The 56,145-nt window shown below is 56.4% G+C and carries 57 protein-coding genes and 1 tRNA gene (1 of these 58 running past the window's edge); 31 read left to right on the forward strand and 27 right to left on the reverse strand.

All coding sequences use genetic code 11. The features are described from left to right. On the forward strand, positions 1-324 hold a 324-nt coding region (locus GY169_RS14870; RefSeq protein ID WP_191091007.1), incomplete at its 5' end, for a hypothetical protein. A gap of 1,031 nt (positions 325-1,355) precedes the next feature. Then, positions 1,356-2,003, forward strand: coding sequence for a biofilm master transcriptional regulator CsgD (gene csgD, locus GY169_RS14875; RefSeq protein WP_163449623.1), 648 nt, complete (start codon positions 1,356-1,358; stop codon positions 2,001-2,003). Between the two features lie 62 nt (positions 2,004-2,065). Here the strand turns inward: csgD and GY169_RS14880 are convergent, their stop codons facing one another. The 4 genes from GY169_RS14880 to ghrA form a co-directional block, all read right to left on the reverse strand. Beyond that, positions 2,066-2,548, reverse strand: a complete 483-nt coding sequence (locus GY169_RS14880; protein WP_163449622.1) for a DUF1097 domain-containing protein — start codon at positions 2,546-2,548, stop codon at positions 2,066-2,068. 96 nt (positions 2,549-2,644) lie between these two features. Beyond that, positions 2,645-3,196 carry a molecular chaperone gene (locus GY169_RS14885; protein ID WP_167576210.1) on the reverse strand — a complete coding sequence of 184 codons (552 nt, stop codon included), beginning with the start codon at positions 3,194-3,196 and terminating at the stop codon, positions 2,645-2,647. A 20-nt stretch (positions 3,197-3,216) separates the two neighbouring features. Beyond that, on the reverse strand, positions 3,217-3,954 hold the full coding sequence (locus tag GY169_RS14890; protein WP_064549036.1) for a phosphatase: 738 nt from the start codon (positions 3,952-3,954) through the stop codon (positions 3,217-3,219). Positions 3,955-4,020: 66 nt separating this feature from the next. Then, positions 4,021-4,959, reverse strand: a complete 939-nt coding sequence (gene ghrA / locus GY169_RS14895; protein ID WP_163449619.1) for a glyoxylate/hydroxypyruvate reductase GhrA — start codon at positions 4,957-4,959, stop codon at positions 4,021-4,023. A gap of 261 nt (positions 4,960-5,220) precedes the next feature. Here ghrA and GY169_RS14900 point away from each other — a divergent pair. Then, a tRNA-Ser gene (locus GY169_RS14900) sits at positions 5,221-5,308 on the forward strand. 84 nt (positions 5,309-5,392) lie between these two features. On the opposite strand, the gene GY169_RS14905 is transcribed toward GY169_RS14900, so the two are convergent. The 10 genes from GY169_RS14905 to putP form a co-directional block, all read right to left on the reverse strand. Continuing rightward, positions 5,393-6,394, reverse strand: coding sequence for a methionine ABC transporter ATP-binding protein (locus GY169_RS14905; protein ID WP_163447955.1), 1,002 nt, complete (start codon positions 6,392-6,394; stop codon positions 5,393-5,395). 10 nt (positions 6,395-6,404) lie between these two features. After that, positions 6,405-7,178: a MetQ/NlpA family ABC transporter substrate-binding protein gene (locus GY169_RS14910; protein WP_167576211.1), complete on the reverse strand. Its 774-nt coding sequence runs from the start codon at positions 7,176-7,178 to the stop codon at positions 6,405-6,407. 21 nt (positions 7,179-7,199) lie between these two features. Continuing rightward, a complete protein-coding gene (locus tag GY169_RS14915) occupies positions 7,200-7,865 on the reverse strand; it encodes a methionine ABC transporter permease (RefSeq protein ID WP_167576212.1) in 666 nt (221 codons plus the stop codon). A gap of 8 nt (positions 7,866-7,873) precedes the next feature. Beyond that, the gene (locus GY169_RS14920; RefSeq protein ID WP_167576213.1) at positions 7,874-9,097 is read right to left on the reverse strand and encodes an SfnB family sulfur acquisition oxidoreductase; all 1,224 of its coding nucleotides are present in this window, start codon (positions 9,095-9,097) and stop codon (positions 7,874-7,876) included. A 284-nt stretch (positions 9,098-9,381) separates the two neighbouring features. Next, the gene (gene phoH / locus GY169_RS14925) at positions 9,382-10,170 is read right to left on the reverse strand and encodes a phosphate starvation-inducible protein PhoH (RefSeq protein WP_064548999.1); all 789 of its coding nucleotides are present in this window, start codon (positions 10,168-10,170) and stop codon (positions 9,382-9,384) included. 23 nt (positions 10,171-10,193) lie between these two features. Continuing rightward, positions 10,194-10,448: a hypothetical protein gene (locus tag GY169_RS14930; RefSeq protein ID WP_163447951.1), complete on the reverse strand. Its 255-nt coding sequence runs from the start codon at positions 10,446-10,448 to the stop codon at positions 10,194-10,196. Between the two features lie 418 nt (positions 10,449-10,866). Next, positions 10,867-12,141, reverse strand: coding sequence for an iron uptake transporter deferrochelatase/peroxidase subunit (gene efeB / locus GY169_RS14935; RefSeq protein ID WP_167576214.1), 1,275 nt, complete (start codon positions 12,139-12,141; stop codon positions 10,867-10,869). Between the two features lie 5 nt (positions 12,142-12,146). After that, on the reverse strand, positions 12,147-13,274 hold the full coding sequence (efeO, locus tag GY169_RS14940; protein ID WP_167576215.1) for an iron uptake system protein EfeO: 1,128 nt from the start codon (positions 13,272-13,274) through the stop codon (positions 12,147-12,149). A gap of 49 nt (positions 13,275-13,323) precedes the next feature. Continuing rightward, positions 13,324-14,157 carry an iron uptake transporter permease EfeU gene (efeU, locus tag GY169_RS14945; RefSeq protein ID WP_167576216.1) on the reverse strand — a complete coding sequence of 278 codons (834 nt, stop codon included), beginning with the start codon at positions 14,155-14,157 and terminating at the stop codon, positions 13,324-13,326. A gap of 269 nt (positions 14,158-14,426) precedes the next feature. Then, positions 14,427-15,935: a sodium/proline symporter PutP gene (gene putP / locus GY169_RS14950; protein ID WP_167576217.1), complete on the reverse strand. Its 1,509-nt coding sequence runs from the start codon at positions 15,933-15,935 to the stop codon at positions 14,427-14,429. A 410-nt stretch (positions 15,936-16,345) separates the two neighbouring features. On the opposite strand from putP, the gene putA reads away from it, so the two are divergent. Continuing rightward, entirely contained in the window at positions 16,346-20,308 is a 3,963-nt protein-coding gene (gene putA, locus GY169_RS14955; RefSeq protein ID WP_167576218.1) for a trifunctional transcriptional regulator/proline dehydrogenase/L-glutamate gamma-semialdehyde dehydrogenase, read from the forward strand. 38 nt (positions 20,309-20,346) lie between these two features. Here the strand turns inward: putA and GY169_RS14960 are convergent, their stop codons facing one another. Both GY169_RS14960 and GY169_RS23450 read right to left on the reverse strand, forming a co-directional pair. Next, positions 20,347-21,372 (reverse strand): MATE family efflux transporter, encoded by a 1,026-nt coding sequence (locus GY169_RS14960; RefSeq protein WP_223882105.1) that lies wholly within the window; start codon positions 21,370-21,372, stop codon positions 20,347-20,349. Next, positions 21,327-21,686, reverse strand: coding sequence for an MATE family efflux transporter (locus GY169_RS23450; RefSeq protein WP_223882106.1), 360 nt, complete (start codon positions 21,684-21,686; stop codon positions 21,327-21,329). The genes GY169_RS14960 and GY169_RS23450 overlap by 46 nt, the downstream gene beginning before the upstream one ends. Positions 21,687-21,883: 197 nt before the next feature. Here GY169_RS23450 and GY169_RS14965 point away from each other — a divergent pair, with 197 nt between their 5' ends. Then, positions 21,884-22,279 carry a lysozyme inhibitor LprI family protein gene (locus GY169_RS14965; RefSeq protein WP_053390155.1) on the forward strand — a complete coding sequence of 132 codons (396 nt, stop codon included), beginning with the start codon at positions 21,884-21,886 and terminating at the stop codon, positions 22,277-22,279. Here the strand turns inward: GY169_RS14965 and rutR are convergent. From rutR to GY169_RS14980, 3 genes are all read right to left on the reverse strand, one after another. Continuing rightward, on the reverse strand, positions 22,276-22,914 hold the full coding sequence (gene rutR, locus GY169_RS14970) for an HTH-type transcriptional regulator RutR (RefSeq protein WP_053390154.1): 639 nt from the start codon (positions 22,912-22,914) through the stop codon (positions 22,276-22,278). The two genes, GY169_RS14965 and rutR, sit on opposite strands and share 4 nt — an antisense overlap. Before the next feature lie 117 nt (positions 22,915-23,031). Further along, the gene (locus GY169_RS14975) at positions 23,032-23,208 is read right to left on the reverse strand and encodes a general stress protein (RefSeq protein ID WP_053390153.1); all 177 of its coding nucleotides are present in this window, start codon (positions 23,206-23,208) and stop codon (positions 23,032-23,034) included. 249 nt (positions 23,209-23,457) lie between these two features. Further along, positions 23,458-23,760, reverse strand: a complete 303-nt coding sequence (locus tag GY169_RS14980; RefSeq protein WP_163447944.1) for a hypothetical protein — start codon at positions 23,758-23,760, stop codon at positions 23,458-23,460. 285 nt (positions 23,761-24,045) lie between these two features. On the opposite strand from GY169_RS14980, the gene wrbA reads away from it, so the two are divergent. Then, positions 24,046-24,651, forward strand: a complete 606-nt coding sequence (wrbA, locus tag GY169_RS14985) for an NAD(P)H:quinone oxidoreductase (RefSeq protein ID WP_053390151.1) — start codon at positions 24,046-24,048, stop codon at positions 24,649-24,651. 16 nt (positions 24,652-24,667) lie between these two features. Beyond that, a complete protein-coding gene (locus tag GY169_RS14990; protein ID WP_053390150.1) occupies positions 24,668-24,895 on the forward strand; it encodes a YccJ family protein in 228 nt (75 codons plus the stop codon). Positions 24,896-24,957: 62 nt separating this feature from the next. Here the strand turns inward: GY169_RS14990 and GY169_RS14995 are convergent, their stop codons facing one another. The 4 genes from GY169_RS14995 to GY169_RS15010 are packed head-to-tail and all read right to left on the reverse strand — an operon-like array spanning position 24,958 to position 28,060. Continuing rightward, a complete protein-coding gene (locus GY169_RS14995) occupies positions 24,958-25,641 on the reverse strand; it encodes an amino acid ABC transporter permease (RefSeq protein ID WP_167576219.1) in 684 nt (227 codons plus the stop codon). Continuing rightward, positions 25,631-26,413 carry an amino acid ABC transporter permease gene (locus tag GY169_RS15000; protein ID WP_167577315.1) on the reverse strand — a complete coding sequence of 261 codons (783 nt, stop codon included), beginning with the start codon at positions 26,411-26,413 and terminating at the stop codon, positions 25,631-25,633. Before GY169_RS15000 ends, GY169_RS14995 begins: the two co-directional genes overlap by 11 nt. Further along, positions 26,413-27,231, reverse strand: a complete 819-nt coding sequence (locus GY169_RS15005) for an amino acid ABC transporter ATP-binding protein (protein ID WP_053390147.1) — start codon at positions 27,229-27,231, stop codon at positions 26,413-26,415. The genes GY169_RS15000 and GY169_RS15005 overlap by 1 nt, the downstream gene beginning before the upstream one ends. Before the next feature lies 1 nt (position 27,232). Beyond that, complete coding sequence (locus tag GY169_RS15010; protein ID WP_053390146.1) at positions 27,233-28,060, reverse strand: ABC transporter substrate-binding protein; 828 nt, start codon at positions 28,058-28,060, stop codon at positions 27,233-27,235. A gap of 428 nt (positions 28,061-28,488) precedes the next feature. On the opposite strand from GY169_RS15010, the gene GY169_RS15015 reads away from it, so the two are divergent. The 5 genes from GY169_RS15015 to GY169_RS15035 all read left to right on the forward strand — a co-directional run bounded on the left by GY169_RS15015 (position 28,489) and on the right by GY169_RS15035 (position 31,249). Then, positions 28,489-28,899, forward strand: coding sequence for a Spy/CpxP family protein refolding chaperone (locus GY169_RS15015; RefSeq protein WP_053390145.1), 411 nt, complete (start codon positions 28,489-28,491; stop codon positions 28,897-28,899). A gap of 4 nt (positions 28,900-28,903) precedes the next feature. Then, complete coding sequence (locus GY169_RS15020; RefSeq protein WP_167576220.1) at positions 28,904-29,155, forward strand: late histone H1; 252 nt, start codon at positions 28,904-28,906, stop codon at positions 29,153-29,155. A 189-nt stretch (positions 29,156-29,344) separates the two neighbouring features. After that, the gene (locus GY169_RS15025) at positions 29,345-29,923 is read left to right on the forward strand and encodes a TetR/AcrR family transcriptional regulator (RefSeq protein WP_064548968.1); all 579 of its coding nucleotides are present in this window, start codon (positions 29,345-29,347) and stop codon (positions 29,921-29,923) included. 19 nt (positions 29,924-29,942) lie between these two features. Next, entirely contained in the window at positions 29,943-30,731 is a 789-nt protein-coding gene (locus tag GY169_RS15030) for a transcriptional regulator (protein WP_167576221.1), read from the forward strand. Then, positions 30,731-31,249, forward strand: coding sequence for a FidL-like protein (locus GY169_RS15035; protein WP_014839979.1), 519 nt, complete (start codon positions 30,731-30,733; stop codon positions 31,247-31,249). Before GY169_RS15030 ends, GY169_RS15035 begins: the two co-directional genes overlap by 1 nt. A gap of 4 nt (positions 31,250-31,253) precedes the next feature. On the opposite strand, the gene fosA is transcribed toward GY169_RS15035, so the two are convergent. Further along, positions 31,254-31,670: a FosA3/FosA4 family fosfomycin resistance glutathione transferase gene (gene fosA / locus GY169_RS15040; protein ID WP_167576222.1), complete on the reverse strand. Its 417-nt coding sequence runs from the start codon at positions 31,668-31,670 to the stop codon at positions 31,254-31,256. 449 nt (positions 31,671-32,119) lie between these two features. On the opposite strand from fosA, the gene GY169_RS15045 reads away from it, so the two are divergent. The 15 genes from GY169_RS15045 to GY169_RS15115 all read left to right on the forward strand — a co-directional run bounded on the left by GY169_RS15045 (position 32,120) and on the right by GY169_RS15115 (position 47,468). Beyond that, positions 32,120-32,398 (forward strand): BMC domain-containing protein, encoded by a 279-nt coding sequence (locus GY169_RS15045; RefSeq protein ID WP_001540796.1) that lies wholly within the window; start codon positions 32,120-32,122, stop codon positions 32,396-32,398. 16 nt (positions 32,399-32,414) lie between these two features. After that, positions 32,415-32,699, forward strand: a complete 285-nt coding sequence (locus tag GY169_RS15050) for a BMC domain-containing protein (RefSeq protein WP_006821084.1) — start codon at positions 32,415-32,417, stop codon at positions 32,697-32,699. Between the two features lie 14 nt (positions 32,700-32,713). After that, a complete protein-coding gene (locus GY169_RS15055; protein ID WP_015585230.1) occupies positions 32,714-32,992 on the forward strand; it encodes a BMC domain-containing protein in 279 nt (92 codons plus the stop codon). 53 nt (positions 32,993-33,045) lie between these two features. After that, the gene (locus GY169_RS15060) at positions 33,046-34,635 is read left to right on the forward strand and encodes an acetaldehyde dehydrogenase (acetylating) (protein WP_167576223.1); all 1,590 of its coding nucleotides are present in this window, start codon (positions 33,046-33,048) and stop codon (positions 34,633-34,635) included. A 26-nt stretch (positions 34,636-34,661) separates the two neighbouring features. Beyond that, positions 34,662-34,919 (forward strand): EutN/CcmL family microcompartment protein, encoded by a 258-nt coding sequence (locus GY169_RS15065; protein ID WP_163447935.1) that lies wholly within the window; start codon positions 34,662-34,664, stop codon positions 34,917-34,919. 15 nt (positions 34,920-34,934) lie between these two features. Then, complete coding sequence (locus tag GY169_RS15070; RefSeq protein ID WP_167576224.1) at positions 34,935-36,089, forward strand: 1-propanol dehydrogenase PduQ; 1,155 nt, start codon at positions 34,935-34,937, stop codon at positions 36,087-36,089. Between the two features lie 25 nt (positions 36,090-36,114). Further along, positions 36,115-39,501 carry a choline trimethylamine-lyase gene (gene cutC / locus GY169_RS15075; protein WP_167576225.1) on the forward strand — a complete coding sequence of 1,129 codons (3,387 nt, stop codon included), beginning with the start codon at positions 36,115-36,117 and terminating at the stop codon, positions 39,499-39,501. A 49-nt stretch (positions 39,502-39,550) separates the two neighbouring features. Further along, entirely contained in the window at positions 39,551-40,498 is a 948-nt protein-coding gene (gene cutD, locus GY169_RS15080; protein ID WP_163447932.1) for a choline TMA-lyase-activating enzyme, read from the forward strand. An 11-nt stretch (positions 40,499-40,509) separates the two neighbouring features. Next, entirely contained in the window at positions 40,510-40,923 is a 414-nt protein-coding gene (locus GY169_RS15085) for a BMC domain-containing protein (RefSeq protein ID WP_167576226.1), read from the forward strand. Beyond that, positions 40,920-41,540: a phosphate propanoyltransferase gene (locus GY169_RS15090; RefSeq protein WP_167576227.1), complete on the forward strand. Its 621-nt coding sequence runs from the start codon at positions 40,920-40,922 to the stop codon at positions 41,538-41,540. Before GY169_RS15085 ends, GY169_RS15090 begins: the two co-directional genes overlap by 4 nt. 11 nt (positions 41,541-41,551) lie before the next feature. Next, positions 41,552-42,232: a hypothetical protein gene (locus tag GY169_RS15095; RefSeq protein WP_167577316.1), complete on the forward strand. Its 681-nt coding sequence runs from the start codon at positions 41,552-41,554 to the stop codon at positions 42,230-42,232. 19 nt (positions 42,233-42,251) lie between these two features. After that, positions 42,252-42,662, forward strand: coding sequence for a DMT family transporter (locus GY169_RS15100; protein WP_163447928.1), 411 nt, complete (start codon positions 42,252-42,254; stop codon positions 42,660-42,662). A gap of 17 nt (positions 42,663-42,679) precedes the next feature. After that, positions 42,680-43,009: a DMT family transporter gene (locus GY169_RS15105; protein ID WP_065356243.1), complete on the forward strand. Its 330-nt coding sequence runs from the start codon at positions 42,680-42,682 to the stop codon at positions 43,007-43,009. 678 nt (positions 43,010-43,687) lie between these two features. Next, positions 43,688-45,211, forward strand: coding sequence for a sensor domain-containing diguanylate cyclase (locus tag GY169_RS15110; protein ID WP_167576228.1), 1,524 nt, complete (start codon positions 43,688-43,690; stop codon positions 45,209-45,211). 163 nt (positions 45,212-45,374) lie between these two features. Beyond that, positions 45,375-47,468: a heparinase II/III family protein gene (locus GY169_RS15115; RefSeq protein WP_167576229.1), complete on the forward strand. Its 2,094-nt coding sequence runs from the start codon at positions 45,375-45,377 to the stop codon at positions 47,466-47,468. Here the strand turns inward: GY169_RS15115 and GY169_RS15120 are convergent, their stop codons facing one another. Beyond that, positions 47,469-48,164: a FadR/GntR family transcriptional regulator gene (locus GY169_RS15120; RefSeq protein ID WP_163447925.1), complete on the reverse strand. Its 696-nt coding sequence runs from the start codon at positions 48,162-48,164 to the stop codon at positions 47,469-47,471. A 316-nt stretch (positions 48,165-48,480) separates the two neighbouring features. Here GY169_RS15120 and GY169_RS15125 point away from each other — a divergent pair, with 316 nt between their 5' ends. The 3 genes from GY169_RS15125 (at position 48,481) to GY169_RS15135 (ending at position 52,763) form a co-directional block, all read left to right on the forward strand. Next, positions 48,481-50,265, forward strand: coding sequence for a sodium:solute symporter family transporter (locus tag GY169_RS15125; protein ID WP_167576230.1), 1,785 nt, complete (start codon positions 48,481-48,483; stop codon positions 50,263-50,265). Continuing rightward, a complete protein-coding gene (locus tag GY169_RS15130; RefSeq protein ID WP_163447923.1) occupies positions 50,243-51,019 on the forward strand; it encodes an SDR family NAD(P)-dependent oxidoreductase in 777 nt (258 codons plus the stop codon). The genes GY169_RS15125 and GY169_RS15130 overlap by 23 nt, the downstream gene beginning before the upstream one ends. Positions 51,020-51,200: 181 nt before the next feature. Beyond that, entirely contained in the window at positions 51,201-52,763 is a 1,563-nt protein-coding gene (locus GY169_RS15135; protein ID WP_167577317.1) for an EAL domain-containing protein, read from the forward strand. Here the strand turns inward: GY169_RS15135 and GY169_RS15140 are convergent. Beyond that, complete coding sequence (locus GY169_RS15140; RefSeq protein ID WP_223882107.1) at positions 52,760-53,116, reverse strand: hypothetical protein; 357 nt, start codon at positions 53,114-53,116, stop codon at positions 52,760-52,762. The two genes, GY169_RS15135 and GY169_RS15140, sit on opposite strands and share 4 nt — an antisense overlap. 191 nt (positions 53,117-53,307) lie before the next feature. Next, on the reverse strand, positions 53,308-54,666 hold the full coding sequence (locus GY169_RS15145) for an NtaA/DmoA family FMN-dependent monooxygenase (RefSeq protein ID WP_167576231.1): 1,359 nt from the start codon (positions 54,664-54,666) through the stop codon (positions 53,308-53,310). Between the two features lie 231 nt (positions 54,667-54,897). Here GY169_RS15145 and GY169_RS15150 point away from each other — a divergent pair, with 231 nt between their 5' ends. After that, a protein-coding gene (locus GY169_RS15150) for an ABC transporter substrate-binding protein (RefSeq protein ID WP_167576232.1) crosses the window boundary here: on the forward strand, positions 54,898-56,145 show its 5' portion. The gene runs 375 nt beyond the window's last position; the window shows 1,248 of its 1,623 coding nt (coding positions 1-1,248); the start codon lies at positions 54,898-54,900; its stop codon lies beyond the right edge, outside the window.

The raw sequence follows: 56,145 nt of genomic DNA on the forward strand, positions 1-56,145 counted from the left end.
GCCGCCGTTACCGCCTCCCTGGCCACCGCCATTACCGCCTCCCTGGCCACCGCCATTACCGCCACCCTGGCCGCCGCCGTTACCACCGCCACCACCGTCGCCGCCACCCTGACCGCCACCGTTATCACCGCCGCCGCCATTACCGTTGGCATTGCCGTTGCCGTTATTGCCGCTTCCGTTGCCGCCGCCTCCATTGCCGTTACCATTCCCGTTGTTACCATTGCCATTGCCTTGGTTATTTGCGTTTTGGCCGCTATTGCCATTTCCACCGCTATTGTCATTACCACCTGCAGCTACGGCATATATAGTCGTTGCAGGGTATAAAACGGTGAGCGCCACAATGATGGCGAGTTGCTTCATTTTCATGATTAACCCTTTCACGCGTTATAAAGTGCTGTGTGCTATTGCCGTAAAAATCGATTATTTTGTAATAAAAACAAAATAGAACTGGTGATAATCACGACACCCGTTAATTAAATTACATAACGTTCTGGCGGTATGAGTGATAATTAAAAATAGATAATGCCATTTACTTCAATCAGTTATGGCGGATAACTGGAATATTGATATGCGGCGATATAAAATGAGTCGACAGAGATCCAGCGCAATCTATAAAGAAAATTGCGAATTGTTTTCATGGTCAAAAAATATCTTCCCTACCGGTTTCAGATAAAACCATAGTGGCTGATATTTACCATTTATCTGGATAATTCTATTTCATCATGATTTTTGAAGATTAACCGCCTTGCCGCGTCAGTGATACCGAGAGAAAGAGACGTAATGTTCACTGCACCGAAATACTGAGTGACTCGATGCTATACGGATGAGTATGCATATCAGCTTGGTATGACGATCTCAGTTCAAAGGTTGATTTATTTTTGAATAAGTCAACCTTTAGTATTACACCCGCTATCAACACTCGCTATGAATAAGGTTTACGCAAAACAGTACGTTATAAAAAAGCCGATTCGACTAAAGTTTGAAAAGAGATAAAGGCCACATAAATTCATCATACAAATGTGTCATTGAGTTCTTATCATCACCCTCACCACTTTATCTATCATAATGATATTTAATAAGTTAATGGTAAAAAATCACATATGTATGATCATTAAGATTTCATGTTAAAAACTTAATAAAAATACCATATTTACATTTTGAAATTTACTTTTACATTATGTTTCATGATTATTTCTTGCTTTAGGATTACCAGCGTCTAAATTTTAAATTAAGCAGTGTTGATTCTTATTTTATTATTTTAAGCATACCAACCACACAGCAATCACATTTCAGCAGCACTTAAATTGATGATTTATAATACTTGCCTGCTGTGAAAACGATATTGGGGACTCATCATGGCAAAAGAGCTCACCTTTACTAACCAGACGCTTTCCTTAATCACCAGACCGTCGCTGCAGTCATGCGCGTTGTCCCAGAACTTAAGGAAACTACTTAAGATGGATGTTAAAATCATCAACATTCATCTCGTTAGCATTGAGAACTTAAGCTCAGACATTATCCTTTTCGATATGATGGAAACGGATAAACGTCTTATAAAAGCCTGGCAGGAAGAGCTGTGCAAACTCAGCAATGGCGTAAAGCTACTCCTGTTCAACACACCCGAAGAGTACTCTTACCCGGATATCGAGGTGTGGCCGCACATTAGCGGTATTTTCTATGCGCATGATGAAGAACCTTTTCTGGTGAAAGGTTTGCAGAAGGTTATGGAGGGTGAGTGTTATTTTTCGCGCAAGCTCGCCAGCTACCTGATCATGCATGCCGGCAACTATCGCTATGACAACTTAGAAAGCACAATCCTTACCTATCGGGAAAAAGAGATCCTGAATAAGTTGAGGATCGGCGCGTCCAATATTGAGATAGCCCGCGCGCTATTTATCAGCGAAAGTACGGTAAAAACGCATCTGTATCATCTGTTTAAGAAAATTGACGTCAAGAATCGCACGCAGGCCGTTTCCTGGGCCAACGACAATTTTAAACATTAGCTACGGGCACAAAAAAACGGCGGGAGGATGAATCCCCCCGCCGTTTTGTCCTCTCAACGCCATTACAGCGCCGATTCTTTTGTCTGTTTACTCTCTGCTTTACGGCTCGCCAGCCACAGGCCGCTGTTTTTCATGGCATAGCCAAACAACAGACCGACCAATAGCGAAGGGACAACCGCTCGCCAGTCCCCCTGCCCTGCAAACGTCGCACAAGCGCCGATAAAGGTGCCGGGAACGAAAGACAGCAGCAGCTGTTTTGACTGTATGCACATCAAAAAGGCCACCACCCCGGTCATCACGTAGCTGACGATCTCCAGATGCGGCGCCAGCGCGCTGCCATAGATAATCACCAGCGCCCAGATAACACCGCTCATGGTGGTACAGGCTGAAATAACCAGCCCTTTCAACCCGCCCTGCGGACAGGCGAAATAGGCCGTACAGCCAAGAAAACCGGCCCAGCTTAATAAACCCAGCGATACGGCTACCCATCCCCAGATACCGGAGAGAATGCCTGTCGTGATTGCGATAGCTAAAATAACGTTCATAGCGAGCATCTTAGCAGATGCTCGGCTTTATGATGAGATCACGAGCACGTTATTCTCATCATGTACATTTCATTTGCACTAAAGATGTGACTTAAATCACTCTTCATCTTCTTCCTGCAGTTCATCCCACATCGCCGCTATCGCTTCGCGCGTCATCTGCGCCATAGTACGCCAGAAGGCGGTCGTCGCATGGGCTTCCACTTTACCGAGAAACGTTTCAAACCACGGCAGCAGATACTCAGCAAACAGCGTTTCGAGCGCGTCGCTATCCTCTTCAACGTTATCTTCCAGCCAGGAAGCCGCCAGCAACAGCGTCCCCATCTGATCCGCCGGACCCTCGCCCAGCGGCATACCGTTGCTGGTCAGGAAGGTGCGCACTTCTGCTTCGCTCGCCCCTTCCACCCATGCGCTGCGCACTGGCGGAACGCGACACTCTTCACCCACGAACAGCGCGTTGTAGTCGGCAGCAATCTGCTGAATATCGCAGCTCTTTTGCAGACGAGCCAGCAGTTCATCCTGCTCCAGCGGCCAGTGTGCCGCCAGCTTGCCTTCCCGGATCAGGGTAAACAGCGGCACCAGCAGAGGATCCTGCGGCTGACGATAATACAGGGAACCCAGCGCGCGGCAGAGGATTGAAAACTCGTTCATTCAGTTATTCCAGTTAGTCATTAAAAATCAGCAAATTCAGGAATCGACGGCATCCCGCGCGATTCAAGGAAATTCAGGAAACGTCGTGGGGTGACGTTAAGGATCCGATCCTGTGGGAAATCAACGGCATCAAGGATCTTCTGGCATTCGGTAAACTCGCCCAGCGTAAACGCGGTGTGCGAGTCTGAGCCCAGAGCCAGCCAGCCGCCCGCATCGCGAACCGCCGCGGCTATCGCCTGGCAGTTTTGTTCGCTGCCAACGCGCGAGCTGACAAACGAGGAGTTGTTGATCTCCAGCGCCACCTGATATTTCGCGGCGGCGGCGGCAATTGCCGGAATATCCACCGGGAACTTCGGATTACCAGGATGGGAGATCATGTGCACATTACCGCTCGCCATCGCGGCGATCATCGCCTGGGTATGCGTCTCTTTGTCCTGCGGAGCAAAGACCGGCTCGTGGAAACCGGCGATGATAAAGTCGAGCGAGGTTAACATCGGCCCGGTACAGTCGATTTCTCCCGCAATATTTTTGATATTGGCCTCGATACCGCGCAGGATACCGACGCCCTCTACAATTCGCGGCCAGATACGCATATTCACAAAGTGCCAGTAGTGCGGCGCATCAGCCATGTCCGGGCCATGGTCGGTAATGGCGAAGAGTTTAATCCCTTTACGTTTCGCCTCTGCAATATAGTCATGCAGCGTACTGTATGCGTGCGTGCTGGCAACGGTGTGCATATGTAAGTCAACAGGATACATCACTTTCTCCTCTCTCGTGATAAGCCAAGGATAGCAGGAAAGCCTTGCGTTTATTAGCCTGACGCATCAATAGCCACGTACCCGATCGACCTGCCCGCTCGGCGTTTCGCCACGTTCAAGCTGGGTAATGGTCTGAGCAATATAGGCAATCGCCTCCTGTGGACGCGTTACAGCAGCCACGTGCGGCGTCATGGTGACGCGTGGATGAAGCCATAGCGGGCTCTCTTTCGGTAGCGGTTCACGGCTGAACACGTCGAGCATGGCGGCTTTGAGTTTACCGCTATCGAGAGCCGCCAGCAGGTCATTCTCCACCACGTGGACGCCACGGGCGAGGTTCAGAACATAGCTGTTGTCTTGCAGCTGTTCCAGTAAGGAGGCATTGATAATACCCACGGTTTCCGCCGTGTTTGGCAGCAGATTAATCAGCACCCGCGTACCGCGTAAAAACTCGCCCAGTTCAGCATCTCCGGCGAAACTGGTCACCTGTGGCCAGCTTTTGCGGCTACGGCTCCAGACCCGCACCGGGAAGCCCCACGCCAGCAGGCTCTCCGCTACTTTCGACCCCAGAACGCCTGCCCCCATGATCCCAATGGTAAATTCGTCATGGGTATAGTCGGCCAACGGTTGCCACGTAGACTCCCGCTGCAATGCCTGATAATCATCAAAGCGGCGGAACCAGTGCAGCACCTGGCTTACCGCATATTCCTGCATCTGGATACCCATGCCAGTGTCTTCCAGGCGGAATAACGGAATCGACAGGGGCAGCATTTCCGGATTGGCCTTCAGTTTGCTGAGGATGGAATCCACTCCCGCCCCCAGCGCAAACACCGCCTTCAGCGCACGACCTTGTAGCATCTCGACCGGTGGATGCCAAACCAACGCGTAATCTGCCGGCGCATTGTCCCCGCGCTCCCAGCCGCGAATACGCGCGCCGGGTAGCTTTTTGCTTAGCTCAGCAATCCAGTAAGGGGTATCAAACGTCGGGTGATAAAAGATGATCTCCATAGTGACTCCTGCTCAGAGCGCCCGTATTCGCGTCAACCAGGCGCGGTTTTCGATTATTTTTGTGGTTTCACAGAATAACAAATTTCGGATACCCGTCCGGAAAAATGCAGGGGTGATCGCAAAAAAGACGATTTATGAATGTTTAAGAAGCAATTTGCTTGAAGTTTGTCTAAACGCACGATTTTTCGAAAAAGTTTATTGACGCTGACGGCCCTTTTCCCTACATTAGCGCTCGTCCCAGCGATGCTGGGAAGACAATATGGTGAGGTGTCCGAGTGGCTGAAGGAGCACGCCTGGAAAGTGTGTATACGGCAACGTATCGGGGGTTCGAATCCCCCCCTCACCGCCATATTCGAGAAAGAGCTCGTACGCAAGTACGGGCTTTTTTTTTCGCATGTTGCATGCCTACGGGAGGATGCCTCCTGTAACCAGGCTATCCCACCGCCACGCTATCCGCGACCTGTGCCGCCAGGCGCAGCGATTCCGCCGTAAGCGGAGTATCAACGCGGATGCGCAGCTGCCCGACGATCCGTCCCTGTATCGCTTCACAACTGCTGTACACCAGCTGTGAGCGACCGCCCAATACGCTCGCAATTTGCTGTAAATCCGGTTCCCGCCCATTCACGCCGTTAAAATGCAGCGTCACCAGCTGCTGCCCTGTGGTTAATAATTCGCGATTCTCCTCCCGCCCATGATGCAACGTTTGCAGCATCCCACGGGTCACCTCGTGCTGCGGGTCGCCAAAGACGCGCCATACCTCGCCTTGTTCGATTACACGCCCCTTTTCCAGCACCGCGACGCGATCGCAGAGCGTGCGAATCACATCCATTTCATGGGTGATGAGGATAATGGTCAGCCCCAGCCGCTGGTTAATCTCTTTGAGTAAACTCAGCACCGCCAGCGTGTTCTCCGGGTCAAGTGCTGAAGTTGCCTCGTCGCATAGCAGGATCTCCGGCTGAGTAACCAGCGCGCGGGCTATACCGGTGCGCTGCTTTTGCCCGCCCGACAACCGCGCGGGCCAGCTGTCACGCAGGGCCTCCAGCCCGACCAGGCGCAACATATCGTCCACCCTGCGGCGACGCTCGGCGGCAGGAACCCCGGCCATTCTCAGCGGCAGCTCGACGTTCTCCGCCACCGTCTTCGTCGACATCAGATTGAAATGCTGAAAGATCATCGCCACACGACGGCGCAGATCCCGCAGTTGTCCCCGCCCACCGCCGCTCATCGGCACCCCATGAATGGCAATCTCGCCGCAATCGGCGGTTTCCAGACGGTTAAACAAGCGCAACAGCGTCGATTTCCCCGCGCCGCTGCGTCCGATAATGCCGAACACCTCTCCGGCATGGATATCCAGATGAATATCGTCCAGCGCCTGCACGCCGTTGGCGTAGGCTTTACTGATGCCCTGCAGGCGAATATGCGGATGTTGCGTCATAGCCACTCTCCTAAAAACCGGGGGCAATTTTTCCCTGATACTTCGTCAGAATGAACTGGCGAACCGCATCGGAGTTCAGCGCTTTGGCCAGTTTCTGAATACCGGGATCGTTAATGTTATCCGGGCGCGCGACGAGGTATTCGATATACAGGCTTTTGCCCTTTTCGACGATCAGCGCTTTATCAGTATCAATACCGGCTTCCAGCGCGTAATTAGCGAAAATAAACGCCAGATCCACCTGACTCACCGCCCGGGCCAGCATAGCGCCTTCCAGCGGGCGAATCTTGAAGTGGTGCGGGTTGGCGGTGATATCCTTCTGGGTCGATTGCGGATCCTCCGGATGCTTTAACGTGATCAGCCCCGCCTCGCTCAGCAGCACCAGCGCTCGCCCGGTATTGACCGGGTCATTAGGGATGGCGATCGTCGCCCCCTCCGGCAGTTCACTCAGGCTTTTGTATTTGGTGGAATAAGCGCCAAACGGCTCGATATGCACGCCGACCACCGGGACCAGATTGGTGTGGCGGTTCTTGTTGTAATCATCGAGGAACGGGCGGTACTGGTAGTAGTTGGCATCCAGATTTTTTTCCGCCAGCTGCTGATTCGGCTGGATAAAGTCGTTAAAGACTTTCACCTGCAAATCAACGCCCTCTTTTGCCAGCGTCGGCTTCACAAACTCCAGAATTTCGGCGTGCGGCACCGGCGTCGCGCCGACCACCAGCGTTTCATTTGCGGCGGCAGAAAAGGAAAACAGCGCCAGCAGACCGGCAATCACAGTTTTTTTCATCGTTTCACCCTGTCGGTATCGTTATTTTCGGCTCATGCGGCGCACCAGACGGTCGCCGCTCATTTGTAATATCTGCACCAGCGCAATCAGCAGCACGACCGTGACCGCCATGACATCTGTCTGAAAACGCTGATAGCCAAAGCGAATGGCGAGGTCCCCCAGCCCGCCGCCGCCAATCACCCCCGCCATGGAGGTGTAATCCACCAGCACAATCGCCGTGACGGTTACTGCGGCAATCAAACCCGAGCGTGACTCCGGCAACAGCGTGTGCCAAATGAGCTGCCAGGTATTGCCGCCCATCGCCCAGTTGGCTTCCACCAGCCCGTGATCGACCTCGCGTAGCGAGGTCTCAACCAGCCGCGCAAAGAACGGTGCGCAGCCCGCCACCAGCGGCGGTATCGTGCCCTGAACGCCCAGCGACGTGCCGGTAATCAGCGTGGTGAACGGGATCATCACAATCAGCAAAATAATGAATGGCAGCGACCGCATTATGTTCACCAGCAACGACAGCACGCGGTGCAGCAAGGGCGCATACAGCAGGCGCGGCTGTCCGGTCAGATACAGCAGGATGCCTAACGGCAAACCTATCAGAATCGTGAAGCCGAGCGCCCAGCCCAGCATGGTTAACGTATCGATTCCGGCTTCGGCCACATCCCGCCAGTCAATCTCAGCAAGAAAAGCGAGCATGCTCTCTCCTAGTTCCAGTCGTGACGCGCCGGAGCCTTGCCGTTGAGCACCCAGTTGCCAAGCAGGTGGTATTTCCAGCGCACCGGGTCGTGCAGCGTATGTACGCGACCATTACGCCAGTGGCGGTCGAAGTTGTAGCGGGGATGGGTTGAGCGCGTTCCCCCTAGCTCAAACAGCCTTGAGGCGGCCTCCAGCGCGGCTTCGGTGGTAAAGATTTTGGCGCGCGCCACGGCGAGCGAAGCCAGCGCCACCGTCTCTTCGCTCAAATGATGTTTATAGCGATCCAGTACCTTCCCGGCCTGCTCCAGCAGCGCTTCCGCGGCGGCAATGCGGCTGTCGAGCACGCCAATCTGGTAAATCGTCAACGGATCGTCGCCCGCGCGTTCCACGCCGGCATCAATCCACGGACGCGCAAATTGATTCACAAAACTGACGGTGTCGTTCAGCGCCGCACGGGCGATTCCGGCGTCAATCGCCGCCGTCGTCAGCTGCGCAAACGGCCCGGCCAGGGTTGGCGTGTCGTACGACTTCCAGCTCGCAATCAGATTGAACGGCTCAACCGGCAGATTGTCGACCAGCACCGTGCCGCTCGAGGTTGTGCGTTGCCCCAGACATGCCCAGTCGTTAACCACCGTCAACCCCGGCGTGCGCCGCGGCACAAACGCCAGCTGCGCTCGCCCCTCTTCGTCCAGTGCCAGCACGCCCAGCCAGTGCGCATACAAAGAACCCGTGCAGTAACCTTTACGTCCGTTGATACGCAGCCCATCTGCCGTACGGGTCAAGCGGGTCTGAATGTCCTGCACCGTCTTGCCGCCGGTTTCCGACAGCGCGTTGGCAAAGCGGTGGCCGCTGAGCGCCAGTTCAAAGAAATAGCGCCGCTGTTCGTCGCTGCCCTGTAGCCGAATATCTTCCAGCAGGCAGTAATGGTTTTGCGGGATTTGCCCCAGTGCCGGATCCGCCGCGGAGATAATAGCGATGACCGTCGCCAGCGTGGCCGCCGACACCTCCGCACCGCCATATTCACGCGGTATGGTGATGCCCCACAGCCCACTGTTGGAAAAAGTGTTTACCACCTCTGGCGGCACGACGCCGCTGAGATCGCGATCTGCGGCGCCAGGCTGCAAATACGCGGCAATTTCATGGGCAATACTGATGGCTTCCTCATCGCTGGTAATGCGATAAGCATGAGGAGGGAGTTGAATATAGTCTGGGGTATCCTGGGTTACTGGCATAGCATCTTCTCTTCGATATTATTTGCGCGTGCCAACACAATTATCCGCTTGATATTTTTACATATCCCTTTATGGAATGAATTGTTGTGTCTTTACGCTGTTAAGTTATATCTGTTGATAGCAAGCTTTGTGCCAGCCACGATGGTCATATATTTCAATGAATTAGAGAGTATGGGGTGCGATGCGCGGTGTGAAATGCAACTGGCTGGCGCCACGGCTGTCGCATTTGCAACAGCCACAAACAACAAAGCCCGGTTTCCCGGGCTTTGCAGACGTGACAACGGTTAGTAGTAGGCTTTCAGCGTACGCTGGCATAGCGCCGAACGTACGCAATCCTCTTTGGTGAATCGAACGATCCCAATCATCTCATCTTCTTCAAAACGCTCCAGCGCATCGCTAAGACCAGACTGCACGCCGCGCGGCAGGTCACACTGGGTGATATCCCCGTTGACGATAACCGTAACGTTCTCCCCGAGGCGGGTTAAAAACATCTTCATTTGTGCCGCCGTGACGTTCTGGGCCTCGTCCAGAATCACCACCGCATTTTCAAATGTTCGTCCGCGCATATAGGCGAACGGCGCGATCTCTACCTTACCAATTTCCGGGCGCAGGCAATACTGCATAAAGGAGGCACCCAGTCGTTTCACCAGCACGTCGTAGACGGGGCGGAAATACGGGGCGAATTTCTCCGAGATGTCGCCGGGCAGGAACCCCAGGTCTTCATCGGCCTGAAGAACGGGGCGCGTCACGATAATCTTCTCGACGTCCTTGTGGATGAGCGCCTCCGCGGCTTTCGCCGCGCTGATCCAGGTCTTGCCGCAGCCCGCTTCGCCGGTGGCGAAGATCAGCTGCTTACTCTCGATAGCATTCAGGTAGTGGGCCTGAGCGTCATTGCGGGCCGCAATCGGCGAGTGGTCACGGGTATCCCGCGCCATGCCTATCGCTTCCACACCACTCATCTGCACAAGCGAGGTGACCGATTCTTCTTCACGTTGTTTATGACTGCGTGAATCCCGTCTCAGCACACGTTTTGCTTCGCGACGAGCTTTGATCACTGCTTTTTGTCTTCCCATGGATAGCACCTTGAGTTGTTAGTTTACATCACACGCGCTAACAGCAGCGCGATTATGCGCACGAACGTCTGAGGTTTGGCTTCCTTGTAAGCCATAGCAACTGCCTGTCGAAATGACGCCAACGCACGGCTACGCGCACCGCGCATCAGGTCGGGAACTGCGAGTTGAATTTGATACAGGAGAAAATTTGAGGTGACGAAATCGCTGCCGGAGATGGGGCCTCCGCGCTGGATGGTACGGGCTGTTGGTCTGTTGAGTCCAGTCAAGGACGCTACCATTCGCGATCTCCATAGTGAAACGGAAACTACCGCTTTATTTATTATTACATCTAAACCAACCAAAGATGCAACATAATATTTACATAAACTCAACGATAGATGACAGAGATAGCATCTGACACTTATATGACAGTTTTATATCAATCAGGGAGAAAATGGAAAAAAAGGACTGATTTTTGGCGATATTTTTGTACTGCAGAGAAAGAAAAGGGCAAACGCACAGACCGCACTGTCCCCTCTCCCCTGTGGGGAGAGGGCTAGGGTGAGGGGGCTGCCAGGAAATAAAAGAAATAAAACTAGTCTAATTACAGTGTATTAACCCTCACCCCAACCCTCTCCCTTAAAAAGGGAGAGGGGGCACATTGTGCTAATACTGTATCTGGGGGATACCTCAGACATCAAAGCCTACAAAGCAATATCACGCACCGAGCAACGTACTCCCCAGATAGCTCTGCTCCGACGCCACGCCCGGCAGCACAAAGAAATACCCGCCGCCAATCGGCTTCACGTACTCCTCCAGCGCTTCACCGTTCAAACGCTTCTGCACCGTCAGGAAGCCTTTCTCCAGATCGTGCTGATAGCAGACAAACAGCAGCCCCATATCCAGCTGACCCGAGTTCGTGACCCCCAGTGAATAGCTGTAGCCACGGCGCATCATCAGGCTCGACTGCGTCTCTTTCGTACGCGGGTTAGCGAGACGAATATGGCTGTCCAGCGCAATCACCTCACCGTTCGGATCGCGGCTGTAGTCCGGCACATCGTGTTCGTTGCGCATCCCCAGCGGCGCGCCGCTGTGCTTGTCGCGGCCAAAGATCGTCTGCTGCTCTTTGAGCGGCGTGCGATCCCAGAACTCAACGTGGAACTGGATGATACGCACCGCCTGATACGAGCCGCCCTTTGCCCACGCGGGCTCATCCTGATCGTCGGTCACCCACACCACCTCATCCATCAGCGGCTTATCGTGGCTGTCCGGGTTAGCGGTACCGTCCTTAAAGCCCAGCAGGTTCACCGGCGTCTCTTTACCCTTGCTGCGCGCGGCGTGGTCAGAGATAAACCCTTCCCGCTTCCAGCGCACGCTCAGCAGATCCGGCGTGTGCTTGATAATATCGCGCAACGCATGGATCACCGTGTCCTGCGTGTTGGCACAAATCTGCAGCAACAGATCGCCATGGCACAGCGCCGCATCCAGCGAATCGTTGGGGAAGCGGACCATTTTTTGCAGCTTCTTCGGCGCTTTATCGGCCAGGCCAAAACGGCTATCAAACAGTGAATGTCCGACCGACACCGTCATGGTCAGGTTATCCGGGGCGATAAATGCCCCAAGAATGCCAGAATCCATCGGCGGCAGTCGCGGGTTCGGCGTATCCGGCGCGGGGCCGCCCTTCGTGAGAAAGGCAATACGGTCGGTCAGCAGACGGAACAGGCGCTCAAGATCGGCCTTATCCGCCGCCAGCACATCAAACGCCACCAGCATCATCGACGCCTGCTGTGGCGTTAGCACGCCCGCCTGATGCTCGCCGTAAAACGGCTGCGTCTCCATGCGGCTATTAGCCACTGGCGCGTCGCTGGCCTTCGCCGCATGCGCCATCGGGCAGCCGCCGGAAATCGCCAGCGCGCCACCCAGCGCGCCGATCCCTTTTAATAAACGACGACGTGAAGGTTCATTCAGTTCGTCTGCGGAGTGCTTTGCCATCGTACTTAGTCCAGTCCCAGAATCCCACGCAACTGCGCCAGATCTTCCGCCAGCGTGGTGATCGGCCCTTTCAGCGCATTACGGTCCGCATCGGTCAGCTTATCGTAGGTTTCAAAACCATCTTTTTTGCGATATTTGCCGAGGATACCGTCCACTTTCTTGAAGTTAGCGTCAACTTTTGCCAGCAGCGCACTGTTTTCTTTTTGCAGCTGCGGACGCAGCAGGTCGACAATCTTCTGCGCGCCATCGATATTGGCCTGGAAGTCCCACAGATCGGTGTGGCTGTAGCGATCTTCTTCACCGCTGATTTTGCTCGCCGCCACTTCCTCGATCAGACCAGCCGCGCCGCCCACCACTTTTGACGGCGGGAAGGCCAGCTCGTCGATGCGTTTTTGCAGCTCCAGCACATCGCTGTTCAGTTGGTCGGCGTAGTGCTCCATCCCTTTGGTGCTGTTATCGCCAAACAGCGCTTTTTCCAGGCGGTGGAAACCGGTGAATTTCGGATCCGCCGCTTTCTGCTCGTAATCGTCTTCACGGGCATCAATGCTGCCGTCAAGGTCGGAGAACAGTTCAGCGATCGGCTCAATACGCTCGTAGTGCTGACGCGTCGGCGCATACAGGGATTTCGCTTTTTCGATATCGCCCGCTTTCACCGCATCGGTAAAGGCTTTGGTGCCCTGCACCAGCGCGGCGGTTTCCGCCGTCACATAGGTTTTATAGGCGGTGATGGCGTCGTTGAGGCTCAACAGCGCGTTGGCCTTCGCCGCGTCTTTGGTGGCTTCGCCTTTAACGATCAGCTTGCCTTTCGGGTTCGTCAGCAGGCCGCAGGTCATGTCATATTCGCCCGGCTGCAGGTTGGCGGTCATCTTCTGGGTGAAGCCCGGCGCGATATTTTCGCGCTCTTCCACCACCATCACCCCTTTGAGAATCTCCCACTCCAGCGCCTTCTGGCTGTGGTTCTGAATGATAAACTGAGTTTTACCGGCGTTCACGGTGATGGACATCGGTTCGCACTGCTTGTCATTGACGGTGACTTTAACCTGCGGAATATCCGCAGCCTGCGCCATAAAAGCGGATGAGAAAAGCGCGGCAATACCCAACTGCAACGCGCTGAGGCGGAAGTTCTTGGTCATGGTCCATCCCTTTCAAAAGTATGTTGTCACTAAGCAACCGTTATCAGCCTTATGGGGCGATACGTGATGTTGAAGTCGTTACGCGCGGCGGCCAGAAGAACAGCGCCAGCGCCGGAATCAGATACAGGAAATAGACCGCCACTTCGCTAACGCTCGGCGCTTCCTGATAACCAAAGATGCCTTCCAGCAGGGTGCCAAAAAGCGAATGCGTGGTCAGGGTGCCGCTAAGATCGAAGGCAACGTCCTGGAAGGCGTTCCACAGGCCAGCCTCGTGGAAAGCGCGAATGGCTCCCGCGGCCAGCCCGGCGGCCACCAGCAGAATAAAGAGGCTGGTCCAGCGGAAGAAGACGCCAAGGTTAAGGCGAATGCCGCCCCAGTAGAGCAGAAAGCCCAGCACTATCGCTGTCGCCAGCCCCAGCATCGCGCCTAAGGGCGGCCAAATGCCGAGATCCTGCTGGAAAGCCGCCAGCAGGAAGAAGACCGATTCCAGCCCTTCGCGCGCCACGGCGAAAAAGACCATCATAATCAGCGCCCAACCGTGGTTGTTGCCCTTCTGCAACGCGTTATCCACCGCTTTTTCGAGCTGCTGTTTGACGTTGCGCGACACTTTGCGCATCCAGAACACCATCCACGTCAGAATCACGACCGCCACCACGGCCACCAGCCCTTCAAACAGCTCCTGCTCTTTTTGCGGGAACTCGCCGGTGGTTTCGTTAATAAAGATGCCTAAACCTAAGCACAACGCGGCGGCCAGAATCACGCCAATCCACATTACCCCAATCCAGCGACCGCGCTGGGTACGTTTCAGATAGCTGGCAATCAGGCTGACAATCAGCGCCGCTTCCAGCCCTTCGCGCAACATGATGAGAAAAGGAACAAACATGCAAACACCCTTAAATGTGAAACGCCGTCAACTTTTGCAAAGACAGGTAAATGTGAGTGATAGTGATTATCATTAAGCAAAAAGGAAACACAAGCGAAATATGATGGAAATGATGACGAGATGTAAAAGAATAGCGGGGATATAGTTGCGTTAATTATCACTAGCCCGCTATAGCAATACGCGTAAAAAAACCCGCGGAGCCGCGGGTTTATGTAGGCCTGATAAGCGTAGCGCGATCAGGCCATTCGGTGCAGATTATCCCTGCAACCTTACTCTTCCTGTAAACGCGACGGCGGCGCAGAGTGATAATGCGCGTCCGCTTTGGCGAAGCGCTCCTGCATACTGGCCGACGGCGCTTTACCCAGCAGGCTGAACAGCACGATGCCAACGCTGCCGAAGATAAAGCCCGGGATAATTTCGTACAGACCCAGCCAACCGAACTGTTTCCAGACGATCACGGTGACGGCGCCAATGATCATCCCCGCCAACGCGCCGTTGCGCGTCATGCGTGACCACATGACCGAGAACAGCACCACTGGCCCGAATGCCGCGCCAAAACCAGCCCATGCGTAGCTCACCAGGCCCAGTACGCGGTTTTCCGGGTTAGCCGCCAGCGCAATCGCTATCAGCGCGACAACCAGCACCATCAGACGCCCTACCCACACCAGCTCTTTCTGGCTGGCGTTTTTACGCAGGAATGCCTTGTACAGATCTTCGGTAATGGCGCTTGAACAGACCAGCAGCTGGCAGCTCAGCGTTGACATCACCGCCGCCAGAATGGCTGACAGCAGGATACCGGCAATCCACGGGTTAAACAGAATCTGCGCCAGCTCAATGAACACGCGCTCGGCGTTCTGACTGACCGGGCCCGCAACAGACGGGTTGTTCTGGAAGTAAGCAATGCCGAAGAAACCGACCGCCACCGCGCCAGCGAGGCACAGGATCATCCAGGTCATACTGATACGACGGGCATGCACGATACTATGGTGGGAATCCGCAGCCATAAAGCGCGCCAGAATATGCGGCTGACCAAAGTAACCCAGCCCCCAGCCCATCAGCGAAACAATCGCCACGAAATTCAGCCCTTTGAGCATATCCACGTTCTCAATGCTCTTTTGCTTAATCACTTCCAGCGAATCACCCAGCCCGCCAACGGCAAAGATCACGATAACCGGCGTCAGGATCAGGGCAAAAATCATCAGGCTCGCCTGTACGGTATCGGTCCAGCTCACCGCGAGGAAACCGCCGATAAAGGTGTAGAGAATCGTCGCCGCCGCGCCGGCCCACAGTGCGGTTTCATAGCTCATCCCGAAGGTGCTCTCAAACAGGCGAGCGCCGGCCACAATCCCGGAGGCACAGTAAATGGTGAAGAACAGCAGAATCACCAGCGCGGAGATAATCCGCAGCACGCGGCTGTTATCTTCGAAGCGACCGGTGAAATAGTCCGGCAGGGTTAAGGCGTTGTTGTTGGCTTCGGTGTGCACGCGCAGACGCCCGGCCACCAGTTTCCAGTTGATCCACGCGCCTAACGTCAGGCCGATGGCGATCCAGCTCTCTGAAATCCCGGCGATAAAAATCGCCCCCGGCAGGCCCATCAGCAGCCAGCCGCTCATATCAGAGGCCCCCGCCGAAAGCGCGGTCACGAAGGGACCGAGACTGCGGCCGCCGAGAATATAGTCGTCAAAGTTTTTGGTGTTGCGCCATGCAAAAAAGCCAATGAGGATCATGCCAAAAATATAGACAAGAAAGGTCACCAGCATCGGTGTGCTTATAGTCATTCAACTCTCCAGAATTATGCGTCGGCAACATTCCCATTTGCCGTTTTTATCATTGCCGGAACGGGGCAATAATTTGAAGCGACCGTATCCTGACGGAAGCCGAATTTTTTCACAAACGATTTAACACCGCATTTACATTGAATGCACCAGGGCAGCGATAGCATTTTTCTATAGGTTGCACTCCCTCACGCTTTTTCGGGTTGCACCGGAAATATCTGTTAAGTAGCGCATAAAATCACGTCTTACCGCGTATTGTTCACCGCCTCTATCATAAGTTTTGCCATTAACAATTAATTCATTTTTAAGCCTGCAACGGGCGTCACATTTAACACGGTTGCACAAAGTTGCAACATGGTGGATATTCCTGTTACGCAAAATAATATGACAACCGAGCAACAGGAGTAGATGGCATGGGCACCACCACCATGGGGGTTAAGCTGGATGACGCAACGCGTGAGCGAATTAAGAGTGCGGCGACCCGAATCGACCGTACCCCTCACTGGCTGATCAAGCAGGCAATTTTCAATTATCTGGAAAAGCTGGAAAACGATGAGGTCCTGCCGGAGCTACCTGCTCTGCTGTCCGGCGCTGCCAATGAAAGTGATGAAGCTGGCCATCCGGCGGAAGAAAACCATCAGCCGTTCCTCGAATTTGCCGAGCAAATCCTGCCCCAGTCGGTGACCCGCGCCGCGATCACCGCCGCCTGGCGTCGCAGCGAAACCGACGCCGTGCCGATGCTGCTGGAGCAAGCCCGTCTGCCGCAACCGATCGCCGAACAGGCGCATCAGCTGGCGTGGAAGCTAGCGGAAAAACTGCGCAACCAGAAAACCGCCAGCGGTCGTGCGGGCATGGTGCAAAGCCTGCTGCAAGAGTTCTCCCTCTCCTCTCAGGAAGGCGTGGCGCTGATGTGTCTGGCGGAAGCGCTGCTGCGTATTCCGGACAAAGCCACCCGCGATGCGCTGATTCGCGACAAAATCAGCAACGGCAACTGGCAGTCACACATTGGCCGCAGCCCGTCGCTGTTCGTCAACGCCGCGACCTGGGGTCTGCTGTTTACCGGCAAGCTGGTCTCCACCCATAACGAAACCAGTCTGTCGCGCTCGCTGAACCGCATTATCGGTAAGAGCGGTGAACCGCTGGTGCGCAAAGGCGTGGATATGGCGATGCGCCTGATGGGCGAGCAGTTCGTTACCGGTGAAACCATCGCCGAAGCGCTGGCTAACGCCCGCAAGCTGGAAGAGAAAGGCTTCCGCTACTCCTACGATATGCTCGGCGAAGCCGCGCTGACCGCCGCCGATGCACAGGCCTATATGGTCTCTTATCAGCAGGCGATTCATGCCATTGGCAAAGCCTCTAACGGCCGCGGCATCTATGAAGGCCCGGGGATTTCCATCAAGCTCTCCGCCCTGCATCCTCGCTACAGCCGCGCGCAGTATGACCGCGTGATGGATGAACTCTACCCGCGCCTGAAGTCGCTGACGCTGCTGGCGCGTCAGTACGATATCGGCATTAACATCGACGCCGAAGAGGCCGATCGTCTGGAGATCTCCCTCGATCTGCTGGAAAAACTGTGCTTCGAACCGGAACTGGCGGGCTGGAACGGCATTGGCTTCGTTATCCAGGCTTACCAGAAGCGCTGCCCGTTCGTTATTGATTATCTGATAGACCTCGCCACCCGCAGCCGTCGCCGCCTGATGATCCGTCTGGTGAAAGGCGCCTACTGGGATAGCGAAATCAAACGCGCGCAGATGGACGGCCTTGAAGGCTACCCGGTTTACACCCGCAAGGTTTACACCGACGTCTCCTATCTGGCCTGCGCCAAAAAGCTGCTCGGCGTACCAAACCTGATCTACCCGCAGTTTGCCACCCATAACGCCCACACTCTGGCGGCGATTTATCAGCTTGCCGGCAACAACTATTATCCTGGTCAGTACGAGTTCCAGTGCCTGCACGGTATGGGCGAACCGCTGTACGAACAGGTGGTCGGGAAAGTGGCCGATGGCAAGCTGAACCGCCCGTGCCGTATTTACGCGCCGGTCGGCACGCACGAAACGCTGCTGGCCTATCTGGTCCGCCGTCTGCTGGAAAACGGCGCCAATACCTCCTTCGTTAACCGCATCGCCGACCACAACCTGCCGCTGGACGAACTGGTCGCCGACCCGGTGCTGGCCGTGGAGAAAATGGCGCTGCAGGAAGGTACACCCGGTCTGCCGCATCCGAAAATCCCGCTACCGCGCGATCTCTACGGTAAAGGCCGCATTAACTCGGCCGGTCTGGATATCGCCAACGAACATCGCCTGGCGTCGCTCTCCTCCTCGCTGCTCAACAGTGCGCTGCACAAGTGGACGGCCAAACCGATGCTGGAGCACCCGGTTGCCGATGGGGATATGACGCCGGTAATTAACCCGGCGGAACCGAAAGACATTGTCGGTTACGTACGTGAAGCCAGCGAGCAGGAAGTGGAGCAGGCGCTGGAAAGCGCGGTCAACAACGCGCCAATCTGGTTCGCGACGCCGCCGCAGGAGCGCGCAGCCATTCTGGAACGCGCCGCCGTGCTGATGGAAGATCAGATGCAGCCGTTGATGGGCATCCTGGTGCGTGAAGCCGGAAAAACCTTCAGCAACGCTATCGCTGAAGTGCGCGAGGCCGTGGACTTCCTGCACTACTATGCCGGTCAGGTGCGTGACGATTTTGATAATGAAACCCACCGTCCGTTAGGCCCGGTGGTCTGCATCAGCCCGTGGAATTTCCCGCTGGCCATCTTTATGGGCCAGGTTGCCGCCGCGCTGGCCGCGGGTAACAGCGTGCTGGCGAAACCCGCCGAGCAAACGCCGCTGATCGCCGCACAAGGTATCGCGCTGCTGCTGGAAGCCGGCGTGCCGGCTGGCGTCGTCCAACTGCTGCCGGGGCGCGGTGAAACGGTCGGCGCGCAGCTGACCGCCGATGCCCGCGTACGCGGCGTGATGTTCACCGGCTCCACCGACGTGGCCAGCCTGCTGCAACGCAATATCGCCACCCGCCTCGACACACAGGGCCGCCCGACGCCGCTTATCGCTGAAACGGGCGGGATGAACGCGATGATCGTCGACTCCTCCGCCCTCACCGAACAGGTGGTGGTTGACGTGGTCGCCTCGGCGTTCGACAGCGCCGGGCAGCGCTGCTCGGCGCTGCGTATTCTGTGCTTACAGGACGATGTCGCGGACCACACCCTGACCATGCTGCGCGGCGCGATGGCCGAGTGCCGGATGGGCAACCCAGGCCGTCTGACCACCGACATTGGGCCGGTTATCGACGCTGAAGCAAAAGCGGGCATCGAGCAGCACATTCAGGCCATGCGCGCTAAGGGACGTACGGTATTCCAGGCCGCCCGTGAGAACGCCGAAGACAGCCGCGAATGGAAGAGCGGAACCTTTATTCCACCGACGCTTATCGAGCTGGAAAGCTTCGACGAGCTGAAAAAAGAGGTCTTCGGCCCGGTGCTGCACGTCGTGCGCTACAGCCGTAACCAGCTCGATACGCTGATCGAACAGATTAACGCTTCCGGCTATGGCCTGACGCTGGGCGTGCATACCCGTATTGATGAAACCATCGCCCAGGTGACCGGCAGCGCCAAAGTCGGCAACCTGTACGTCAACCGGAATATGGTGGGCGCAGTGGTCGGCGTGCAGCCGTTCGGCGGCGAAGGGCTCTCCGGCACCGGCCCGAAAGCGGGCGGCCCGATGTATCTGTACCGCCTGCTGGCAAGTCGTCCGGAAACGGCGCTCGCCACCACGCTGGCGCGTCAGGACGCCGGTCAGGTTGTCGATAGTCAGTTAAAAACCCTGCTGGAAAAACCGTTGCTCGCATTGCAGGAATGGATGGCGGATCGCCCGGAACTGCTGGCGCTGAGCAAGCAGTACGGCGAGCTGGCGCAGGCCGGAACCCAGCGCGTGCTGCCTGGGCCGACCGGCGAACGCAACACCTGGACGCTGGTGCCGCGCGAGCGCGTGCTGTGCGTCGCGGATAACGAATCGGATCTGCTGACCCAACTGGCGGCGGTGATGGCGGTGGGTAGCGAAGTACTGTGGCCGGACGCGCCGTTGCAGCGCGAGCTGGCGAAAACGCTGCCGAAAGCGGTCACTGAACGTCTGCACTTTGCCAAACCGGAAACGCTGATGAACAGCTTCTTCGACGCGGCAATCTACCACGGCGACTCCGACCAGCTGCGCAAACTGTGCGAGCAGATTGCGGCGCGCGATGGCGCGATTGTTTCGGTACAGGGCTTCGCGCGTGGAGAAACCAACCTGCTGCTGGAGCGTCTGTATCATGAACGCTCGCTCAGCGTGAACACCGCGGCAGCAGGCGGTAACGCCAGCCTGATGACGATTGGTTAACCCCTCAAACCCGGCGAAAGCCGGGTTTTTTATGCCCCTTAAAACATTGACTTCGTCGTCCACACCCGGCTGCGCCAGCGACGATACATCAGCATCGCCCGCAGCCCTTCATCAATAATGTAGGCCAGCCATACCCCTACCAGCCCCAGGCCAATATAAACACCCAGCAGATATGAGAACGGCAGGCTGACAATCCACATCACAATAATGCCGCAAATAAACGGGAAGCGGACATCGCCGGTGGCGTTGAGGCTGCTGATCACGATGATATTGGTCGCGCGCCCAAGCTCGAGCAAAATAGACAACATAAACAGCTTTTTGGTCAGGGCGATAACCTGTGGGTTAGGCGTAAAGAGTTGCATAATCGGCTCGGCCAGCAAAAAGATAATCAGGCTGAGAGAAAAAGCCACCAGCAGCCCCAGCCGCCAGCTTTTAACGCCCTGCCGGTAGGCGGATTCTATTTCCCTCGCCCCCACCGCGCGGCCAATAATAATCTGCGAAGCCTGGCCTATCGACATCGCAAACAGCGCCACGAACTGGCTGATGGTTGACGCATACACTTTGGTGGTTAGCGCCTCGGTGCCGAGAAAAGCGATAATGGCGGTCACCACCAGTTGCGACCCGGCGTAGGAGAGGTTCTCCCCGGCTGACGGCAGACCAAAACGCAGAATCGCCCCCAGCATTTTGCGCGAGCACTGCCGCAGCTTCTGCCAGCGAAACACGTAGCCGATGTATTTTTTCAGCATCCACGCCGACATCAGCATACCGATGACGTTGGCAATGCATACCGCGATCCCAACGCCGGTGACGCCCAGCCCAAGAAAGCTGAGCTGGCCGTAAAGAAACAGGTAGTTAAATACCACGTTTACCACGCTGACGGTGATCGGCACCAGCATCGCCTGACGCACAAAGCCGTGGGTACGCAGAATAGGTAAGATTGACGAATATAGCGCGATAATTACCGAAATACCGCCGATGATGCGGATAAACGGCGAACCAACCACCACCAGCTCATCACTTAGCCCGAGCATCCGCAGGAAGGCATCGCCAAACAGCACAAACACAGGCTCATCGCGACGCCGATCAGAAACGCCACCACCAAACCGTTGGTAATCACCCGCTCAACGCGCCGAAAACGCTTCGCGCCCAATAGCTGCGCCACCACGATTTGTACACCGACGGTGAGAAAACCGTAGAAGATCACCGAAATGGCGAGGATCTGATTAGCGACCCCGGTGGCGGCGACCGCTTCATCCGAATAGTGCCCTAACATGAAGACGCTGACGTAGCCGAGCATTAATCGCAGCAGCTGTTCGACAAATATTGGCCATGCCAGAGTAAACAGCCCCAGCCGAACCTGACTTTCCATGCCCGTCATCGCTGACGCTCTCCCTTTTTCAGTCTACACACGCACCCAACGCGGGATGATCAACCTTCTACACCCAAGGCGTCTATCCGAACATTGCGCTGGCTTTCAAAATCAGAAAAACACACGGTGGTAGGAGGAGATTCCGGGGTAAAATCGTGTTATATCCAGAGCCTGGACTCTGTAGCAATACTTTGGGGAGTTATCGAATGAAACGTGCATTATCGGCTCTCGCCCTGCTGCTCACCAGCAGTTACGCACTGGCAGACGCGTGCGACAACGCCAACACGCAGGCCGAGCTGAACAGCTGCAGCGCTGAACAATATCAGGCGGCAGATAAGAAGCTGAATCAAACCTGGCAGGACGTGCTCAAGCGCGCCGAGCCCGCGCAGCGCGATTTACTCAAGAAGGCCCAGAGCGCGTGGATTGCCCTACGCGACGCGGACTGCGCGTTTATGAGCTCCAGCAGCCACGGCGGCAGCGTGCAACCGATGGTCAACAATCAGTGCCTGACGGATAAAACCAACGAACGTGAAGCCTTTCTCGCCTCGCTGCTGCAATGTGAAGAGGGCGACCTGAGCTGCCCGCTGCCGCCGGCCAGCTAGCGTACGCGAATGCCGTCGATGATAATCCGCTGGACGTTTTCGACGGTCTGCTGGAAGAACGCCTCGTCGCGCAGCGTTTTCCCGGTGACCGCCTCCACCTGAGTGGCAAAATCGGCATAGTGCTGGGTGGTCGCCCAAATCATAAAAATCAGATGATGCGGGTCGATGGGCGCCAATTTTCCGCTCTTCACCCACGCCGCGATAATCGCCGATTTATCGGCCACCAGCGTTTTTAAATCGCCGGTCAGTTCATCCATCACCAACGGCGCGCCCTGCAGCATCTCCAGACAGAACAGCTTCGACGCCTGCGGGTAATCACGCGATACCTCAAGTTTGAGACGAATGTATTCGCTAATGGCAACCAGCGGTGCCAGATCTTCGCGAAAAGCACGCAGCGGCGCCAGCCAGATATCGAGGATCTGCTGCATCACGGCAACGTACAGCGCTTCTTTAGACGGGAAATAGTAGAGCAGGTTGGTTTTTGACACCCCGGCCAGCTCGGCAACCTGATCGAGGCGCGTGCCATGGATCCCATACTGGGAAAAGGTGTTCAGCGCGGCGGTGAGAATAGCCTGCTTTTTGGCGCTAACCGCCTGAGAACGTTTGCCGCTTTTCTTTACTGCATTCAGAGCCATACGCCCTCTCCTTGTGATTTTCTCCTATTTTGCGGCTAGCGAGGGCCGGCTTCAACCGGAAAAAGAAACCGCCGGTAAAACCGGCGGTTAGGTGAGAAACCATTACGTCATGCGCCGTTAGGTGCCGCGATGACTACCATGGCTATTTTTCCCGCCTTTTTTGCCCGCTTCTGAGGCGCGCTGGGGATCGTTTTTAAAGTTCCCGCCGCTATGCTGGCCCCCCTTACGACCTGCTTCTGATGCTCTTTCCCGGTCTTCAGCGAAGTTACCTGAACCGCCGCGATGGTTTGCCATTACTGACCTCCAGTTGAGAGAACGACATCGTGCATTACGTAGATGAAAAGCGTAATCACCCGCGATATAACGCGGTAGTGATAAGCATAGTCGCCGTAGGGATGTGAAACGGCAGCTGGTCATATTTTGACATATCTGCCGTCAGGTTTTACCCGCTGACGCCGGGGTGTTCCCCTAATCAACTCTTATCATGGGGGAAAATCGGCGACAGAAAAATGTGACATTATGCGTCAGCCGCACATCGCGAGGTTACTTCAGCACGCCCACATAGCTGCCGTCTTTCATCAGCCGGACTTTGCCGGTGCGCTTGTGAAATACCAACCGGTACGGCCCCTGAATATAGACGTCTGCATCGGCGTTATATTCCGCCTTCTCTGCCGCCGCGCCGTTCACCGTCACCCTATCGCCCTGCCGGGTGACCGTCACGCCGAAGCCTTGATAAATTTGCTGAGTGGCCATCTGCGCGTCCTGCGCGATCGCCGGGGCTGATACCAGCGAAATCGCCAGCAGGCTCGCGCCCATCATGACAGCCGCCGCTATTTGTTTCTTCATGCACCTACCGTTGTGTGTGACCCACCAGCGCATATTCTCCGGGAATGAGGCGCAAAAGTTGTTGATAACAATCAACCAAATAAATAGTTAATCGCCAATATTATTTATCATAGTTATTAATGAGTTACTGTTTTGATGCACCGCAGAGCCGGCCTTCGTTTAAAAAACAGGCAATCGCGTTGTTTAAGCGAGAATTTACTGGCGTGATGCAGCGAATCCGTCAGCACGGGCTATGCTTAATGAAGCTTGTTACGTAACCAACGAATTTGACACAGGAGAGTTAAGATGAGTGGAAAAGCAAGTGTTCTGGTGCTCTATTATTCCATGTACGGACACATTGAGACGATGGCTAAAGCCGTCGCGGAAGGCGCAAATAAAGTGGACGGTGTTGATGTCGTCGTCAAGCGCGTACCGGAAACCATGCAAGCAGAAGCGTTCGCCAAAGCGGGCGGCAAAGCGCAGGCCGTCCCGGTCGCTACGCCGCAGGAGTTAGCCGATTACGACGCCATTATTTTTGGTACGCCAACCCGATTCGGCAATATGGCCGGACAAATGCGCACCTTCCTCGATCAGACCGGCGGCCTGTGGGCGTCCGGCGCGCTGTACGGCAAACTGGCCAGCGTGTTTAGCTCAACCGGCACCGGCGGCGGTCAGGAACAAACCATCACCTCCACCTGGACTACGCTCGCCCACCACGGTATGGTGATTGTACCGATCGGTTATGCGGCGCAAGAACTGTTTGATATCTCGCAGGTTCGCGGCGGCACGCCGTATGGCGCTACAACCATTGCCGGCGGCGACGGCTCACGTCAGCCAAGCCAGGAAGAGTTGTCGATTGCCCGTTATCAGGGTGAATATGTCGCTGGCCTGGCCGTTAAACTCAAAGGCTAATTAAGGGAGAAGAGAGATGCCCACACAAGAAGGCAAAGCACATCATATAGGTGAATGGGCGAGCTTACGTAATACCTCGCCGGAAATTGCCGAAGCGATTTTTGAACTCGCAAAGTATGACGAAAAAGTCGCGGAAAAAATCTGGGAAGAAGGCAGCGATGCCGTTCTTGAGCTGGCCTTCCGTAAAACAGACAAAGATGCGCTGTTCTGGGGCGAGCAAACCATTGAACGTAAGAACGTTTAATTCGGACCTGACCAAATAACATCCCAGCCCGGCTGAGCATGACGCGACGCCGGGCTGTTTTTTTATACCGTCACTCGACGCTGCCAGCGCTTCGCCACCCTTTCCAGCCCAAAACAGAGCAGATAGTAGACCACGCCAATAAAGACAAAAATGGCCGTCGGGTAGATTTGTACGCGGTTATTCACCTGCCCGGCCACGGTCGTCAGCTCCGGGACGTTGACGATAAACGCCAGCGAGGTGTCTTTCAGCAGGCTGATGAAAATCCCCACCAGCGACGGCAGCACGTTGCGCAGCGTTTGTGGCAACAGAATTAACCGCAGACTCTGTCCGGCGCTAAATCCCTGAGTGAGTGCCGCTTCATACTGCCCCTTCGGCAACGCCTGCAGCCCTGCCAGCACCGAGTGCATCACTGATGCCGCGGTAAACCAGGCCAGCGCTAAGGTCACCGTGACCGCGCCGGGTAAATCGCTGCCGGTCAGCATTGGCAACAGGTACCACAGCCAAAAGATAACGAATATCAGCGGAATACCGCGAATAATCTCCGCCCACAGGTACAGTAAACGCCGCGTGATGCCGGGGAATCGCCATGCCGCACAGGCCAGCAACACGCCACCCGGCAGCGCTAATGCGCTCGCCCCCAGCGCCATCATCAGGGTCAGCGCGACGCCGCCCGGTTCGCCGTCCGCCAGTCGCCCCCACAGCAGATAGTCGAGGTTATCGACAATGACCGCCAGATTAGCGTTCATGCTGAATTCCTCCCTGCACATCCCTAACCTGACGTCGCCGCTTCGCCTGCCCTACTGGCTTTGGCCCCAGGCGGCTCAATAGCAGCCCCAGCACGACGCCGGTAAACAGGTACAGCACGGTGCCCACGGCAAAGGCTTCCAGCGCATGCGCGTTGTAGCTCTCTATCTGCCGCACCTGATAGGTCAGCTCGGCAAAACCAATGCCGCTGGCCAGCGACGAGAGCTTCATCAGGTTAAGATACTGGCCGACCACCGGCTGCCAGGCATTCGCCAGCCCCTGCGGCAACAGGATGTGGCGCAGCAACCCGGCGGTGGAAAAGCCCTGCGCCAGCGCCGCTTCCCGCTGCCCGTTCGGCACACTTTGCAGCCCCGCCGCCACCTCCTCAATCAGAAATGCCGAGGTAAAAACGCCAAGCCCCCATGCCGAGCAGAGAAATTCCGGCGTCAACCACCAGACGTCGCCGGGCAGAATCGACCAGTCATGCGGATCGTTCACAAAATCACGCATCCCCTGCGGCAAAAAGTTCCAGGCCGCGAAGTACCAGAACAGCAGCTGTACCAGCAGCGGCGTATTACGAAACAGCGACACCCAGCAGCCGGTAATGCCCTGCCCCAGCCGACCACCCGCCAGCCGCAGCAGCAAAAACAGCGTCGCCAGTACGCTTGCCAGCACAATTCCCGCAAGGGAAACCCACAGCGTGGTGAGAAAGCCCGAAATAATCCATTGCAGAGGCTGCCCGCTGAGCACCCCGTGCCAGTCGAAATTGCTCATCACGCCGTCCGCTCCTGATGCAGCGGATCCAGCACCTTCTGTAGAAAACGTACCGCACGAGGATGCTGCGGCCGGGCGAAAAACGCCGCCGGCGGCGCCACTTCCAGCACGTCGCCGCCGTCGATAAACACCACTCTGTCGGCGATTTCGCGGGCAAACTGCATTTCGTGCGTCACCACGATCATGGTGATACCGCTGTGGGCCAAAGATTGCATCACGTGCAGCACTTCGCCAATCATTTCCGGATCCAGCGCCGAGGTCGGTTCATCAAACAGAATAATCTGCGGCGACGAAGCCAGCGCCCGGGCGATCGCCACCCGCTGCTGCTGCCCGCCCGACAATTGCGAAGGCATAGCGTCCGCTTTTTCCGCCAGCCCCACCTGCTGTAATAGCGCCAGCGCCCGCTGATGCGCATCGCTGCGCGTCCAGCCGTGAACCGACTCCAGCGCCAGCATAATGTTTTGCGCCGCCGTCAGGTGGGCATAGAGATTGAACTGCTGAAAGACAAAGCCAATCCGGCTACGCAGCTGGCGCAGCGCCCGGCCGTTGAGCTGGCGGGTGGCTTTACCGTCCACCAGAATCTCGCCGCCGCTCAGGCTTTCAAGCTGGTTGATGAGGCGAATCAGCGTCGACTTTCCCGAGCCGGAAGGCCCAAGGATCGCCACCACTTCGCCGGGATTAATCGTCAAATCGATGCCGTTCAGCACGCGATGACTGCCGTATTCCTTCACCACCTGACGGAACTCCACGCTGGCGTTCTGCAGATGTGAAAAATCCGCGGCCTTCGCCGCGGAACGAGAGAGTAAAGCCGACAACATATTATTTTGCTTCTATGGTAAAGGAACGCGGCTGCGGCGCTTTCGTGGAAGGACCAAACCAGACATCATAAATTTTGGCTGCCTCGCCGGATTTCTCCAGCGCCACCAGCTCATCGTTCACCGCCTTCAACAGCGCCGGCTCCCCTTTTTTCACGCCCACGCCGATCTCTTCTTTACTCAGCAGATCCGGCAGGATTTTGAATTTCGCTTTATCCGGCGCTTCGCCCAACAGGCCCGCCAGAATGGTGCTGTCCTGGGTAATCGCCTGCACGTTGCCGTTGCGCAGCGCGGTCAGCGCCAGCGGGATATCATCATAGGAAAGCACGCGCGCCTGCGGGAAGCGCTGGTGCAGCGTCTGCTCGCCGGTGGTGCCTTTCACCGCGCCAATACGCGATTTGCTGTAATCGTCGAGCTTATCGCCGCTGCTCGCTGGCACCAGGAACTGCTGACCGGTGACGAAGTACGGCGTGGAGAAATCAATCACCTGCGCGCGCTCCGGCGTGATGGTGATATCGGCCACGATCAGATCCGCTTTGCCAGACTGCAACAGCGGAATACGGTTGGCCGGGTTGGTCGCCACCAGCTCCAGCTTCACGCCCAGCGATTTTGCCAGCGCTTTGGCGAAATCAACGTCGTAGCCCACCAGTTCATGGGTTTTGGCATCCACCGAGCCAAACGGCGGGTTCGCGTCAAAGGTGGCGACTTTCACCACCCCTTTGGCCTTAATATCCGCCAGCTGATCCGCCTGAGCGGTAAAGGTCGTGAAGCTGGCCGCCACCAGGCCGGTCACGATCGCGAGCTGTGCTACTGTCTGTTTTGTCTTTGCCATAATCTTTCTGGATACCCCTGTTTTTGTATTGTCTTTTTACGCTCCCACACCGTCTTCATCGGCACAAATAACGATTCGCTATGGCTTATAACGAAATATCCTTTAACGAAAGTGATTGTTATATAAAGGTAAAAAATTGATTAGCGTGGCTTAACTGCGACAAAAACCGCAAATGCTTAGCGATATTTCGCATTTCCACAGACACCGGGTTTGCTGCTGAAATAGCAGGGAGAGCGCGAAAGATTAAGACGGTCTTAATACGTAAAAAAGGATGATTTCACAGAGTCATTGTTTCCCATCGTTACCAACAGACACAACAATCCGCAAGCATCGTCAGCATCAGGCAACCTATTATTAGCCCGACAATAAATGGGGACTCCCCCGTCTGATGCTTCGGCGTCAATTCAAATGCTTTATGGATGACTACAATGAAAAAATTTACCCGCACGGCTTTACTGGTCGCAACGCTCGCTGGCGCAACCTTCACCGCTCAGGCCGCTGATGTCGCAGCCGCCCCGGCTCCGGCTCAGGACCCGATTGTTCAGCACCTGAAGCTGACCGATGCTCAGGTTTCTAAAATCAAAACACTGCACCAACAGCTGGAGAAAAACGTTCAGTCTATCTCGATGAAAGATGTTAAAGACGGCATGATCATCGATATGATCCAGTCCGGTAAATGGAACGAAGCGGGCGTGAAGCAGCAGCTGGCGGCATTCAGCAAAGTTGACCAGCAGGTACGCTACTACAAAGTGAAATACTACTTCGACTTAAGCCAGGTGCTGACCGCAGAGCAGCGTAAGCAGGTACAGAACGATCTGGCCCAGGCGGCAGCGGAGTAAGTCCATGAAAAAAATCACTCTGATGCTGGGCGCATGCGCTATGTTGATTTGCGGCGCAGCAACGGCGGCTAACGGCCAGGCTGTCAGCAAAGCGAAAACCGCCTGCCAGGATAACCCTACGCAGTGCGCTCAGGCCAAAAGCACGGCGAAAGCTAACGCACAGAAAGAGGCGAAAGCCGCAAAAGACGCCTGTGCGAAAAACCAGACCGCCTGTGACAACGCCAAAGCGAAGGCCAAAGGCGCCGCGCAGAAGTAAGTCGTTATCGTCATAAACGTTCGAACGCGGTGAGCCCCCTCACCGCGTTTTTTTGCCAAAACGGCACCTGGGTGATAACTGCCTGATTCATACTACGAATTGTGACCTCTCACGCATTAACCACATTCAATCTACTGACATCCCGTACGCCTTGATCGTCGTCAAAAATAATCATACCGTCTGGTCGGTATGATTCGGGCCATGAATATGGAAGCCCAACACCGCAAGAAAGATCCGGTCCGTCTGCACCAACAATTGCTGGAATCCGCGGCAATGATTGCTGGTCGGGATGGCATTGCCGCCCTGTCGCTGAACGCCGTTGCCCGCGAGGCAGGTGTCAGTAAAGGCGGTCTTATCCACCATTTCCCGAACAAGCAGGCGCTGATATTCGCCCTGTTCGCGCGTCTGCTGGCGATCATGGAAGAAGCGATTACCGCGCTGATGCAACAGGATGGCGTGAGCTACGGTCGGTTTACCCGCGCCTATCTGAACTATCTGGCGGATCTCACGGACACCCATGAAAGCCGCCAGCTTATGGTTTTGTCGCTGGCGATGCCCGATGAACCGGTGCTGCGCAAATGCTGGCGCGACTGGATGCTGGAGAAACTGGCGCAGGGCGATGAGCTGGATAACAGCCCAACCGGCACGCTGGTGCGCTACGCCGCTGACGGTATCTGGCTTTCGGAGTTGACGGAAGGGATCACCATGAGCGCCGACCACCGTCGCGCGCTGGTTGACTCCCTGAATAAAATGACGCTTCCCGCGTGAAGCACAGACTGAGGCCGCGATGCGCTACAACATCAATGCCCGTTTTATCTACGACGCCACCGACGGAACCCTGACGCTGCCGCAAAGCGATGAACCGGACAGCCAGCTATCCCTCACCGCCAGCGCCCTGTTTAACTATTTTCTGCGCCATACCGAGATTGTCAGCCGGGAAGATGTTCTGAAAAAAGTCTGGGATGACAATGGATTAACCTCATCCAACAGCAATCTGAACCAGTATCTCAGCATGCTGCGGAAGACCTTTCGCCATTACGGCGTCGATAACATCATCGTCACCGTCTCGCGCGGCTATTTGCAGCTTAACCCCGAGGTCATTATCGAAGCGATGGACGACGCGCCGCCGGATTCGCCACAACAGACGCCAGCCGAACCGCCGCCCGTTGCGACAACGCCAGACGCACCGCGCTCCGCACATGCCCGCGGGATGTGCTGGTACATGGCCGGAGCCTGCTTGCTCACCATTGCCCTGCTTCTGGTTACCTTCAGTCTGGTCGGCATCAGTGAATCCCAGCCTATCGCGCTGACCCGCCTCAGCCATAGCCAGTGCGAACTGCTGGCCAGCGATGAAATGCGACGTTCGGTCAGCGAAGAGTCCTACGGCAAAAACTTCGATGAGGTGCGCCAGCGGCTGAATATTGCCTGTAAACCCGGTGAACGTTTTCTTTTCTTCTACGGCGACCGGCTCGAAACCAACGGGCTGGGGCGCGTGTTCCTTGCCCACTGCGCCATGCATGAAGATAACCCGTTCAGCTATTGCGATAACTACTTTTACTACTCCTGGAAGCCGTAATGAGACTCGCGCCGCGTCCGTTCTTTGCCCTCTGCGTTCTGGTATTTATTGCCGCCGCCGCGTTTAGCGCCTGGCGGCTGCTGCCTGCCGACAACGCGGGTGTCATGAGCTGTTCCACTAAGGGCATCATGCGCTTTGAGAACATGGACAAAGAGAACGTTAACGGCAATATTCACTTCAATTTTGGCGCGCAGGGTAAAGGCTCGATGGTGGTCGAAGGTTACACCGACTCCGCCGCCGGCTGGCTCTACCTGCAACGCTACGTGAAGTTTACCTACAGCAGCAAACGCATCTCGGCCACCGAGCGTCATTACCGCATCAATCAGTGGGAATCGAGCGCCTCCTCGATTGATGAATCGCCGAACGTGATTTTCGACTACTTTATGCGCGAGATGTCCGACAGCCACGACGGGCTGTTTCTCAACGCTCAGAAGCTCAACGAAAAGGCTATCTTGCTCAGCTCTATCAATTCACCGCTGTGGATCTGCACGTTGAAATCCGGCAGTAAGCTGAACTAACCCGTCAATCAAAAAAGACCATCCCCTTGTAGGGGCGTTCGCGACAGGCGGCCAGCCGCTGCGCCAGATTCCCCACATGCAGCTCCAGCTTATGGCCGTCAGGGTCGAGAAAATAGTAAGACGCCCCTTCACTGCGGTTATCTTTCCATACCTCAGCCCCCGCGTGCGCCAGCAGAGCCACCACCCCGGCAAACTCTTCTTCCGCCACGCTGAAGGCGTAGTGGGTATAGTCGCTTTCCTGAGGGGGGGTTTTACGTCGCTGCGCATCCAGCGACAAGCACAGCCACAGCGCCCCACAGGAGAGATAGGCTCCGCTATCCCAGCGGGCGTGCAGACGCATCCCAGGTAACCGCTGGTAAAACGCCAGGCTTAACGCCAGATCGCTGACCGCCAGCGTCAGATGATTCAATCCCTGCAGCATGACTTTTCCTCCCGTTATCAAACCCTGTTGTAAACTGTGATCGGCGACGCATCCCCTCCAGGCCTCACCACATCACCGGCTAAAAAGCGCATTTTTTGCGTTTAGGCTACCGCCGGAAACCTGCGCCTCGCCACACTAATCCCCGCGCTATGTTACCCCTTTTTTGAAATCATTTAGCAATCCAATAACATTTCATACTCCCGGAAAAAGCGGGCTAAAAATCGCCTTATTGAAGACCAAATCAGCACCGACATTACAGCATAAAGACATAAATACACGGCCTGATAAGACTAAATCACAGAGTTATATCCTAAATAATTACATCTATCGGATTTAAGTTCCATCCAGATTCTCCCCCCCTATAGTGACATTCGAACGCCGCAGCCGTGGGTTAACGCCGTGACACGGCCGGTTTTCCTTAAATCACAACCTGTTCTGAGGAGAGAGCCATGGGTGATGCATTGGGGCTTATCGAAACCAAAGGTCTGGTGGCCTGCATTGAAGCCGCGGATGCGATGTGTAAAGCCGCGAACGTCGAGCTGATTGGCTATGAAAACGTCGGCTCCGGCCTGGTCACCGCGATGGTGAAAGGCGACGTCGGCGCGGTGAAAGCGGCGGTGGATTCCGGCGTCGAGTCCGCGCAGCGCATCGGGGAAGTGGTGACGTCGCTGGTGATTGCGCGTCCGCATAACGACATCAACAAAATTGTCATTAAACACAAGGCTTAAGGCCAGGAGAACGCAAATGGGTGATGCATTAGGTCTGATTGAAACCAAAGGGCTGGTGGCCTGCATTGAAGCGGCTGATGCCATGTGTAAAGCCGCCAACGTTGAACTGATTGGCTACGAAAACGTCGGCTCCGGCCTCGTCACCGCGATGGTGAAAGGCGACGTCGGCGCGGTGAAAGCGGCGGTAGATTCCGGCGTTGAGTCCGCACAGCGCATTGGCGAAGTGGTGACTTCACTGGTTATCGCGCGTCCGCATAACGACATCAACAAGATTGTCGCTCACTACAAAATTGCCGAATAACCGGAGAGAACATGATGAAAGAAGCGCTTGGCTTAATTGAAACCAAAGGGCTGGTGGCCTGCATTGAAGCGGCAGATGCGATGTGTAAAGCCGCCAACGTTGAGCTGATTGGCTATGAAAACGTCGGCTCCGGGCTGGTCACCGCGATGGTGAAAGGCGACGTCGGCGCGGTCAACGCGGCGGTGGATTCCGGCGTGGAAGCGGCAAAACGCATCGGTGAAGTGGTCACTTCCCGCGTGATTGCGCGTCCGCATAACGATATCGAAAAAATCGCGTCGCAGCATAAAGCATGACCTGACAGGGCACGCCCCGTCTGCACTCTTTTAGTCTGATGAAGGATAGACTCATGATTGAACTGGATACCGATTTGCTCTCTCGCCAGAACGCGCGAGAACTGGTGCGCAACGCCAAAAAGGCACAAGCCGTGATGGCCACCTTTTCACAGCAGCAAATCGACGCCATCGTGAAAAACGTGGCCCAGGAAGCGGCGCACCATGCCGAAGCGCTGGCGAAAATGGCCGCGGAAGAGACCGGCTTCGGCAACTGGCAGGATAAAGTCCTGAAGAACCGTTTTGCCTCGCTGCGCGTTTACGACGCCATCAAAGATATGAAGACCGTCGGCATCATTCATGACGATCAACAGAAAAAAGTGATGGACGTGGGCGTGCCGCTCGGCGTTATTTGCGCGCTGGTGCCTTCCACCAACCCTACCTCGACGGTTATCTACAAGACGCTGATTGCCCTGAAAGCCGGTAATGCGATTATTTTCTCGCCGCATCCGGGTGCGCGTCAGTGCAGCTGGAAGGCCATCGAGATTGTCAAACGCGCAGCCGAAGCGGCGGGCGCACCGGCGGGGATCGTCGACGGCATCACTGAACTGACGCTGGAAGCCACCTCCGAGCTGATGCACAGCAAAGAGGTGTCGCTGATTCTGGCGACCGGCGGTGAAGGGATGGTGCGCGCCGCCTACGCCTCCGGCACGCCAACCATCAGCGGCGGCCCGGGTAACGGCCCGGCGTTTATCGAGCGCAGCGCCGATATCCACCACGCGGTGAAAGACATCATCACCAGCAAAACCTTCGATAACGGCGTCATTTGCGCCTCCGAACAGTCGATCATCGTCGAACGTTGCATTTACGACGAAGTTCATCGCGAGCTGGAAGCCCAGGGCGCGTACTTTATGAACGAAGGCGAAGCGGCGAAAATGGCAGCCCTGCTGCTGCGTCCGAACGGCACGATCAACCCGAAAGTGGTCGGCAAAACGGCACTCTATTTAAGCCAGATGGCGGGCTTCTGCGTCCCGGCCAGCACCCGCGTGCTGATCGCCGAGCAGACTACCGTTTCGCACACCAACCCCTACTCCCGAGAAAAACTGTGTCCGGTACTCGGCCTGTACGTGGAAGAGGACTGGAAAGCGGCCTGCAACCGCGTGATGGAACTGCTGACCAACGAAGGCCTCGGCCACACGCTGGTGATCCACACCCGTAACCAGGACGTGATTCGCCAGTTCTGCCTCGAAAAACCGGTTAACCGCATTCTGATCAACACCCCCGCGGCCCTCGGCGGCATTGGCGCGACCACCAACATCTCTCCCGCGTTGACGCTGGGCTGCGGTGCGGTCGGCGGCGGTTCCAGCTCCGATAACGTCGGGCCGATGAACCTGCTGAACATCCGCAAAGTCGGCTACGGCGTGCGCTCCATTGACGAGTTGCGCGCACCGGGTAGCCGCGTCGAGCCACAGCCGACTATCGTCAGCCAGTCGGTCGACCCGCGCCGCAGCATCCTCGACGACGCGCGCTTCACCTCCCCTTCCCCAGCCGCCACTAGCGCAAGCGATAACCGCTTCGCCAGCGCGACGACAGAGCAGGAAGGCGAGATAAGCGAGCAAAACGTGGAACGCGTCATCCGCCAGGTGCTTGAGCGCTTAGGCAAGTAACGCATTGATATAAGGCGATAAAAACGATGATTCTCGCAAAGGTAACCGGACATGTCGTCGCCACGCAGAAATGCGATGAGCTACGCGGCAGCAACCTGCTGCTGATAACCCAACTGGACGACGATCAGCAGCCGATGAAGAACCGCACCTGGGTTGCCGTCGACAGCGTCGGCGCAGGCATGCACGACATTGTGCTGGCGGAAGAGTATTTCGCGCTTAACAAGGACCGTTACAAGGCGATGTCGGTGGTTGCCATTGTCGAGAACGTCTTTCGGGACGCGTAAGGAGTGAATAACCCAATGAGTGAATTTTTGCTGAAACCCCGGATCCGTTTTGGTCAGGACGCGCTTGCCGCCCTGAACGACGTGCCCGCTCAGCGTGCGCTGCTGGTCACCGACCAGGCGATGGTGAAATTTGGCCTCGCCTCCCGGGTGACCGACATCCTGCGCCAGCGCGGTATCGAGATGCAGGTCTGGGACGATGTGGTGGCCGACCCGGATATCGCCACCGTGGTGCGCGGGATGAAGCGCATGGACAGCTGTGCGCCGGATCTGGTCATCGCGTTGGGCGGCGGCTCCGTGATTGACGCCGCCAAGGCGGTTATTTTCGCTCTGGCGCAGACCCGTCCGGAGGCAGGACGTGAACGCCCGCAGTTTGTGGCGATCCCCACCACCAGCGGCACCGGCTCGGAAGTGACCAGTTTTTCAGTGGTCAAAGCCCATGCCGAAAAGCTGGTGCTGGTTGACCCGTCGCTGCTGCCGGATATCGCCATTCTTGACCCATCGCTGGTCGCCTCGGTACCGCCCGCCATCACCGCCGATACCGGTATGGATGTCCTGTGCCATGCGCTGGAGGCCTACGTCTCCACCGCCGCCAGCGACTTTTCCGACGCGCTGGCCGAGAAAGTGGTGCAGCAGGTGTTCCGTTATCTGCCCACCTGTTGGCGCAACGGACACGATCTGCTGGCGCGAGAAAAAATGCACAACGCCTCCTGCATGGCTGGCATCGCGTTTACCAATGCCTCGCTGGGCATCACCCACAGCCTGGCGCATGCGCTCGGCGGCGTATTCCGCGTACCGCATGGCCGCGCCAACGCCCTGCTGATGGGGAGCGTAGTGGCATGGAATGCGGACTATCAGGGTCAGTGCGACACCGCCGCCGCCCATAAATATGCCCGGCTGGCTCACCTGCTGGATCTGCCCGCAGCCACGACTCGCCAGGGGGTCAACAGCCTGCTGGTCGCTATTGCGGCGCTGAAAGAAGAAATGACGATGCCGACGGGAATACAGCAAACCGGCATTGATGCCGCCGATTTTGAGCGCCGACTGGCGGAAATGGTCGGCCAGGCGCTGCGCGATAGCTGCACCCCGACCAACCCACGCGCGCCGGACGCCCAGGCTTTAACCGAACTCTATCGCCAGGCATGGAGCGGCAGCGCCGCCCACTGCCGCTGAGAACAAGAACTGGAGAATCTTACCTATGGCACACTATAGCTTAACGCCGCGCGTCAAAGTGCTGGCTGAACGTTTACAGGCACACGCCAGCACCCTGTGCACCGAGCACGCCGCCATTCTGAGCGGCCTGGACGGCGATATTGCCGGCGTTCCCGCTGCCGTTAAACCGGCGCGCCGTTTCTATGAACTGATGCGCCAGCTGCCGCTGACCATCAGCGCCGATGAGCTGATCGTCGGCAACCAGACCCGCAAGCCGCACGGGGCGATTTTCCACGACGAAAACGCCGCGCGCCGCCCATCCGTCTTCCAGTTTCTGAATCTGAACAGCGATCTCGACTCCCCGGATTACAAGCTGGTGGTAGAGAAAGGCGTGCTGGCGATTAAACACCAGTTGGAAGAAAAGACCCGTACGCTCGGCAGCGCGGTCAGCCGCAGCGGCATGGATGAAGTGAACGGCTGTCGCGCGGCCATTTACGCCTGCGACGCGCTGATGGCGCTGGCGCAGAACCTGGCTAACAGCGCGGAACAGCTCGCCGCCGCAGAGACCAACGCCTACCGTAAGGCCGAACTGCTCGACAGCGCCGCTATTTTGCACCATGTTCCAGCCCACCCGGCGCGCAGCTTCAAAGAAGCCTGCCAGGCATTTTACCTGTTCCAGCTGGCGCTCCAGCTGGATAACGGCAGCTACGCGGTCAACCCGGAAGGCGCAGACAAAGCGCTGCTGCCGTACTACCAGCACGACATCGCCAACGGCACGCTGAATGAAGCGCAAGCCTATGAGATCGTCGAATGCCTGTGGTTTAAACTGGCAGAGCTGAGCGAAGTCCGCGCCGCCAGCGCTATCGACGGCTACCCGATGTTCGATGCCCTGCTCCACGGCGCGAGCCTTGAAAACGCGGGTATCAACGAACTTTCCACCATGTTCCTCAGCGCGCAGCAAAACCTCAGCGCCCTGCGCCTTCCGGTGCGTCTGTTCAGCGGCGAGCAGAAAGTCGCCGCCGTGCCGTTCGCCGCCGCAAGCGAAACTCCCACCACGGAAGGCCTGACTCCGCGCATGCAGCGTCTGCGTAACCACTACCTGACCGTGCGTCCGAGCGTCTCTATCTACCGCGCGCTGGCCTTTACCGAAGTGGTGAAAGCCAATCCAGGCATGCCGACCATTCTGCTGCGCGCCAAAGCCTTCCGCCACGCCTGCGAAACCGCGCCGATTCTGATTCAGGACGACGAGCTGATCGTCGGCCATCCGTGCGGCAAGCCGCGCGCGGGCGCCTTCTCCCCGGATATCGCCTGGCGCTGGGTGCGCGACGAACTCGATACCATGAGCACCCGCCCGCAGGATCCATTTGAGATCAGCGAAGAAGACAAGAAAACCATCCGCGAAGAGATCGTCCCGTTCTGGGAAGGCCGCTCGCTGGATGAGATCTGCGAAGCACAGTACCGCGAAGCAGGCGTCTGGGCGTTCAGCGGCGAGACCTTCGTCAGCGACCTCTCCTACCACCAGATCAACGGCGGCGGCGACACCTGTCCGGGCTATGACGTGCTGCTGTTCACCAAAGGCATGAACGGCATTAAAGCGGATGCCGAGGCACAGCTCGCCAGCCTGAGCATGGAAAACCCGGAAGATATCGACCGTATTTACTACTACAAAGCGGCGATTGAAACCTGCGAAGGGGTGATTAACTACGCCCACCGTATCGCCGCCCGCGCTCGCGAACTGGCCGCGCTGGAGCAAAATCCTCAGCGTCGCGCCGAGCTGCTGACCATCGCCGAAGTGAACCAGAACGTCCCGGCCAATCCGCCGAAAACCTTGCAGGAAGCGCTGCAAAGCATCTGGACGGTGGAATCGTTGTTTGAGATTGAAGAAAACCAGACCGGCCTGTCGCTGGGTCGCGTTGACCAGTACTGCTACCCGATGTTTGAAGCCGATATCCGTGAAGGCCGCCTGACCCACGAAACCGCACTGGAGCTGATGCAGGCGTTTATCATCAAGTGCGCCGAACTGATGTGGATGTCCAGTGAGCTGGGTGCGAAATATTTCGCTGGCTACCAGCCGTTTATCAACCTGACCGTCGGCGGCCAGAAGCGTTCCGGCGGCGATGCCTGTAACGATCTGACCTACCTGATTATGGATGCCGTGCGCTTCGTGAAGGTGTACCAGCCGTCGCTGGCCTGCCGTATTCACAACCAGTCGCCGCAGAAGTACATGGAAAAAATCGTCGACGTGGTGAAAGCGGGCATGGGCTTCCCGGCCTGTCACTTCGATGATTCGCACATCAAGATGATGCTGCGTAAAGGCTTCGATTTCGAAGACGCCCGCGACTACTGCCTGATGGGCTGCGTGGAACCGCAGAAATCCGGCCGCATCTACCAGTGGACCTCCACCGGCTACACCCAGTGGCCGATTGCCATCGAGTTCGTGCTCAACCGTGGCCGTATGGTGCTGTTCGATAGCTATCAGGGGCTGGATACCGGCGATCTGCGTGACCTGCACACCTTCGAAGAATTTGACGCGGCAGTGAAAAAACAGATCGCCCATATCGTCCGCCTGTCGGCCATCGGTACGGTGATCAGCCAGCGCGTCCACCGCGACGTAGCGCCAAAACCGCTGATGTCGCTGCTGGTGGAAGGCTGCATGGAAAAAGGCAAAGACGTCTCCGCTGGCGGCGCGATGATCAACCACGGTCCGGGGCTGATTTTCTCCGGTCTGGCCACCTACGTCGACTCCATGGCCGCGATTCGCAAACTGGTGTACGAGGATAAAAAATATACCCTCGAGCAGATGCGCGATGCGATGCTGGCGAACTTTGAAGGCTTTGAAGCGCTGCGCCGCGACTGCCTGAACGCGCCGAAATACGGCAACGATGACAACTACGTTGACCAGTACGCGCTGGATATCACCGAATGGACCGAGCGCGAGTGCCGCAAGTACAAAATGCTCTACTCCACCCTGAGCCACGGCACCCTGTCTATCTCCAACAACACGCCAATCGGTGAGCTGACCAACGCCACGCCGAACGGACGTCTGGCGTGGATGCCGCTCTCCGATGGCATCAGCCCAACCCAGGGCGCGGATAAGCAAGGTCCGACGGCGATCATCAAGTCGGTGAGCAAGATGAACGTGGAAACCATGAACATCGGCATGGTGCACAACTTCAAGTTCCTCAAAGGGCTGCTGGATACCCCGGAAGGTCGCCACGGCTTGATTACGCTGCTGCGCACCGCGTCGATTCTTGGCAACGGCCAGATGCAGTTCAGCTACGTCGATAACGAGGTGTTGAAAAAGGCCCAGCAGGAGCCGGAGAAATACCGCGACCTGATCGTCCGCGTCGCGGGTTACAGCGCCTATTTTGTTGAATTATGTAAGGAAGTTCAGGACGAGATCATCAGCCGTACGGTGATTGAGAAGTTCTGATAAGACGGACCGCTGTGGACAAGGAAGTCCGATGTTTCAGGAGGCAAGCGTGATAGCAAAGACAGAATTAACCGGGCGTATTTTCAACATTCAGAAATACTCGATCTACGACGGCGACGGCATCCGCACGCTGGTGTTTTTTAAAGGCTGCAATATTCGCTGCCCGTGGTGCGCCAACCCGGAAGGGTTAAGCAGCCAGTTCCAGGTGATGTTCTCGCAGGATAAATGCATTAACTGCGGCGACTGCGTCAACGTCTGCCCGGCGGGCATTCACTACCGGGCCGAAGAAAACGGCGCGATGAAACACTTCGTCAACCGCAATAAAGACTGCATTGGCTGCCGTAAGTGTGAAGAAATCTGTACCCAGAACGCGCTGGATATTATGGGCAAAGACGTCACCGTCAGCGAGCTGATGGACATCATCATGCAGGACTATGACTTTTACGTCTCTTCCGGCGGCGGCGTCACCATCGGCGGCGGCGAAATGAGCCTGCAAACCGACTTTGCCGTGGCCCTGTTCAGTGAATGCAAGAAGATGATGATCAACACCGCCGTCGAGACGCAGGGCACTACGCCGCTGGCCAACTACCAGAAGCTGGCGCCGGTCACCGATACCTTCTTGTTCGACATCAAACAGATCGACAGCGATCACCACAAAACGCTGTTCGGCATCGGTAACGAAGGCGTACGCCGCAACCTGGAGTGGCTGGTTGATTCCGGCGCGAATGTGATTGTGCGCATGCCGTTGGTGCGCGGCTACAACGATTCGTGGGAAGCCATTACCGGGGCGATTGATTACGTCCAGAAGCTGGCGAAGCGCGGCAATATTCGCCGTATCGATATGCTGCCGTACCACCAGCTGGGGCGCAAAAAGTACGAGCGCCTGGAGATGCCCTACCCGATTCTTGAGGACCCGACCTACAGCGTGGAAGAGCTGAACAAGCTTGAAGCGTTTTTCGCCCAGTTTGAGTTTGATATTCGCTTAGTTCGTCATTAAAGGAGCCGATAATGAAAAGTTTAGGCGTCATTGAAACACGAGGATTAGTCGCCGCCGTTCAGGCCGTCGACGCCGCCTGTAAAGCCGCGGGCGTGGCCTGTATTGGCTATCGCAAGGTGGGTTCAGGGCTGGTGAGCGTCTGCTTTGAAGGCGAAATCAGCGCGATTCATACCGCCGTCGAGCGCGGCGTTGCGGTGGCAAAAATCAGCGATCCGCAGGTCACATCGCTGGTGATTGCCCGTCCGGAACGCTGCGTGGTAGAGGCGCTCAGCAACCTGAAGGGCCACCCGCCGCGCGCCGCCGCGCCAACCACCGTGGTCGCTGAACCGGCAATCGAGGCTCCCGCCGTTGAGCCGCAGCCGCTGGTGCCCGCGCCGAACGCCGATGAGAAACACGCTGCCAATAAAAAAGGGAAGAAGGCATGATTGACGCCCTGCTACAGGAAAAAATCGCCGCCCGGCTGACCGAGTCTACGCCCGTCATTCCGGTCGGCATCTCTAACCGCCACGTGCATCTGTCGCAGCAGGACGTCGAAGCGCTGTTCGGCAAGGGCTATACCTTGACGCCGTTTAAGGCGCTGCGCCAGCCGGGACAGTTTGCCGCCGAAGAGTGCGTGACCATCGTCGGCCCGAAAGGCTCGCTCAGCAACGTGCGCGTGCTCGGCCCAACCCGGCCTACCACGCAGCTGGAAGTGTCGCGCGCCGACTGTTTCGCGCTAGGCATCAAAGCGCCGGTACGCGAATCCGGCCAGCTGGAGAATGCCGGCAGCGCGCTGCTGATCGGCCCAAAAGGCCACGTTGAACTGCACTCGCAGGTGATCTGCGCCTGGCGGCACATTCATATGTCGCCGCAGGATGCCCGTCAGCTAAACGTCAGCAATGGCCAGAAGGTGAGCGTGTGCAGCCACGGCGAGCGTCGGCTAACGTTTGATGAAGTGGTGGTGCGGGTGCGCGAAGATTTCGCCCTCGAATTCCACATCGATACCGAAGAGGCCAACGCCGCCGGGCTGAAAAACGGCGAGCAGGTGGCGCTGATAGGCTAACGGAGGCCATGATGACCGAGCAACAGATCGACCGTCTGGTGACGCAAATCCTCCAGCGCCTGCAGCCTCCCGTGCTGGTGATGGTGACCGCGGCGGAGGGGTATCGCCACGAGATTTGCCAACGCCTGGCGTGCTGCGGCGAGCGGCTGCATCTGGCGTTAAGCGCCGAGCTGACGGATGCTGAGCGCTGGCAGGCGCTTGGCGATGTGCAACCCGCGGAGATCTGGCACCGTGCGTTACCGCCCGCCCCCTACAAGGCGCTGCTGCTACCGTTTCTCGATTATCCGCTGGCGGCGGATCTGCTGAACGGCACGCTGCAAAGCCCGGTAGCGCAAAGGGTACACGATGCGCTACTGGCAGGCATTCCGGTGCTGGCGCTGCGTTATCTTTGCGACCCGCACAGCGAGCTCAACGCGCTACGCGGCGTCGCGCAGCCCGGCTACGCGGCGCAAATGAGCGCAACGCTGGAACGCCTGACGGCCAGTGGCATCACCCTGGGTACGCTGAACGAACTACTGGACAGGCTGACCGCGAACGCCAGGCCGCCAGCCGTCAGTGAAAGCCCACGGCGTTATCTGACTGTCACAGATATCGTCAATAATCCGGCGCTGGCCGAGTCACCCGACGCCGTGTTGACCGATGCCGCCGTCGATTTTTTAAAAGCACAGAAAAAAATAACCTTACCTCGATAACACACCCTGGAGTGTAGATATGTCTTCGAAAACAAAATGCTGGCTATGGATGCTGTTGGTTATCTTGTCGGAAACCTCGGCCACCTCAACGCTTAAAATGTTCGACTCCAGCGAAGGGATGACCAAAACCCTGCTGCTGGCGCTGATCGTGGTGCTTTACTGCATCTGCTACTACTCGCTCTCCCGCGCGGTGAAAGATATTCCGGTCGGTCTGGCCTACGCCACCTGGTCGGGAACCGGCATCCTGGTGGTCTCAACGCTGGGCATGGCGTTCTATGGTCAGCATCCGGATACCGCCGCCATCATCGGCATGGCGGTGATTGCCAGCGGCATCGTCATCATGAACCTGTTCTCGAAAATGGGTCATGAGGAGGCGGAAGAGACGCCGCCGACGCCGGTTTCCACCCTTGATAACAAAATCGCCAACTAACGCAGAAGGAATCGCTCATGTTTAATCTCGGATTTTTATGGCTGGCGCTGTCTATCGGCTCCGAAATCACCGGCACCTCGATGATCAAAAAAACCAACGGCTTTAGTAAACTGGGGCCATCAGTGCTGGTGGTTTGCGCTTACGCGCTGTGCTATTTCGCCCTGACCCGCGCCATGAGCACCATCCCCGTTGGCGTGGCCTACTCACTGTGGTGCGGTTTTGGCATCGTGGGCGTCACCATCTTCTCGATGATTCTCTATAAGCAGAAGCCCGATCTACCCGCGATTTTCGCCATGCTGTTGATTATCAGCGGCGGCGTGATCATGAACGTCTTCTCCGGAATGTAATAGACAATAGAGACCTTCCCTGGTCGGGAAGGTCTCTGCACGGCGAGCGCTTAATATCCCTCAGGATGAGAAATAATTTTTCCCCGTTATATTTAGCCCTCTCACCCTTCAGCATCAGAAATCTGCATCCACCTTTCAGGAAATATTATTTCCGCAAGGAAAGAAGATTTATTTCCCATCGCCGCGAAAAAATACCTCTCCGAAAATTATTCTCCATCAAACAAATGTAAATATCCGAAACATTATTACACAATAGCATTAACGTTCCCCAAAAAGTTATTACACATAGCCTAAGCCATCACTTACGATCATATTTTTATTAGAGTAAATGACCACAATCACATTGTTTTAAAAGGAAATTAATCCATATGAAATGATAACGACAGATCGTTTTCGCCAATCAATAAAGGGATATCGATCGTTGTCATCTGGCTTATTGCTAATACCCGTGACGATCGGTTTCAACGATCAATATGAATTAGTTCAATCGCCTTTGACAATGGTATTTACAGGTTGTAACATTCGCAGCCTTTAATTAAAGGCAGTAAATCGAGTGAGTGTGCGTAGCGTATTTACATCGGGAAAATAATAATTTTCAGTGGTTATTTACTACCGTCATACCCAAAAAATCGTTCTTGCGTGAATGGATTTATTGATTTTTTGCTTCTGGAGAAAGCTGTGATTCGGAACCTGAATTTCCGCCGCCCGTTAAATATCTGTTTCCTGAAAACGGCCATTATTTTCACCCTCGCCTGCATCGCAGTGCTGGCGGTGCAGTGGCACGACGTCAAAAGCAGCTATCAACGGCAAAACATGCGCGACGTGCAGAATCTGGCCGCTTACACCGCAAAGTACCTTCACGACTACGACATCATGCTCGATGAAACCATCGAGCAGTTTATCAGCATCAAACAAGATAAGAAGAATGACGACGGCGAACTCCGTCACTGGCTGTTTGAGCGCTTTAGCACCATGCCCGACGCCCGTACCTTGGTGTACGCCGACCAGCAAGGGGGTTTTATCCGTCTGCCCAACGTTGAGCTCAACGACAAAACCGAGGAAGACACCGACCCGCGCCACAAGATCTGGTATATGGCGGCCATTCGCGATGACGGAGGCAATACGCACTATACCCGCAGTCGGGATATTTTTGATGATGCCGTCAGCACTCTCACGCTCTCCAAATCGCTGATCAACAACGTAGACGGCGAAAAGCTTGGCGTGCTGGCCATCCGGCTTAATCAGGAACCCAGCATGGATATCTTGAACGCCGCCTACTCCACCCTGCCGGGGCGCAAGTGGATCATGGATAACGAAGGCCAGCAGATAACCAATGAAAGAGAGGCGGTGAATCCCCAGACGCTGGCCAACGTCGCCCCCCGACTCAATAAACAGACGCCCTTTTTCTATCTGCCTGACAGCGAAAGGTGGTATTTCTGCAGCGCGGTGGGCGACACCACGTGGTTTCTGGTTCATGAAGTGCGCAATAGCGATTTAATCTCGCAGGTCTTCACCCACAGCCTGAACGTTATCTACTGTCTGGCCTTCGGCCTGCTGGCGCTGTTTGTCTGTTGGTGGATGGTGCGCTCTTCTCTCAACGGCCTCTATATCAGCATCGCGAACGGTATTCGCAACGGCGCCATCGAACTTAAAGCTGCGGAAGAGATGCTGTATGAAGAGATCCACAATACCACCGTGCAGCAAGAAATGATTAAAAACGAAGCGCTGACCGATGGTCTCACCGAGCTCAAGAACCGCCGGGCTTTTGATAACGATATTGAATTTCTTCAACAGACCAACGATCTGTGCATCGCCATGATCGATATCGATAACTTTAAGACCATCAACGATACTTACGGCCACGCGGTTGGCGATATGGTCCTCAGGACGGTAGCGGATATCGGGCTGCGTCTGCGCGGAATGGATAACATCACCCTCTACCGCTACGGCGGCGAGGAGATTGTCGTCCTGTTTCACGGGATGACGCAGCACGACGCGTTGGCGTTTCTGGAACGCTGGCGTGAAACCTGCGAGCAGCGACACTTTCGCGAGACGAACCTGCGCGTCACCTTCAGCGGCGGCATCGCCACCAAAGACGATATGCGCGTAGAAGAGGCGCTGGTGCTGGCGGATAAGCGGCTTTACGAAGCCAAGCGAAATGGTAAAAACCGCATTATCGGCGAGTCGCTGACCTCCGCTTGAGCATTCTGCGGCTCAGGGCTGATAGCATCTATAGTATGACAAATAATGTTTATTTTGTGACCTCACATGCAACTTAAAGCCATAGCGCTGGCTGTTAATGAGGTGATAGGTTTATTTTTTGCATCAAATAGTCATACTAATAAACATGACCTGGAGATGCTTGATGATCCTCGACCGCTCCCTTTTCCTCTCCCCTTCTGATATTACGGCGCTGCGGGCGTGTTTCACGCACGATACGCAGCCCGGCATCACGCTGCGCCACCAACGCCAGCAGCTGGAAGCCTGGCTGGCTCGCCCGCAGTGGATCCCCGGTCACGGCGAAGGCGGCGGCCCGGAACATGCCCGGCATAAATACAATTATCAGATGATGGATCTCGCCGGGCTCCACTGGCTGCTGAGCGGCGACGTCCGCTACCGCGACGCCCTGCTCGCGCTGCTGCGCGGCTATGCCGACGTCTACCCGACGCTGGGCAGCGCCACCAGCCGCGACAGCAATCCGCCGGGCAGGCTATTCCACCAGACGCTCAACGAAGATATGTTTTTACTTTACGCCGCCGGAGCGTGGGCCTGCGTGAAAGGCTCGGCCAGCGAGGCAGACCGCGCGCATATTGAAGAAAACTTGCTGTGCCTGATGGTGCGTGAGGCCATTACCGTCCACCGGGACACCTTCGATATCGTCCACAACCATGGCATGTGGTCGGTGGCCGCCATCGCGCTGTGCGGCCTGGCTACCGACCATCCCGAGTGGGTGGAGATCGCCCTGCACGGTAAGCTGCGCGATGACGTCAGCGGCGGATTTTACGCCCAGCTTAACCAGCTGTTTTCTGTCGACGGCTACTATATCGAAGGGCTTTACTACCAGCGTTTCGCGCTGCGCCCCATGCTGCTATTTGCCGCGGCGCTTGACCGCTGCCAGCCGGAACGGGAAATCTGGTCCTACGGCGATCGTTTAATCCAGCGCGCCTGCGTCACGCTGTTCGATATGGCGTTCCCGGACGGCACTCTGCCAGCACTGAACGATGCCTCGAAAACCATGAATCTGCGCGACGAAGGCGCGCTGATGGCGGTCAGCCTGTGTCGCCAGCACTACGGCCCATCGTCTCAGCTTTCGGCTATCGCCCACTATCAACAGGCATGCTGGCCGTGCCGGGGAACGCTATTACTCAGCGAAGATGCGCAAGCACCGGGTGAAGTCACGGTCCGCCGTTCGCAGTTGGTGCGCGACGGCGTGGCAGGCGATCGCGGCGCAGGCGGTATTCTGCGCGCTCAGCCTGACGGAGAATCGGAGAGTATGGCGCTGCTTTGGTGGGGCGGGCATGGCAATATCGCCGGTATGCACAGCGCCCTGAACCACGGCCATTTTGACGGACTGCACCTCAGCTACTTTACCCGTGGGCACGAAATCCTCCAGGACTACGGCTTCGCCCGCTGGGTTAACGTCGAACCTAAATTCGGCGGTCGCTACGTGGCGGAAAATAACGGCTACGCCAAGAAAACCGTGGCCCACAACACCGTGGTGGTGGATGAAGGCTGCCAGAATCAGGGCGACAAAGAACGGGCGGCGGCGCGTTACGGAAATACCCATTTCTTTACCGGCAGCGGCCCATATCAGGGCATGAGCGCCTTTGCCGACGACTACTGGCCGGGGGTTAACCAACAGCGCACGGTCCTGTTGCTCACGCTGCCGCAGTGCGAGCGCCCGCTACTGGTCGATCTGTTTGCGCTGTACAGCGACAACCGTCATCAGTATGACTATTGCCTGCACACTCTGGGGCAAATCATCCACTGCAACCGTGAACTGAAGGCGGAACCTACCCGCTCGCCGCTCGGCACCTCGCAAGGCTATGAGCACCTTTGGCGCTGCGCCTGTGGCCCGGTGCCCGCCGCAGAGGCGGCGCAGTTGAGCTGGCTATACGGCGACAGCTTCTACACGCTGACCAGCACAATGCCACAGCCCGGCGAGCTGATAATCGCCCGGACAGGTGCCAGCGATCCGGCGTTTAACCTGCGCGAGGAGCCCGCGTGGCTGTTACGAACGCATGCGCAAAACACGCTGTTTGCCAACGTGCTGGAGTGCCACGGCGAGTTTGACGAGTCGCGGGAAGTTTCGCGACAGGCGCGGGGGAACGTACGGGAAGTGATGATTGAGGAACACAGCGCGGCGCAGACGGTAGTGTTAATCGCCTTCCACCAGGGCGAGCCCTGCCGGATAGCGGTAGATAACCGCCGCGGACACGGCGGGTTCAGCGTGGCGTAATCAGAGGCGGTGTTTGCTGGCGTCCATCATGCCGAGGGACGCCTGGAACGCCGCCTCCGCATCGCCCGCCATAATCGCTTTATAGATGCGCTCATGGTCGTCGAGACACATGCCGCCCTCTTTTGAGGAGTGGCTGATAAACCATTTGAACACCGTGGTCAGCACGTTGCCAAACGGCTGATAGAAGCAGTTACCGGACGACATAAAAATGATGCGGTGAAAGCGCGTATCGGCATCCACCCACCGTTCAGCGTCAAAATTTTGCGCAATGCGGCACATTTCTTCCCAGGTCTGTGACAACGCGATGCACTGCTCGCGCGTGGCATTTATCGCCGCCAGACGGGTCGCGTGCGGCTCAATCACCCGCCGGAACTCAAGAAACTGCTGGTACATTTCCAGCGTGCCTTCCATGCCGCTCAGCCATTCCAGCAGCTGTACGTCGAGAATATTCCAGTCGGTGCGGGCGCGAACGCGGGTACCGGTTTTCGGCCGCGACTCCAGCAAGCCTTTAGACGATACTAGTTTCAGCGCCTCGCGCAGCGCCGTGCGGCTGACTCCCAGCTGTTCACACAGCTCAACTTCGGCCGGTAATACGGTGCCAGGCTGCAGCTGACCGGAGAAAATCTTGCGGGCAATGTCGCTGGCAATCAGGCCATCCAGGCCGCGCTGTGTCGTCGTAATCGTCGTGAAGTTCATGCTTTTGTCATACCTGAACAAGAATTATGTCTCAGTGTAACATAGCCAGGGGGATCGATTAGCGCATCCAGCGCAATTTTCTCGGCTTTTTCCGTACATTTAACCATCACTCGACAGCCTGATATCGCATTTAGTCATACTAATAAGGATCGTTTTTACGCCAAATTGTTCAATTACTCAACACAGATCACAAGTCACACTCGATAAAACGCCAAACATTGAAGTGGATCGCAAATCAGCTCACGCCAATTTTATTAGTCATACTAAATGACAAATAATACTTCATCTCCTGATACAACTCGCGAGTGTGGACATAATGGATATCAACATTATTGTGATGGTGGTGTACTTCGTGCTGATGATTGCTATCAGCTACGCGTTCAAAAAAATGGGTACCGGGTCGGCAAGCCACTACTTCCGCGGCGGCGGCAGGATGCTGTGGTGGATGGTGGGCGCGACGGCGTTCATGGCGCAGTTCAGCGCCTGGACCTTCACCGGCGCCGCCGGTCAGGCCTATCGCTACGGCTTTACGGCCATCGGCGTCTTTGCCGGTAACGTCATTGGTTACATCGTCGGCTGGTGGTGGTTCGCCACCCGTTTCCGCCAGCTGCGGGTCGATACGCCCACTCAGGCCATCAGCCAGCGCTTTGGCCCGAAAAACGAGCAGTTCTTTACCTGGATCCTGATTCCGCTCAGCATCCTTAACGCGGGCGTGTGGCTTAACAGCTTGGCGGTGTTTGCCAGCGCGGTCTTTAAGTATGACTTAACGCTGACGCTGTGGATCACCGGTCTGGTGGTGCTGCTGATCTCCCTGTTGAGCGGCTCCTGGGGCGTGGTGGCCAGCGACTTCGTACAAACGCTGATTGTGGCGATTATTTCGGTGGTGTGCGCGGCGGTGGCGCTGTTTAAAGTCGGCGGCCCGGTCAAAATGGTCAACGACTTCCCGTCCGGCTTCTTTACCGGCCCGGACACCGGCCCGCACTATATTCTGATCCTGATAGTCTGCTTCGCCTTCTTCTTTGTGAAGCAACTGCAAAGCTTCAACAACCTGCAGGATTCCTATCGCTACCTGAACGCCAAGGACAGCGCCAACGCCAAAAAAGCCGCGCTGTTTGCCCTGTTCCTGATGCTGTTCGGCACCCTGATTTGGTTTATTCCGCCGTGGGCCACCGCCATTCTCTACCCGGATATGGCGCAGTCGCACCCGGAACTGGGGAAAAACGCCACCGACGCGGCCTATCTGGTGTTCTCCGAACGCGCCATGCCGGAGGGAACCGTCGGGCTGCTGATGGCCGGCCTGTTTGCCGCCACCATGTCGTCGATGGATACCGCGCTTAACCGCAACTCGGGCATTTTCGTGCGCAGTTTCTGGACGCCGGTGGTGAATCGCAATGAACCCAAAAGCGAGCACTACCTGCTGCGCGTCGGCCAGACGGCGTGCATCGTCAACGGCGTGCTGGTGATTCTGGTCGCGCAGTATATGCAATCGCTGCAAGAGCTGAGCCTGTTTGACCTGATGATTCAGGTTGGGACCCTGGCTTCCGCGCCGATTATCGTGCCGCTGTTCTTCGGCATGTTTATCCGCAAAACACCGGACTGGTCCGCATGGGGGACGGTGGTCTTTGGGCTGATTGTTTCTTACGTCATTACCCACTGGCTCACGGTGAAAGACGTGAGCGACACGCTGGGGCTGACGCTGACCAACCGTGAACTGAAAGATCTCTCCGCCGTGTGGAATATTTTCTGCCACCTGGTGTTTACCGGCGGCTTCTTCTGCCTGTCGACGCTGTTTTACCGCGAGCCGGGTAAAGCGCGCGCTTCGGTGCTCGCTACCTTCTTCAGCAATATGGAAACACCGGTCTACGCCGACCACGAGCAGGATGGCTTCGACCGCCTGCAGCGCAGCAAAATCGGCAAGATATCGCTCGCCATGGGTCTGTGCATGCTGCTGATGATCCTGATTCCTAATCCATTGTGGGGACGCCTGCTGTTCCTGCTCAGCGCTGCCGCCATCATTTTGTTCGGCTACGTTCTTTGGCGCAGTGCCTCTTCTGATTCTTCAACACAAGGGAGCAACTATGTTTACCGACCTGAAAAATAAGCGCGTATTAATCACCGGGTCCAGCGCAGGGATGGGGCTGGCCGCCGCGCTGGCGTTTGCCCGCCAGGGAGCCAAAGTCGGCATCAACAGCCATAACGTACCGCCGGAGCTGGAGGAGACGTTGAGTCTGCTGCGTCAATATGGCGGCGAGGTCGAATTCTTGCAGGCTGATGTCACCCGCTCGGACGAATGCGCTCACCTGGTCGCCGCGTTTGTTGAACGCTTCGGCGGCCTGGACGTGTTGATTAACAACGCCGGCGGTCTCGGAGGGCGAGCCAACCTGGAAGCCATTGACGATGAATTTTACGACCGGGTGATGGATCTCAACGCCCGCTCGGCGCTGATGATGACCCGCTTTGCCATTCCGCATTTACGTGCGGCGGCGAAAGCCCGAGGCGAAACCACCTGCGTTATCAGCACCGGTTCCATCGCCGGGCGCGAGGGCGGCGGCGTGGGGGCGGGCGTCTACGCGGCGTCGAAGGCATGGTTGCACGATATTCACCGTAACTGGGTGAAAGAATTTACCGTCGACGGTATCCGCTTCAATATCGTCTCACCGGGCACCATCGATACCGCGTTTCATGACGGGAAAAGCGACGAACTGCGGGCCAAAATCGCCGCCAGTATTCCGATGGGCCGCTTTGGCACCGCTGAGGAGGTTGCGCCAGCGTTCTTGTTCTTCGCATCGCACGCCTGCAGCGGCTATATCACCGGGCAGATTCTGGACGTCAACGGCGGACAAATGGCGCCATAATGGATAAAAAACGCCCCTTCAGTTCATCCTGAAGGGGTATTTCGCTTCGAGCCAAAATCGGTATCCAGCAGAATGATAGGCATAATCTTTATATTGTTATAGTCCGGAGCCCCCTGCCAACGATATAATCAGCAGCGAATAAATCGCTTAATAACCTCCGCTCGAGCACCAGGAATTTATGATGACCACGCAGCGTCTGGTGAGCATAATCACGGGCGTGCTGATTATCCTAATCATTCTGCCCATTACGCTCAGCCTGTGGCTGGCCCACCGCCAGGCCCACGAACTCTTTGACCAGGAGTTAAACAACTACGCCGCACGGGTCATGGCGCGTTCAGAGCGCGTCAAGCAACAAACGCGTACCGCGCTGGAAGAGGTCAGCCGCTTCCGGGGCGAGACCTGTAGCCTGGCGCATCTGCGTCAATTGCAAAAGATGTCCTATATTCATCAATACGTGCAGAGCGTGTTTTTCCTTGAAAACGCGGTCCACCCCTGCGCCCTGTTGGGCAATAGTCTGGGCGAAAAGGTCCCTGACTCCGAATTTACCGCCCCCGGCGGTTATCAGGTGTGGCTGGTGTCGCGTCACGACCTGCAAACCGACGACAAAATGGTCGCCGTCAGCAACGGCAGGTACGTTGCCATTGTGGATCCCGATTCACTGATCGACGTCTTGCCGCACCCTCACTACCCCATTCATGCCGCGTTGATCAGTACGAAAGGGTATCAGGTGATCACCAGCAATGCGCCTGTCGACGCGGACTTCTGGCAAAAAAATCTGCATGTCTTTCAGCCGACAATCGAAAAAGACGGCATCGTTTACCACCAGCAGCTTCTGCCAACGGTGGGGGCGATTTTACTGACATGGTCTTCCCTGCAGCCGATGGAATCCAGCTTGCGCCACCAGCTGATGATTTGGGTGCCGTTGGGCATACTCCTGAGTCTCATCACGGCATTTTTGATGCTGCGTCTTCTGCGCCGCCTGCGTTCATCACATTACCGCATTCTCGATGCCATACGGACGAAGGAAATCAGCGTGCACTATCAGCCGGTGGTCGACCTGAAGAGCGGACGCATCGTCGGCGCCGAAGCGCTGGCCCGCTGGCAGCAGCCGGACGGCCACTGGCTACCGCCGGATATTTTCATCCCGCTGGCCGAGCAAACCGGCGTTATTAATCAACTGACCGAATATATCGTGCGTACGGTATTTGACGATCTCGGGAACTGGCTGGCCGCGCATCCACAACAACATATTGCGATTAATTTCTCCGCCGCCGACCTCAGTTCGCCTCCCCTGCCGACGCTCGTCAAACAACTGCTCACGCAGTGGCAGGTTGCCGCCAATCAGATTGCGATTGAAATTACCGAGCGCGAACTCATCACCCCCAAAACCGCGTGCCCGGTGATTCAGGCCTACCGGGAAATGGGCCATACCATTTGTATTGATGATTTTGGCGTCGGCTATTCAAGCCTCAGCTACTTGCAGGATCTGGACATCGACACGCTGAAGATCGATAAATCCTTCGTCGAAAGCCTGGAACACAATCGCGTGACCGGCCATATCATCGATATGGCAAAATCGCTCAACCTGACGATGGTGGCCGAAGGGATTGAAACTCCCGCGCAACGCGACTGGCTGCTCGCCCACGGCGTGCAGACCGGACAGGGTTGGCTATTCAGCCCGGCGCTGGCGAAAAAAGCGTTTATCCACTGGGCGAACGATAACCTACAGGCAGGCGAACGTTAATGGTGATAGGCCAGCGTCTGCGCATGGAGCGGGCTTTCGGAAAGCTTCTGGCAGCGCTGTAGTGTCCCCTTCCCCGCATAGCGATATAAAAACTCGCCGCTACGGCTGCGGTGGATAAGCCTGTCGCCATTGCTAAAGCTGACCACCTCGACACCGTTATCCTGACGGTGGCCAGCGCCGACTTCATAATGCCCCTGCCACAGTTCCGATACATGACCATAGACATGGAGAGTAACCTCCACCAGGCCGCGCGACGGGCAATGAAGCTGCAGCGCCGTCGAGTTAAAATTCAGCGCCAGAGATGAGGGGGAAATTAAAATAAACGATAATAATAACAGCAGATTCTTCATCATTTTATAGGTAAACAGACTCAATATGAGGCGCTACCATACAGGCCTGATGAATATAACGTTTTTGTTCTGACGCAATAAAAACGAAGAAACAGAAATGGATATTACGAAATAAAATAGACTTCACATTCTCATAAGCAATAAGCGGAAATAACATTTCCGCTTATTACTCAAATAAAGAAACTTTATTTCCGCTATTTAATCTGCGCGGGATGATCGGCTGCGGGCTCGGCGCTGCCATCCGGGAATAAGCGCTGACGCAACGTGGCGGCTTCGCCAGCATTGCCCAACAGCCCCCGCTGTTTTAGCGCGGGTATCACCCAGCGAGCAAAATCTTCAAAGCAGCCCGGCGACAGCCATTGCGCCAGGTTAATGCCGTCGGTGTCGCTCTCCTCCAGCCACTGTTCCAGCTGTGCGGCCACGCTGTCGCCGCTGCCGACAAACGTTTTTTGCCGCCCCAGACCCTGTTCAGGATGAAACACTTCACGCAGCGTGCGGCTCGGTTGCCCGTCTTCGCCAGTGACCATTTTCAGCAGCGAACGGTTAGAGTTCGTCTGCTGCCAGGCCAGAGGCGCATCCAGCGAATGACCAGCGAGATCGACCCCGGTGCTGGCCCCGTAGTGAATCAGCGCCCCTTGCAAATCGTAGCGGGCGCGCCGTTCAGCATAGCGCGCCTGCGCGTCATGTTCGCTTTCCCCGGTAATCACCGTCACCGCGCTGATAAACTTAATCGCCCCCGGCGCGCGTCCCAACGCCGCCGCCCGCGCCTTAATTGCCGCCACCTGTCGGCGCACGCCGCTGGCGTCCAGCCCGGCGACAAACACCACTTCGGCATGCTTCGCGGCAAAATCAATGCCGCGCGGCGAGCCGCCGGCCTGGAAAATCACCGGCGTGCGCTGCGGGCTGGGCTCAGAAAGATGGGCATCCGGCACCGAAAACCAGCGCCCGCGATGGTTGACCGCATGGACTTTCTGCGGGTCGCTGTAGATGCCCGCCGCCTTATCGCGCCTCAGCGCCGCACGCTCCCAGGAGTGTTGCCACAATTTATAGCTCACGGTCAGAAACTCATCGGCGCGATCGTAGCGTTCGTCGTGGTCCATCTGTTTTTCCAGCCCCAGATTGCGCGCCGCGCTCTCCAGCTGTGACGTCACCACATTCCAGGCAATACGCCCGCCGGTCAGGTGATCGAGGGTGGTAAATTTGCGTGCCAGCAGATAAGGCTGTTCATAGGTGGTGGAGACCGTGATCCCAAATCCCAGCCGCTGCGTCTGCGCCGCCATGGCGGAAACCAGCAGCAGCGGGTCAATCAGCGGCGACTGAATCCCCTGCACCAGTGATGCCGCCGGGCTGCCTTGCCAGCTATCAATCAGCCCCAGCGCATCGGCAATAAACAGGCAGTCAAAGCCGTTATCTTCCAGCAGCTTTGCCAGCGCCACCCAGTATTCAATATCGGTATAGCGATAACTTTGGTCCTGTGGGTCACGCCACATGCCGTAGTTAATGTGGGAAACCGCCGCCATCGTAAACCCACTGAGAATAATGTTATTGCGCATGTTATTTACCGAAATAAAAAGAACTGACCTTAAATAAAACAATTTTTATCGACAATGAATAAATCCGGCAAACTAAAGCCAAAAACCGCAAATAAGAAAAGCAGAAAACAAAATCACAAATGCGTATTTATTCTCTTTTTTATCCGGTGCTAGTATCGCCGTCTGACCTGATCCCCATAAAAAAATCAGGCAAATATTAAAAACACCTGCATTCGCAAATCGGACATCGTTATGAAAAACAATCAATTTTCATCCGGGATATCATTATCTCGCCGTAAGCTATTACAGCTCACCGCCATTTCCACCACATTATTTATGGGATTAGGATTACCCGGTTTGTCCTTTGCTGAAGACGGTGATGAGAAATCGCGTTATGGCAAAACGTTAATTATTGGCCAGGCGCTGGAACCGACCATTTACGATCCCAACCGCCAGTATTCTTATGAAACTTACCGGGTAGACAAACATATTTATGAGTCGCTGGTGGCCGAAGATCTCTCGGTTCCGGCGGCAAAGGGCACCCCGCCGATCGTTCCCGGCCTGGCGACCCATTGGGACGTTAACGACAACGCGACCGTCTACACCTTTCACCTGCGTGAAGGGGTTAAGTTCCACGACGGTACGCCGTTTGACGCCGAAGCGGTACGCTTCAACGTGCGCCGCTTTACCGACCCGCAGTTTGAATTCTTCGATGCCCGCTCACAGGCCACCATGGCTCAGGTTTATCGCGACCTGAAAGCGATTGAGGTTATCGACCCGCTTACCGTGCGTTACACCTTCAACCAGCCCTTCCCTGACTTCCTGCGTTTCTTGCCGCAGGGCAACTGGGTTTCCGGCATTTTCAGCCCGGCGGCGCTGAAAAAATGGGGCCAGGATGGTCTGGCGGAACACCCAACCGGGACCGGGCCGTACCGCTTTGTGCTGCGGGTTCGCAACGATCGTACCGAACTGGTGCGCAACGACGACTGGTGGGGCAAAAAACCGTATATGGAACGGCTGATCTTCCGCCCGATTCTCGACGGCAGCACCGGCGTCAGCGCGTTACAGTCCGGCCAGGTGGATATCCTGTCACGAACCCCGACCGACGCGGTCGATTTGCTCTCGCAGAGCGGCTACACGGTACATAACAGCACCGAAGCTAACCAGCTGTTCCTCGGCTGGAACTTTGCCAATAAATATACCCGCCAGCTGGCCGTGCGCCAGGCGGTGATCAAAGCCATCAACCGTGAAGAGCTGGTGAAGTCGCTGCTGAACGGCCACGCGGTGGCAAGCTACAGCATTCTTAACCGCTCAAACGAAGCCTTCCTCGCCGAGCAGAAAGACTATACCTACGACCCGGAAGGGGCGAAAAAACTGCTGGCCGACGCCGGGTATCAGCCCGGTGAAGTGAGCTTCACCATCATCACTTACGATCAAAACCAGCCGGTGATTGAGTGGATCCAACGCGATCTGAGCAAGGTTGGCATTACCGTGAAGGTG

Origin of the sequence: Kluyvera genomosp. 3 (assembly GCF_011765685.1) — a bacterium.
In the GTDB taxonomy this organism is placed as follows: Bacteria; Pseudomonadota; Gammaproteobacteria; order Enterobacterales; family Enterobacteriaceae; genus Kluyvera; species Kluyvera georgiana_A.

Excerpts from the sequence above, each read along its gene's own strand:
- csgD (WP_163449623.1), top strand. The coding sequence starts at position 1,356 with ATGGCAAAAGAGCTCACCTTTACTAACCAGACGCTTTCCTTAATCACC.
- GY169_RS14880 (WP_163449622.1), bottom strand. The coding sequence starts at position 2,548 with ATGAACGTTATTTTAGCTATCGCAATCACGACAGGCATTCTCTCCGGT.
- GY169_RS14885 (WP_167576210.1), bottom strand. The coding sequence starts at position 3,196 with ATGAACGAGTTTTCAATCCTCTGCCGCGCGCTGGGTTCCCTGTATTAT.
- GY169_RS14890 (WP_064549036.1), bottom strand. The coding sequence starts at position 3,954 with ATGTATCCTGTTGACTTACATATGCACACCGTTGCCAGCACGCACGCA.
- ghrA (WP_163449619.1), bottom strand. The coding sequence starts at position 4,959 with ATGGAGATCATCTTTTATCACCCGACGTTTGATACCCCTTACTGGATT.
- GY169_RS14905 (WP_163447955.1), bottom strand. The coding sequence starts at position 6,394 with ATGACGCAACATCCGCATATTCGCCTGCAGGGCATCAGTAAAGCCTAC.
- GY169_RS14910 (WP_167576211.1), bottom strand. The coding sequence starts at position 7,178 with ATGAAAAAAACTGTGATTGCCGGTCTGCTGGCGCTGTTTTCCTTTTCT.
- GY169_RS14915 (WP_167576212.1), bottom strand. The coding sequence starts at position 7,865 with ATGCTCGCTTTTCTTGCTGAGATTGACTGGCGGGATGTGGCCGAAGCC.
- GY169_RS14920 (WP_167576213.1), bottom strand. The coding sequence starts at position 9,097 with ATGCCAGTAACCCAGGATACCCCAGACTATATTCAACTCCCTCCTCAT.
- phoH (WP_064548999.1), bottom strand. The coding sequence starts at position 10,170 with ATGGGAAGACAAAAAGCAGTGATCAAAGCTCGTCGCGAAGCAAAACGT.
- GY169_RS14930 (WP_163447951.1), bottom strand. The coding sequence starts at position 10,448 with ATGGTAGCGTCCTTGACTGGACTCAACAGACCAACAGCCCGTACCATC.
- efeB (WP_167576214.1), bottom strand. The coding sequence starts at position 12,141 with ATGGCAAAGCACTCCGCAGACGAACTGAATGAACCTTCACGTCGTCGT.
- efeO (WP_167576215.1), bottom strand. The coding sequence starts at position 13,274 with ATGACCAAGAACTTCCGCCTCAGCGCGTTGCAGTTGGGTATTGCCGCG.
- efeU (WP_167576216.1), bottom strand. The coding sequence starts at position 14,157 with ATGTTTGTTCCTTTTCTCATCATGTTGCGCGAAGGGCTGGAAGCGGCG.
- putP (WP_167576217.1), bottom strand. The coding sequence starts at position 15,935 with ATGACTATAAGCACACCGATGCTGGTGACCTTTCTTGTCTATATTTTT.
- putA (WP_167576218.1), top strand. The coding sequence starts at position 16,346 with ATGGGCACCACCACCATGGGGGTTAAGCTGGATGACGCAACGCGTGAG.
- GY169_RS23450 (WP_223882106.1), bottom strand. The coding sequence starts at position 21,686 with ATGACGGGCATGGAAAGTCAGGTTCGGCTGGGGCTGTTTACTCTGGCA.
- GY169_RS14965 (WP_053390155.1), top strand. The coding sequence starts at position 21,884 with ATGAAACGTGCATTATCGGCTCTCGCCCTGCTGCTCACCAGCAGTTAC.
- rutR (WP_053390154.1), bottom strand. The coding sequence starts at position 22,914 with ATGGCTCTGAATGCAGTAAAGAAAAGCGGCAAACGTTCTCAGGCGGTT.
- GY169_RS14975 (WP_053390153.1), bottom strand. The coding sequence starts at position 23,208 with ATGGCAAACCATCGCGGCGGTTCAGGTAACTTCGCTGAAGACCGGGAA.
- GY169_RS14980 (WP_163447944.1), bottom strand. The coding sequence starts at position 23,760 with ATGAAGAAACAAATAGCGGCGGCTGTCATGATGGGCGCGAGCCTGCTG.
- wrbA (WP_053390151.1), top strand. The coding sequence starts at position 24,046 with ATGAGTGGAAAAGCAAGTGTTCTGGTGCTCTATTATTCCATGTACGGA.
- GY169_RS14990 (WP_053390150.1), top strand. The coding sequence starts at position 24,668 with ATGCCCACACAAGAAGGCAAAGCACATCATATAGGTGAATGGGCGAGC.
- GY169_RS14995 (WP_167576219.1), bottom strand. The coding sequence starts at position 25,641 with ATGAACGCTAATCTGGCGGTCATTGTCGATAACCTCGACTATCTGCTG.
- GY169_RS15000 (WP_167577315.1), bottom strand. The coding sequence starts at position 26,413 with ATGAGCAATTTCGACTGGCACGGGGTGCTCAGCGGGCAGCCTCTGCAA.
- GY169_RS15005 (WP_053390147.1), bottom strand. The coding sequence starts at position 27,231 with ATGTTGTCGGCTTTACTCTCTCGTTCCGCGGCGAAGGCCGCGGATTTT.
- GY169_RS15010 (WP_053390146.1), bottom strand. The coding sequence starts at position 28,060 with ATGGCAAAGACAAAACAGACAGTAGCACAGCTCGCGATCGTGACCGGC.
- GY169_RS15015 (WP_053390145.1), top strand. The coding sequence starts at position 28,489 with ATGAAAAAATTTACCCGCACGGCTTTACTGGTCGCAACGCTCGCTGGC.
- GY169_RS15020 (WP_167576220.1), top strand. The coding sequence starts at position 28,904 with ATGAAAAAAATCACTCTGATGCTGGGCGCATGCGCTATGTTGATTTGC.
- GY169_RS15025 (WP_064548968.1), top strand. The coding sequence starts at position 29,345 with ATGATTCGGGCCATGAATATGGAAGCCCAACACCGCAAGAAAGATCCG.
- GY169_RS15030 (WP_167576221.1), top strand. The coding sequence starts at position 29,943 with ATGCGCTACAACATCAATGCCCGTTTTATCTACGACGCCACCGACGGA.
- GY169_RS15035 (WP_014839979.1), top strand. The coding sequence starts at position 30,731 with ATGAGACTCGCGCCGCGTCCGTTCTTTGCCCTCTGCGTTCTGGTATTT.
- fosA (WP_167576222.1), bottom strand. The coding sequence starts at position 31,670 with ATGCTGCAGGGATTGAATCATCTGACGCTGGCGGTCAGCGATCTGGCG.
- GY169_RS15045 (WP_001540796.1), top strand. The coding sequence starts at position 32,120 with ATGGGTGATGCATTGGGGCTTATCGAAACCAAAGGTCTGGTGGCCTGC.
- GY169_RS15050 (WP_006821084.1), top strand. The coding sequence starts at position 32,415 with ATGGGTGATGCATTAGGTCTGATTGAAACCAAAGGGCTGGTGGCCTGC.
- GY169_RS15055 (WP_015585230.1), top strand. The coding sequence starts at position 32,714 with ATGAAAGAAGCGCTTGGCTTAATTGAAACCAAAGGGCTGGTGGCCTGC.
- GY169_RS15060 (WP_167576223.1), top strand. The coding sequence starts at position 33,046 with ATGATTGAACTGGATACCGATTTGCTCTCTCGCCAGAACGCGCGAGAA.
- GY169_RS15065 (WP_163447935.1), top strand. The coding sequence starts at position 34,662 with ATGATTCTCGCAAAGGTAACCGGACATGTCGTCGCCACGCAGAAATGC.
- GY169_RS15070 (WP_167576224.1), top strand. The coding sequence starts at position 34,935 with ATGAGTGAATTTTTGCTGAAACCCCGGATCCGTTTTGGTCAGGACGCG.
- cutC (WP_167576225.1), top strand. The coding sequence starts at position 36,115 with ATGGCACACTATAGCTTAACGCCGCGCGTCAAAGTGCTGGCTGAACGT.
- GY169_RS15085 (WP_167576226.1), top strand. The coding sequence starts at position 40,510 with ATGAAAAGTTTAGGCGTCATTGAAACACGAGGATTAGTCGCCGCCGTT.
- GY169_RS15090 (WP_167576227.1), top strand. The coding sequence starts at position 40,920 with ATGATTGACGCCCTGCTACAGGAAAAAATCGCCGCCCGGCTGACCGAG.
- GY169_RS15095 (WP_167577316.1), top strand. The coding sequence starts at position 41,552 with ATGACCGAGCAACAGATCGACCGTCTGGTGACGCAAATCCTCCAGCGC.
- GY169_RS15100 (WP_163447928.1), top strand. The coding sequence starts at position 42,252 with ATGTCTTCGAAAACAAAATGCTGGCTATGGATGCTGTTGGTTATCTTG.
- GY169_RS15105 (WP_065356243.1), top strand. The coding sequence starts at position 42,680 with ATGTTTAATCTCGGATTTTTATGGCTGGCGCTGTCTATCGGCTCCGAA.
- GY169_RS15115 (WP_167576229.1), top strand. The coding sequence starts at position 45,375 with ATGATCCTCGACCGCTCCCTTTTCCTCTCCCCTTCTGATATTACGGCG.
- GY169_RS15120 (WP_163447925.1), bottom strand. The coding sequence starts at position 48,164 with ATGAACTTCACGACGATTACGACGACACAGCGCGGCCTGGATGGCCTG.
- GY169_RS15125 (WP_167576230.1), top strand. The coding sequence starts at position 48,481 with ATGGATATCAACATTATTGTGATGGTGGTGTACTTCGTGCTGATGATT.
- GY169_RS15130 (WP_163447923.1), top strand. The coding sequence starts at position 50,243 with ATGTTTACCGACCTGAAAAATAAGCGCGTATTAATCACCGGGTCCAGC.
- GY169_RS15135 (WP_167577317.1), top strand. The coding sequence starts at position 51,201 with ATGACCACGCAGCGTCTGGTGAGCATAATCACGGGCGTGCTGATTATC.
- GY169_RS15140 (WP_223882107.1), bottom strand. The coding sequence starts at position 53,116 with ATGATGAAGAATCTGCTGTTATTATTATCGTTTATTTTAATTTCCCCC.
- GY169_RS15145 (WP_167576231.1), bottom strand. The coding sequence starts at position 54,666 with ATGCGCAATAACATTATTCTCAGTGGGTTTACGATGGCGGCGGTTTCC.